47 protein-coding genes, 1 tRNA gene, 1 rRNA gene and 1 pseudogene are annotated in these 48,114 nt (G+C 70.2%); 30 read left to right on the forward strand and 20 right to left on the reverse strand.

From position 1 onward, the window contains the following. Nucleotides 1–70 (forward strand): 5S ribosomal RNA (rrf, locus tag AC0KXF_RS14110); the annotation flags it as partial. A 69-nt stretch (nucleotides 71–139) separates the two neighbouring features. Here the strand turns inward: rrf and AC0KXF_RS14115 are convergent. Continuing rightward, the gene (locus AC0KXF_RS14115; RefSeq protein ID WP_473109825.1) at nucleotides 140–1,006 is read right to left on the reverse strand and encodes a hypothetical protein; all 867 of its coding nucleotides are present in this window, start codon (nucleotides 1,004–1,006) and stop codon (nucleotides 140–142) included. On the opposite strand from AC0KXF_RS14115, the gene AC0KXF_RS14120 reads away from it, so the two are divergent. The 10 genes from AC0KXF_RS14120 (at nucleotide 959) to AC0KXF_RS14165 (ending at nucleotide 11,423) form a co-directional block, all read left to right on the forward strand. After that, nucleotides 959–1,774 carry a hypothetical protein gene (locus tag AC0KXF_RS14120; RefSeq protein WP_473109824.1) on the forward strand — a complete coding sequence of 272 codons (816 nt, stop codon included), beginning with the start codon at nucleotides 959–961 and terminating at the stop codon, nucleotides 1,772–1,774. The genes AC0KXF_RS14115 and AC0KXF_RS14120 overlap by 48 nt on opposite strands. Next, complete coding sequence (locus AC0KXF_RS14125) at nucleotides 1,774–2,814, forward strand: HAD-IIA family hydrolase (RefSeq protein ID WP_473109823.1); 1,041 nt, start codon at nucleotides 1,774–1,776, stop codon at nucleotides 2,812–2,814. The genes AC0KXF_RS14120 and AC0KXF_RS14125 overlap by 1 nt, the downstream gene beginning before the upstream one ends. Before the next feature lie 111 nt (nucleotides 2,815–2,925). Beyond that, entirely contained in the window at nucleotides 2,926–3,093 is a 168-nt protein-coding gene (locus AC0KXF_RS14130; RefSeq protein WP_473109822.1) for a hypothetical protein, read from the forward strand. Beyond that, nucleotides 3,080–3,985, forward strand: coding sequence for a TlyA family RNA methyltransferase (locus AC0KXF_RS14135; protein WP_473109821.1), 906 nt, complete (start codon nucleotides 3,080–3,082; stop codon nucleotides 3,983–3,985). Before AC0KXF_RS14130 ends, AC0KXF_RS14135 begins: the two co-directional genes overlap by 14 nt. Continuing rightward, nucleotides 3,969–4,901: an NAD kinase gene (locus AC0KXF_RS14140; protein WP_473109820.1), complete on the forward strand. Its 933-nt coding sequence runs from the start codon at nucleotides 3,969–3,971 to the stop codon at nucleotides 4,899–4,901. The genes AC0KXF_RS14135 and AC0KXF_RS14140 overlap by 17 nt, the downstream gene beginning before the upstream one ends. Further along, nucleotides 4,898–6,583, forward strand: coding sequence for a DNA repair protein RecN (recN, locus tag AC0KXF_RS14145; RefSeq protein ID WP_473109819.1), 1,686 nt, complete (start codon nucleotides 4,898–4,900; stop codon nucleotides 6,581–6,583). The genes AC0KXF_RS14140 and recN overlap by 4 nt, the downstream gene beginning before the upstream one ends. A gap of 65 nt (nucleotides 6,584–6,648) precedes the next feature. After that, nucleotides 6,649–7,911: an AI-2E family transporter gene (locus tag AC0KXF_RS14150; protein WP_473109818.1), complete on the forward strand. Its 1,263-nt coding sequence runs from the start codon at nucleotides 6,649–6,651 to the stop codon at nucleotides 7,909–7,911. 113 nt (nucleotides 7,912–8,024) lie between these two features. Beyond that, the gene (locus tag AC0KXF_RS14155) at nucleotides 8,025–9,719 is read left to right on the forward strand and encodes a CTP synthase (RefSeq protein WP_473109817.1); all 1,695 of its coding nucleotides are present in this window, start codon (nucleotides 8,025–8,027) and stop codon (nucleotides 9,717–9,719) included. A gap of 5 nt (nucleotides 9,720–9,724) precedes the next feature. Next, nucleotides 9,725–10,411, forward strand: a complete 687-nt coding sequence (locus tag AC0KXF_RS14160) for an NUDIX domain-containing protein (protein ID WP_473109816.1) — start codon at nucleotides 9,725–9,727, stop codon at nucleotides 10,409–10,411. Between the two features lie 25 nt (nucleotides 10,412–10,436). Then, nucleotides 10,437–11,423: a site-specific tyrosine recombinase XerD gene (locus AC0KXF_RS14165; RefSeq protein WP_473109815.1), complete on the forward strand. Its 987-nt coding sequence runs from the start codon at nucleotides 10,437–10,439 to the stop codon at nucleotides 11,421–11,423. 263 nt (nucleotides 11,424–11,686) lie between these two features. Here the strand turns inward: AC0KXF_RS14165 and AC0KXF_RS14170 are convergent, their stop codons facing one another. The 3 genes from AC0KXF_RS14170 to AC0KXF_RS14180 are packed head-to-tail and all read right to left on the reverse strand — an operon-like array spanning nucleotide 11,687 to nucleotide 14,792. Then, a complete protein-coding gene (locus AC0KXF_RS14170) occupies nucleotides 11,687–12,352 on the reverse strand; it encodes a DUF6320 domain-containing protein (protein ID WP_473109814.1) in 666 nt (221 codons plus the stop codon). Further along, nucleotides 12,349–13,821, reverse strand: coding sequence for an alcohol acetyltransferase (locus tag AC0KXF_RS14175; RefSeq protein ID WP_473109813.1), 1,473 nt, complete (start codon nucleotides 13,819–13,821; stop codon nucleotides 12,349–12,351). Before AC0KXF_RS14175 ends, AC0KXF_RS14170 begins: the two co-directional genes overlap by 4 nt. Continuing rightward, a complete protein-coding gene (locus AC0KXF_RS14180; RefSeq protein WP_473109812.1) occupies nucleotides 13,818–14,792 on the reverse strand; it encodes an alpha/beta hydrolase in 975 nt (324 codons plus the stop codon). Before AC0KXF_RS14180 ends, AC0KXF_RS14175 begins: the two co-directional genes overlap by 4 nt. Before the next feature lie 233 nt (nucleotides 14,793–15,025). On the opposite strand from AC0KXF_RS14180, the gene AC0KXF_RS14185 reads away from it, so the two are divergent. The 4 genes and pseudogenes from AC0KXF_RS14185 to AC0KXF_RS14200 all read left to right on the forward strand — a co-directional run. After that, a complete protein-coding gene (locus AC0KXF_RS14185; protein WP_473109811.1) occupies nucleotides 15,026–15,880 on the forward strand; it encodes a ParA family protein in 855 nt (284 codons plus the stop codon). An 8-nt stretch (nucleotides 15,881–15,888) separates the two neighbouring features. Continuing rightward, the gene (locus tag AC0KXF_RS14190; RefSeq protein ID WP_473109810.1) at nucleotides 15,889–16,824 is read left to right on the forward strand and encodes a segregation and condensation protein A; all 936 of its coding nucleotides are present in this window, start codon (nucleotides 15,889–15,891) and stop codon (nucleotides 16,822–16,824) included. After that, entirely contained in the window at nucleotides 16,817–17,485 is a 669-nt protein-coding gene (scpB, locus tag AC0KXF_RS14195) for an SMC-Scp complex subunit ScpB (RefSeq protein ID WP_473109809.1), read from the forward strand. Before AC0KXF_RS14190 ends, scpB begins: the two co-directional genes overlap by 8 nt. 67 nt (nucleotides 17,486–17,552) lie before the next feature. Then, nucleotides 17,553–18,335 (forward strand): annotated as a pseudogene (locus AC0KXF_RS14200) (pseudouridine synthase); the annotation flags it as partial. Nucleotides 18,336–18,714: 379 nt separating this feature from the next. On the opposite strand, the gene AC0KXF_RS14205 reads toward AC0KXF_RS14200, so the two are convergent. Then, nucleotides 18,715–19,866: a 3-isopropylmalate dehydrogenase gene (locus AC0KXF_RS14205; RefSeq protein ID WP_473109808.1), complete on the reverse strand. Its 1,152-nt coding sequence runs from the start codon at nucleotides 19,864–19,866 to the stop codon at nucleotides 18,715–18,717. Nucleotides 19,867–20,055: 189 nt separating this feature from the next. Between AC0KXF_RS14205 and AC0KXF_RS14210 the strand changes: the two genes are divergently transcribed. Together AC0KXF_RS14210 and AC0KXF_RS14215 are read left to right on the forward strand one after the other, a co-directional pair. Beyond that, on the forward strand, nucleotides 20,056–21,555 hold the full coding sequence (locus tag AC0KXF_RS14210; protein WP_473109807.1) for an aldehyde dehydrogenase family protein: 1,500 nt from the start codon (nucleotides 20,056–20,058) through the stop codon (nucleotides 21,553–21,555). Then, the gene (locus AC0KXF_RS14215; RefSeq protein WP_473109806.1) at nucleotides 21,552–22,352 is read left to right on the forward strand and encodes an SDR family NAD(P)-dependent oxidoreductase; all 801 of its coding nucleotides are present in this window, start codon (nucleotides 21,552–21,554) and stop codon (nucleotides 22,350–22,352) included. The genes AC0KXF_RS14210 and AC0KXF_RS14215 overlap by 4 nt, the downstream gene beginning before the upstream one ends. Nucleotides 22,353–22,456: 104 nt before the next feature. On the opposite strand, the gene AC0KXF_RS14220 is transcribed toward AC0KXF_RS14215, so the two are convergent. The 5 genes from AC0KXF_RS14220 to AC0KXF_RS14240 all read right to left on the reverse strand — a co-directional run bounded on the left by AC0KXF_RS14220 (nucleotide 22,457) and on the right by AC0KXF_RS14240 (nucleotide 29,140). Beyond that, nucleotides 22,457–23,857: an amidase gene (locus tag AC0KXF_RS14220; protein WP_473109805.1), complete on the reverse strand. Its 1,401-nt coding sequence runs from the start codon at nucleotides 23,855–23,857 to the stop codon at nucleotides 22,457–22,459. After that, nucleotides 23,847–25,664, reverse strand: a complete 1,818-nt coding sequence (locus tag AC0KXF_RS14225; protein WP_473109804.1) for a dipeptide ABC transporter ATP-binding protein — start codon at nucleotides 25,662–25,664, stop codon at nucleotides 23,847–23,849. Before AC0KXF_RS14225 ends, AC0KXF_RS14220 begins: the two co-directional genes overlap by 11 nt. Further along, a complete protein-coding gene (locus AC0KXF_RS14230; protein ID WP_473109803.1) occupies nucleotides 25,664–26,575 on the reverse strand; it encodes an ABC transporter permease in 912 nt (303 codons plus the stop codon). Before AC0KXF_RS14230 ends, AC0KXF_RS14225 begins: the two co-directional genes overlap by 1 nt. 2 nt (nucleotides 26,576–26,577) lie before the next feature. Continuing rightward, nucleotides 26,578–27,525 carry an ABC transporter permease gene (locus tag AC0KXF_RS14235; RefSeq protein ID WP_223043122.1) on the reverse strand — a complete coding sequence of 316 codons (948 nt, stop codon included), beginning with the start codon at nucleotides 27,523–27,525 and terminating at the stop codon, nucleotides 26,578–26,580. Nucleotides 27,526–27,613: 88 nt separating this feature from the next. Further along, the gene (locus AC0KXF_RS14240) at nucleotides 27,614–29,140 is read right to left on the reverse strand and encodes an ABC transporter substrate-binding protein (RefSeq protein WP_473109802.1); all 1,527 of its coding nucleotides are present in this window, start codon (nucleotides 29,138–29,140) and stop codon (nucleotides 27,614–27,616) included. Between the two features lie 284 nt (nucleotides 29,141–29,424). Here AC0KXF_RS14240 and AC0KXF_RS14245 point away from each other — a divergent pair, with 284 nt between their 5' ends. Further along, on the forward strand, nucleotides 29,425–30,180 hold the full coding sequence (locus tag AC0KXF_RS14245) for a FadR/GntR family transcriptional regulator (protein ID WP_473109801.1): 756 nt from the start codon (nucleotides 29,425–29,427) through the stop codon (nucleotides 30,178–30,180). 70 nt (nucleotides 30,181–30,250) lie between these two features. Here AC0KXF_RS14245 and AC0KXF_RS14250 read toward each other — a convergent pair whose 3' ends face one another. Further along, nucleotides 30,251–31,594, reverse strand: coding sequence for an MFS transporter (locus tag AC0KXF_RS14250; RefSeq protein ID WP_473109800.1), 1,344 nt, complete (start codon nucleotides 31,592–31,594; stop codon nucleotides 30,251–30,253). A 212-nt stretch (nucleotides 31,595–31,806) separates the two neighbouring features. On the opposite strand from AC0KXF_RS14250, the gene AC0KXF_RS14255 reads away from it, so the two are divergent. From AC0KXF_RS14255 to der, 4 genes are all read left to right on the forward strand, one after another. Further along, entirely contained in the window at nucleotides 31,807–32,268 is a 462-nt protein-coding gene (locus AC0KXF_RS14255) for an Lrp/AsnC family transcriptional regulator (protein ID WP_473109799.1), read from the forward strand. A gap of 76 nt (nucleotides 32,269–32,344) precedes the next feature. Then, entirely contained in the window at nucleotides 32,345–33,445 is a 1,101-nt protein-coding gene (locus AC0KXF_RS14260) for a prephenate dehydrogenase (RefSeq protein ID WP_473109798.1), read from the forward strand. Next, complete coding sequence (gene cmk, locus AC0KXF_RS14265) at nucleotides 33,430–34,221, forward strand: (d)CMP kinase (protein WP_473109797.1); 792 nt, start codon at nucleotides 33,430–33,432, stop codon at nucleotides 34,219–34,221. The genes AC0KXF_RS14260 and cmk overlap by 16 nt, the downstream gene beginning before the upstream one ends. Then, on the forward strand, nucleotides 34,221–35,774 hold the full coding sequence (gene der / locus AC0KXF_RS14270) for a ribosome biogenesis GTPase Der (RefSeq protein WP_473109796.1): 1,554 nt from the start codon (nucleotides 34,221–34,223) through the stop codon (nucleotides 35,772–35,774). The genes cmk and der overlap by 1 nt, the downstream gene beginning before the upstream one ends. Nucleotides 35,775–36,019: 245 nt before the next feature. On the opposite strand, the gene AC0KXF_RS14275 is transcribed toward der, so the two are convergent. Beyond that, on the reverse strand, nucleotides 36,020–36,436 hold the full coding sequence (locus AC0KXF_RS14275; RefSeq protein ID WP_473109795.1) for an MmcQ/YjbR family DNA-binding protein: 417 nt from the start codon (nucleotides 36,434–36,436) through the stop codon (nucleotides 36,020–36,022). Nucleotides 36,437–36,489: 53 nt separating this feature from the next. Between AC0KXF_RS14275 and AC0KXF_RS14280 the strand changes: the two genes are divergently transcribed. After that, entirely contained in the window at nucleotides 36,490–37,389 is a 900-nt protein-coding gene (locus tag AC0KXF_RS14280; protein ID WP_473109794.1) for a DUF817 domain-containing protein, read from the forward strand. A gap of 84 nt (nucleotides 37,390–37,473) precedes the next feature. Here the strand turns inward: AC0KXF_RS14280 and AC0KXF_RS14285 are convergent, their stop codons facing one another. From AC0KXF_RS14285 to AC0KXF_RS14295, 3 genes are all read right to left on the reverse strand, one after another. Beyond that, on the reverse strand, nucleotides 37,474–37,887 hold the full coding sequence (locus AC0KXF_RS14285) for a DUF4190 domain-containing protein (RefSeq protein WP_473109793.1): 414 nt from the start codon (nucleotides 37,885–37,887) through the stop codon (nucleotides 37,474–37,476). A gap of 269 nt (nucleotides 37,888–38,156) precedes the next feature. After that, entirely contained in the window at nucleotides 38,157–39,704 is a 1,548-nt protein-coding gene (locus AC0KXF_RS14290) for an MFS transporter (RefSeq protein ID WP_473109792.1), read from the reverse strand. Between the two features lie 86 nt (nucleotides 39,705–39,790). Then, nucleotides 39,791–40,420, reverse strand: coding sequence for a TetR/AcrR family transcriptional regulator (locus tag AC0KXF_RS14295; RefSeq protein ID WP_473109791.1), 630 nt, complete (start codon nucleotides 40,418–40,420; stop codon nucleotides 39,791–39,793). 181 nt (nucleotides 40,421–40,601) lie between these two features. On the opposite strand from AC0KXF_RS14295, the gene rraA reads away from it, so the two are divergent. Both rraA and AC0KXF_RS14305 read left to right on the forward strand, forming a co-directional pair. Continuing rightward, nucleotides 40,602–41,072, forward strand: a complete 471-nt coding sequence (rraA, locus tag AC0KXF_RS14300) for a ribonuclease E activity regulator RraA (protein ID WP_223043135.1) — start codon at nucleotides 40,602–40,604, stop codon at nucleotides 41,070–41,072. Nucleotides 41,073–41,101: 29 nt separating this feature from the next. Then, nucleotides 41,102–41,899: a lysoplasmalogenase gene (locus AC0KXF_RS14305; protein WP_473109790.1), complete on the forward strand. Its 798-nt coding sequence runs from the start codon at nucleotides 41,102–41,104 to the stop codon at nucleotides 41,897–41,899. Here AC0KXF_RS14305 and AC0KXF_RS14310 read toward each other — a convergent pair. Then, nucleotides 41,862–42,770, reverse strand: a complete 909-nt coding sequence (locus tag AC0KXF_RS14310; RefSeq protein WP_473109789.1) for an NUDIX domain-containing protein — start codon at nucleotides 42,768–42,770, stop codon at nucleotides 41,862–41,864. The two genes, AC0KXF_RS14305 and AC0KXF_RS14310, sit on opposite strands and share 38 nt — an antisense overlap. 136 nt (nucleotides 42,771–42,906) lie before the next feature. On the opposite strand from AC0KXF_RS14310, the gene AC0KXF_RS14315 reads away from it, so the two are divergent. Then, the gene (locus AC0KXF_RS14315) at nucleotides 42,907–43,344 is read left to right on the forward strand and encodes a pyridoxamine 5'-phosphate oxidase family protein (RefSeq protein WP_473109788.1); all 438 of its coding nucleotides are present in this window, start codon (nucleotides 42,907–42,909) and stop codon (nucleotides 43,342–43,344) included. Between the two features lie 231 nt (nucleotides 43,345–43,575). Beyond that, nucleotides 43,576–43,649: transfer RNA gene (locus AC0KXF_RS14320), tRNA-Pro, on the forward strand. 191 nt (nucleotides 43,650–43,840) lie between these two features. On the opposite strand, the gene AC0KXF_RS14325 is transcribed toward AC0KXF_RS14320, so the two are convergent. From AC0KXF_RS14325 to AC0KXF_RS14340, 4 genes are all read right to left on the reverse strand, one after another. Continuing rightward, complete coding sequence (locus tag AC0KXF_RS14325) at nucleotides 43,841–45,016, reverse strand: tyrosine-type recombinase/integrase (RefSeq protein ID WP_473109787.1); 1,176 nt, start codon at nucleotides 45,014–45,016, stop codon at nucleotides 43,841–43,843. 34 nt (nucleotides 45,017–45,050) lie between these two features. After that, nucleotides 45,051–45,260, reverse strand: a complete 210-nt coding sequence (locus tag AC0KXF_RS14330) for a helix-turn-helix transcriptional regulator (RefSeq protein WP_059062910.1) — start codon at nucleotides 45,258–45,260, stop codon at nucleotides 45,051–45,053. Then, nucleotides 45,257–45,904 carry a hypothetical protein gene (locus tag AC0KXF_RS14335; RefSeq protein WP_473109786.1) on the reverse strand — a complete coding sequence of 216 codons (648 nt, stop codon included), beginning with the start codon at nucleotides 45,902–45,904 and terminating at the stop codon, nucleotides 45,257–45,259. The genes AC0KXF_RS14330 and AC0KXF_RS14335 overlap by 4 nt, the downstream gene beginning before the upstream one ends. A 117-nt stretch (nucleotides 45,905–46,021) precedes the next feature. Next, the gene (locus AC0KXF_RS14340; RefSeq protein ID WP_473109785.1) at nucleotides 46,022–46,513 is read right to left on the reverse strand and encodes a single-stranded DNA-binding protein; all 492 of its coding nucleotides are present in this window, start codon (nucleotides 46,511–46,513) and stop codon (nucleotides 46,022–46,024) included. Nucleotides 46,514–46,624: 111 nt separating this feature from the next. On the opposite strand from AC0KXF_RS14340, the gene AC0KXF_RS14345 reads away from it, so the two are divergent. The 3 genes from AC0KXF_RS14345 to AC0KXF_RS14355 are packed head-to-tail and all read left to right on the forward strand — an operon-like array spanning nucleotide 46,625 to nucleotide 47,993. Then, on the forward strand, nucleotides 46,625–47,050 hold the full coding sequence (locus tag AC0KXF_RS14345) for a hypothetical protein (protein ID WP_473109784.1): 426 nt from the start codon (nucleotides 46,625–46,627) through the stop codon (nucleotides 47,048–47,050). Then, nucleotides 47,023–47,406 carry a transcriptional regulator gene (locus AC0KXF_RS14350; RefSeq protein WP_473110107.1) on the forward strand — a complete coding sequence of 128 codons (384 nt, stop codon included), beginning with the start codon at nucleotides 47,023–47,025 and terminating at the stop codon, nucleotides 47,404–47,406. Before AC0KXF_RS14345 ends, AC0KXF_RS14350 begins: the two co-directional genes overlap by 28 nt. Continuing rightward, nucleotides 47,403–47,993 (forward strand): GNAT family N-acetyltransferase, encoded by a 591-nt coding sequence (locus tag AC0KXF_RS14355; protein WP_473109782.1) that lies wholly within the window; start codon nucleotides 47,403–47,405, stop codon nucleotides 47,991–47,993. The genes AC0KXF_RS14350 and AC0KXF_RS14355 overlap by 4 nt, the downstream gene beginning before the upstream one ends. Nucleotides 47,994–48,114 lie beyond the last annotated feature (121 nt).

The raw sequence follows: 48,114 nt of genomic DNA on the forward strand, positions 1-48,114 counted from the left end.
GGAAGCTAAGACTGACAGCGCCAATGGTACTGCGAGGGGGACCTCGTGGGAGAGTAGGACACCGCCGGACACCCATTACATTGAGGGTCGTACCAGTGAACGCCGAAGACGGCACTCACCGGTACGACCCTCAACACATTTACACCCAAATAGCGTACTTTTCGGGAGGCAACCCATGAACGATCGACCCCAGCGGGACGACTCCGCGGATCGAGGCCCCCGAAAGCGCAGCGGTGATCGGACCCGTGGAGGGTTCCGCTCGGGCAACGATCGGAATCAGCGGTTCTCCGGCAGCGGTGATCGCCAGCAGCGCGGCGATCGCGGCCCGCGTCGTGATGGTGATCGCGACGACCGTCGGCCTCGCCGCGATGGCGACTTCCGTGACGACCGAGGTGCGCGTCGTGACGGTGATCGTAATGACCGTCACCCGCGTCGTGACGGCGCCGACGATCGTCGTGCTCAGAGCGGCGAGCGGAACGGGGCGCGCCGCCCCTTCCGTGAGGGAGGGCAGGAGCGTCGTCCCCGTCGCGACTTCGGTGAGCGAGACGATCGGCGGCCTCGCCGCGATGGCGATTCTCGCGATGATCGACGTCCGCGCCGCGACTTCGGCGATCGCGATGACCGTCGTCCGCGCCGCGACTTCGGTGATCGCGATGATCGACGTCCGCGCCGCGACAGCGACCGCGAAGGCGGTGGTCGCGGAGGTGACCGTCCGCAGCGGAAGGAGAGCTTCGGCCGAGGCGGGACCCGCGGTGGCGGCCGCAGCGACCGCGGAGGCCGCGATCGGGAGTACACCGAGGCGGAGCGGCTGCAGCACGAGCTGCGCCCGGTGAGGGCAGAGCATCGTGATCCTGTGATCCCCGACGACGTCCGGCCGAACGATCTTCACCCGGCGGCTCGAAACGAGCTGAAGACGCTGCAGGCGGATGTGCAGGAGCGCGTCGCGCGTCACCTCGCCATGGTCGCTCTGCTGATCGACGACGATCCCGAACTGGCGCATCAGCACGCTCTCTCCGCGAGCCGCCGCGCCGGTCGCATCCCGGTGGCCCGCGAGACGCTCGCGATCACCGCGTATCGCACGGGTGACTTCGCGCTGGCGTTGCGCGAGCTGCGCACCTACCGCCGTCTCAGCGGCCTCGAGGGGCACGTCGCGCTGATGGTGGATTGCGAGCGCGGCCTGGGGCGCCCTGAGAAGGCGATCGAGACCGCACTCGAGGCGGACACCTCGAAGCTCGATACCGAGCAGCGGGTGTACCTAGCGATCGCAGTCTCGGGTGCTCGCCTCGATCTGGGGCAGACCCAGCAGGCGCTGTTCGAGCTCGAGATCCCCGAGCTCAACCCGAAGCGAGCCTTCTCGTGGAGCCCCGAGCTCTTCGGCGCCTACGCGGCCGTGCTCGAGGACCTCGGCCGCGAGGACGAGGCGCGCGAGTGGTATCGTCATGCCGATCGTGCCGCGGGAGCACTGCAGGATCATCTCGGATCGCTCGACGAGCTCGAGGTCTTGGAGATCCGCGAGTCCGAGCCTGTGCCCGACGAGGAACCGACCGACGAGGAAGCAAGCGACCGGGAGCCCTCGGACGACAGGGACGTCGACGCTGAAGCGGGCCTCGACGGTACCGTGGCGGACCTCGGTGGCGTCGAGCCGGAAGAGGCGGCCGAGATCACGGCAGAGGTGGACGCACTGCTCGCCGAGGCGGGTATCGGCGATGCGGGTGCCGCTGGGGCAGATGCCGGCGGTGCCGACGGCGCGTCGGAGGCGGAGGAGCGGGAATAGTGGCCCTGTTCGGCAAGAAGCGGACCCCGCTCGGCGCCGCGCCGATCGACGGCCGCGAGCTGCTGCTCTCCGATCTGGACGGCGTGGTGTACCGCGGCCCGGGCGCGATTCCCGGTGCCGTGGAGCAGCTGAATCGCGCGGCTGAGCGCGCTCGCCTCGCGTACATCACCAACAACGCCTCTCGCACGGATGCGTCCGTCGCCGAGCATCTCCGGCAGCTCGGGCTGCGCGCCGAGCCCGACGACGTCGTCACCTCCCCGCAGGCGGCGGTGACGTTGCTCGCGAAATCGGTGGCACCGGGTTCTCGGGTGCTCGTGGTCGGTGGAGACGGACTGGTCGACGAGCTGCACAAGGCCGGGTTCGAAGTGACCCGCAGCGCCGATGACGATCCCGCAGCGGTGGTGCAGGGGTTCGCGCCCGAGGTCGGATGGGTGCATCTCGCGGAGGCGGCGTTCGCGCTCGCCGAGCAGCCCGGCCGTGACCCGCTGCCGTGGATCGCGACGAACACGGACTGGACCATCCCGGTCGCTCGCGGCCTCGCCCCGGGTAACGGCACGCTCGTCTCAGCTGTCCACACTGCCGTGCAGCGGCTGCCGATCTTCGCCGGGAAGCCAGAGACTCCGATCTTCGAGGCCGCGTTCGGACGCTTCGGCACGCGCGACGCGCTGATGCTCGGCGACCGGCTCGACACCGATATCAAGGGAGCGCGCGCGGCTGGGATCCCCTCGCTGCAAGTGCTCACCGGCGTGGATCGGCCGAAGCAGCTCATCGCGGCCTCGCAGGATATGCGGCCCGACTACATCGTCGCCACGCTCGCGGAGTTGCACGAGCCGTATCCGCAGACGGAGGTGCTGCGCGACGGCACCGTGCAGGTGGGAACCGCGAAGGTGCGCATGGACGGACACATCGCCCAGGTGGTCGCCGAGGGCGATTCCCCCCTCGATCTGCTGCGAGCCGGCTGCGCAGCAGTATGGGGATCGGGGCTCGCGATCTACGGACTGAAGGTCCCGGAGATTCTCTATGAGGATCACTGGCTCTGACTCCGCGGAATCGTCGGGGGTCTTATGGTCGTCATCCTGCGTGAGTGAAGCGAAAGGACTCTGCTGCCCGCGCCGCCCGCCGATGTCCGAGGCGGCGGCTAGGCTGGTCGCATGAGCGAAGGCAAGCATCGGATCGATCCCGTATATGGCGAGGACGGTCTGCTCGGGCGCCTCGACGTGATCGAGGCGCAGCCGCTGGCGCAGCGGGCCGCGGGCTTCGAGCAGTTGCACGACGAGCTGCTCGCGGAGCTGCAGCGGGGGGATCATGGCGGGTCCTGAGGGCGAAGCCGGTGCGGTCTGGCGGGGTGGGGCGGAACGTCTCGACAGGGTCCTGCCCGTGCTCGGGCTCGCTCGGTCTCGCAGCCAGGCGGCCGAGCTCATCGCGGTGGGCGCGGTGCAGCTCGACGGGAAGCCGGCGGCGAAGGCCGGGGTTCGGGTGGCGGCGGGGAGCCGGATCGAGGTCACCGGAGGCGACCACTACGTGAGCCGCGCGGCTCACAAGCTCATTACGGGCCTCGACGAGTTCGGCGTCGACCCCGGTGGGCGCCTGGCGCTCGATCTCGGGGCGTCGACCGGCGGGTTCACCCAGGTGCTGCTCGAGCGCGGAGCGCGCCTGGTGCAGGCGATCGACGTGGGGCACGACCAGCTGGTGCCCGCCCTGCGCGACGATCGGAGAGTGCGCCTCGTCGAGGGGCGCAACGCCCGCGACCTCACACCCGAGAATCTCGCGGCCGACACGGGCGAGCCCGAGGCGCCGAGCCTCGTGGTCGCCGACCTCTCGTTCATCTCCCTCGGCCTCGTGCTCCCCGCGATCGTGCGCTGCGCCGCGCCGAACGCCGACCTGGTGCTGCTCATCAAGCCGCAGTTCGAGGTGGGGCGGGTGCGCGACGGCGTCGTGACCGATCCCGCGCTCCGAGCCGAGGCGATCCGCATCGTGCTGCGTGCGGCGGCGGAGCAGGGACTCGCGGCCAGGGGACTCGCGCGCTCTCCCATCGCGGGCGGAACGGGCAATCGCGAGTTCCTGGTGCATCTCGCAGCCGCCGGGGGCGTGCATCCGACAGAATGGGAGGGGCGGATCGCGGAGCTCTGCGGTGAAGAAGGCCGCGTGGTTCCGAGCGGCGGATCCGCATCCGCACACGAGCGAACGGAGAGCCATGAGCACTGCGCATGAAGCGGGCGCGAGGCGTTTTCTCGTCGTCTCGCACACGCACCGCGACGAAGCCGTCGCGGCCACGGTCGAGGTGGTCTCGGCGCTGCGGGCGTCGGGCGCCGAGCCGGTGCTCGACGCCCACGACCGGCAGGAGTTCGCGCCGCACCTGAACATCGAGAGCATTGCCGAGCTCGGCGAAGACGTGCTGATCCACGAACTCGAGGCCGCGATCGTGCTGGGCGGCGACGGCACGATCCTCCGAGCCGCTGAGCTGCTGCGCGGCTCCGAGTGCCCGATCGTCGGGGTCAATCTGGGCCATGTGGGCTTCCTCGCCGAGATGGAGAACTACGACCTCGCCGAGACGATCGACCGCGTGCTGCGCCGCGACTACACGGTCGAGGAGCGGATGACGGTCGACGTGCAGGCGGTCTGCGACGGCGAGATCATCGCCGAGACCTGGGCGCTCAACGAGGCCAGCGTCGAGAAGCGGCGGCGCATGCTCGAGGTCGAGATCGGCGTCGACGGGCGGCCGGTGTCGAATTTCGCCTGCGACGGCGTTGTGCTCGCGACCCCCACCGGCTCGACGGCGTACGCCTTCTCGGCCGGCGGTCCCGTGGTGTGGCCGACGGTTCAGGCCATGCTGATGGTGCCGATCGCCGCGCACGCGCTCTTCGACCGCCCGCTGGTGACGGGCACCGACTCCGAGCTGAGCGTGCGCATCCTGCCCGAGAACATCGGCCCCGGCGTGATGTGGTGCGACGGCCGTCGTCGCACCGAGCTGCCGGCGGGTTCGACCGTGAGCATCCGCCGCTCGAAGCACTCCGTGCGCCTGGCGCGGCTCAACCAGGCGGTGTTCTCGGATCGCCTGGTGCGCAAGTTCCACCTTCCCGTTTCGGGGTGGCGAGGCGCACGCCGCGAGAACGGAGGCGCTGAGTGATCGAGGAGCTGCGCATCCGCGACCTCGGGGTGATCGCCGACGCGACTCTGCCGCTCGGCCCGGGGTTCACCGCGATCACCGGCGAGACGGGCGCTGGGAAGACCATGGTCGTGAGCGCGCTCGGCCTGCTGATGGGGGAACGGAGCGACGCCGGGGCGGTGCGCAGCGGTGCATCGCAGGCGCGGGTCGGCGGGATCGTGCGCACGACGGACCCGGTAGTCGCCGAGATCGTCGAGGAACTCGGTGGAGACATCGAAGACGACGAGCTGGTGCTCAGCCGCACGGTGAGCGCCGAGGGCCGAAGCCGGGCGAGCGTCGGGGGCTCGAGCGCCCCCGTCGGCAGCCTGGGCCGGCTGGCCGGGAGGCTGTTCGCCGTGCACGGCCAGTCCGAGCAGCTGCGATTGCGGTCGGCCGCGGCGCAGCGGGATACCCTCGACCGCTTCGGCGGCGAGGAGATCGCGCAGACTCTTCGCGAGTACCGCGCCGCGCATCGCGAGCGGCAGGAGCTGAGCGCTCGCGTGGCCGAGCTCACTGAGGCTCGCGACGAGCGGGCCGCCGAGGCGGCGCGGTTGCGTGCCGAGCTGGAGGAGATCGCCGCGGTGGATCCGCAGCCGGGCGAGGAGCAGGAGCTTGCGCAGCGCATCGAGCTGCTGAGCAACGTCGAGGAGCTGCGCGCGGCGACCTCCTCGGCGCACGAGGCGCTCGCGACCGACTCCGACGACCCGATGAGCCGGGACGCGAGTTCGCTGGTCGACGAGGCGGTGCGCGAGGTGGAGCGCGTCGCGGGGCACGACCAGCGGCTGGAGTCCGTGCTCGAGACGCTGCGCAGCGCGAGCTTCCAGCTCGCCGACGCCGCGCGCGAGCTCGCGGCGTACGCCGCCGATCTCGACCAGGAGGGTCCGGGCGAACTGACGCAGGCCAACGAGCGCCTTGCCGCACTGAACGGACTGTTCCGGGTGCACGGCGCGAACTCGGCGGCGGTCGTCGAGTACGCCGGAGGCGCGGCGAAGCGCCTGACGGAACTCGATGGCGACGACCAGCGGATCGACGAGCTCACTGCGCGCCTCGAGCAGCTCGGCGAGCAGGAGCGGGCGCTCGCGTCGCGCCTCACAGAGCTGCGTACGGAGGCGGCGGATCGCCTGTCCGGGCTGGTGTCGACCGAACTGCGGCAGCTCGCGCTGCCCGACGCCGAGTTCGTGGTGCAGGTCGCGCCGCTCGAGACACTGGGCGGCTCGGGAGGCGACGAGGTGCAGCTGCTGCTCAGCCCGCACCCCGGCGCGCAACCCCGGCCGATCGCCAAGTCCGCCTCCGGCGGCGAGCTCTCCAGGGTGATGCTCGCGCTCGAGGTGGTGGTCGCGGCGGTCGACCCGGTGCCCACGTTCGTCTTCGACGAGGTCGACGCCGGCGTCGGCGGTGCCGCCGCGATCGAGATCGGCAGGCGGCTCGGCCGGCTCGCGCGCTCCTCGCAGGTGATCGTGGTCACGCACCTCGCCCAGGTCGCGGCCTTCGCGAACAACCATCTGCAGGTCGTGAAGGACTCGTCGGGCGGTTTCACAGAGAGCAGCTGCCGGCGCCTCGAGGGCGGTGATCGGCTCGCCGAGATGGCGCGACTGCTCTCGGGGCTCAGCGATTCCGAGAGCGCCCTGGAGCACGCGGCGGAGCTGCTCGCGCTGCGGGATTAGGGGCGCGGGAATCAAAGGATCGCCTCGGTGCGAGGAGTGTCCGAGGTAGGTGCTACGCTCCACACATGGTGAAGATCTTCGGTCGCCGCCTGGGCGGCGGTACGGCGAAACCGACGCTCAGCGACAACGCGGCCGCGAAGGCCGCATACCTCGATTCGCATCCCGAGGTCGTGCACGCCGATCTCGAGCAGCTCGACGCCGAGACCCGCGAGATGTACCGCGACGCCCGCGAAGCTGCGCTCGACGCCCGCGAGGAGCGTGCGAAGTCCTCGACGCGCGAGTTCGTGCTGCGCGCGCCGTTCCAGCTCGGCTTCACCGTGACCCTCGGCGTGCTCGTCGCGCTGCTCGTCGGCTCCATCATCGGCCAGCTGAGCACCATCATCATGTATGTCGCCGCGGCGCTCTTCATCGCGCTCGGCCTCGACCCGGTGGTGCGCGCGCTCGAACGGCACGGGATCAAGCGACCGCTCGGCATCGGCGTGGTGTTCGGCGGATTCGTGCTGGTGATCGGGGGTCTGCTCGCTATCATCATCCCGATGATCGCGAACCAGATCACCCTGCTCGTGCGCAGCGCCCCCGCGCTGGTACAGGACCTGAACAACCAGCCGTGGTTCATCGACATCAACCAGCGCTTCGGCGAGTTCGTCGACTTCGACGGCCTGCTGCGGATGGGCCAGGACTTCATCGGCGACCCCGAGAACCTCGCCCAGATGGCCGGCGGCGTGTGGCAGGCCGGCATCGGCATCGCCAACGGGCTCACCGCCGGACTGATCGTGCTGATCCTCACCCTCTACTTCCTGTCGTCCCTGCGCAGCGTGAAGCGGGCGTTCTACTCCCTCGTGCCCCGTTCGGGCCGCGCGAAGGTGATCGACATCACCGAGCAGGTCACGAAGTCGGTGGGCGGATACGTGAACGGCATGGTGGTGCTGGCCTTCACGAACGCGGTGCTGGGCTTCGTCATGATGACGATCGTGGGCGTGCCGTTCGCGGGCCTCGTTGCGGTGGGCGTGTTCTTCCTCGCGCTCATCCCACTGATCGGATCGGTGCTGGCCACCGTGCTCGTCTCGATCGTGGCGCTCTTCGACTCGCCGATGACCGCGATCATCGCGGCCGCGTACTATCTCGTCTACATGCAGATCGAGTCGTACCTGCTCACGCCCCGGATCATGAACCGAGTGGTGTCCGTGCCGGGCTCGCTCGTGGTCATCGGTGCTCTCGCCGGCGGCACGCTGCTCGGCCTGCTCGGCGCTCTCATCTCGATCCCCGTGACCGCGATGGTGCTGATGATCATCAAGCAGGTGTGGATGCCGCGCCAGGAGATGCGCTGACCGCGCTGCAGCAGCGCGGGTCGATTCCAGCGAGCGCACCGGCGCGCATGAACAGCAGACCTCGAAACCCCGCCACTGTCTCCGGGGCGGATCAACTGATAGGATCGAAGCCCGTGGGAACAGAGCAGCGCACGGAACAGACCGGCATTACCAAGCACATCTTCGTGACCGGGGGTGTCGTCTCCTCTCTCGGTAAGGGGCTGACCGCCGCGAGTCTCGGCAACCTCCTCACCGCGCGCGGGCTGCACGTGGTCATGCAGAAGCTGGATCCGTATCTCAACGTCGATCCCGGCACCATGAACCCCTTCCAGCACGGTGAGGTCTTCGTGACCGACGACGGCGCCGAGACCGACCTCGACATCGGACACTACGAGCGCTTCCTCGGCATCAACCTGTCGCAGGCTGCGAACGTCACCACGGGGCAGATCTACTCGACCGTGATCGCCAAGGAGCGCCGCGGCGAGTACCTCGGCGACACGGTGCAGGTGATCCCGCACATCACCAACGAGATCAAGCGCCGCATGCGACTCCAGGCCGAGGAGGATCCGCGCCCCGATGTGATCATCACCGAGGTCGGCGGCACCGTAGGCGACATCGAGTCGCAGCCGTTCCTCGAGTCGGCCCGCCAGGTGCGTCACGAGCTCGGCCGCAACAACGTGTTCTTCGTGCACGTCTCACTCGTGCCCTTCATGGGCGCCTCGGGCGAGCAGAAGACCAAGCCGACCCAGCACTCCGTCGCGGCGCTGCGCTCGATCGGCGTCCAGCCCGATGCCCTCGTGCTGCGCAGCGACCGACCCGTCACCGACGACAACCTGCGCAAGATCGCCCTCATGTGCGACGTCGACGAGGACGCGGTGGTGAACGCCGTCGACGTGCCCAGCATCTACGACCTGCCCCGACTGCTCAACGACCAGGGCCTCGACCAGACCATCGTCGAGCACCTCGGCCTCGACGAGCGCGCCGGCGACGTCGACTGGGCCGGCTGGCACCCCGTGCTCGACGCCGTGCACCACCCGAAGGGCGAGGTCACGCTCGCGCTCGTCGGCAAGTACATCGACCTGCCCGACGCCTACCTGTCGGTGACCGAGGCGCTGCGTGCCGGCGGCTTCGCGCACTCGACGAAGGTCAACCTCAAGTGGGTGCCCTCCGATACGTGCGAGACCCCCGAGGGCGCGCTCGAGGCGCTCGGCGACGTCGACGGCATCTGCGTGCCCGGCGGCTTCGGCATCCGCGGCATCGAGGGCAAGCTCGGCGCGCTGCGCTTCGCGCGCGAGAACGGCATCCCCACGCTCGGCCTGTGCCTCGGCCTGCAGTGCATGGTGATCGAGTACGCCCGCAACGTCACCGGCCTCGAGGGCGCCTCGTCGACCGAGTTCGACCCTGACACCTCGGTGCCCGTCATCGCGACCATGGCCGAGCAGGTCGACATCATCGACGGCGGCGATCTCGGCGGCACGATGCGCCTCGGTCTTTACGAGGCGGCGCTGGCCGAGGGATCCCTCGCTGCCGAGCTCTACGGGACGCCCACCGCCACCGAGCGCCACCGCCACCGCTACGAGGTGAGCAACCGCTACCGCGACCAGATCGCCGAGTCGGGCCTCTCGTTCTCGGGCACGAGCCCCGACGGAGCGCTCGTCGAGTACGTCGAACTGCCCCGCACCGCCCACCCCTTCTACATCGCCACGCAGGCGCACCCCGAGCTGAAGTCGCGCCCGGGCAAGCCGCATCCGCTCTTCGCGGGGCTCGTCGGCGCCGCGATCCAGCGTCGCGACGCGGCGCAGCTGTTCGAGGTCGAAGAGGGCGAGTAGAGGTCATGGCCGGTGAGGACGCCGTGGTGCCGGGCGGCCCGCGAGACCACGAGGGCGAGGGCCCTCTGGTCGACCAGCTCGCCGAGGTGCCAGTGCTCGACAGCGAGCTGCTCGTGCGCGGACGGGTCTGGGACGTGCGCCGCGATCGCTTCGAGTTCGGCGGCGACGTGCTCACCCGCGAGTACCTCGATCACACGGGTGCCGTCGCGGTCGTCGCGCTCGACGCCGATGACCGGGTGCTGCTGATCCAGCAGTACCGGCACGCCATCGCGCATCGCGACTGGGAGATTCCGGCGGGCCTCATGGACGCGCCGGGGGAGTCCGGGCTGCTCGCCGCGCAGCGCGAACTCGCCGAGGAGGCCGACCTGCAGGCCTCGCGCTGGGACCTGCTGCTCGATCTGTTCCTGTCGCCGGGCGGTACCAGTGAGGCGATGCGCATCTTCCTCGCCCGCGACCTGTCCCCGGCCGAGCACGACTACGTGCGCGGGGAAGAGGAAGCGGAGCTGGTGCCGCGCTGGGTGCCGCTCGATGAGGTCGTCGAGGCAGTGCTCGCGGGGCGCGTGCAGAACGCCGTCACCGTGAGCGGCGTGCTCGCCGCGGCGGCCTCCCGGGGGCGCGACTGGTCGACGCTGCGCGATCCCGAACTGCCCTGGGTCGCCCGCGAGGCCGCGCGGGGCACGCGGTCGAAGTAGGCGGGGCACGGGGAGGCATGCGCTGATGGGGCTCACCGCGCAGCAGGGGGCTGAGCGCTATCTGCGGCACGTCACGCTCGAGCGCGGGCTCTCGGCGAACAGCCTCGCCGCGTACCGGCGGGACCTCGACGCCTACGCCGCCTGGCTGGAGGCGCGCGGCATCTCCGACCTCGGGCACGTCACCCCCGACACGCTCTCGGAGTACGTCGCGGAGCTGAACGGGGGCGACGCCCGGCTCGCACCCGCCTCGATCACCCGCCGGCTGTCTACGGTGCGCGGCATGCACCGCTTCCTGTTCGAGGAGGGGCTGCTCGAGAGCCACGCGGGCAGCGGGGTGCGCACGCCGAAGCCGGCGCTCCGCCTGCCCAAGGCGCTGCCCGTCGAGGAGGTCGAGGCGCTGCTCGCAGCAGCCGGTGGCGGTGAGGACGCGGCCGCCGATCAGCCCGTCGCGCTGCGGGATCGCGCGCTGCTCGAACTGCTCTACGCGAGCGGCGCCCGCGTGAGCGAGGTGACCGCGCTCGACCTCGACGACCTGCTCGCGGTGCCGGGCCGCGGCGACGCGTGGGAAGACCCGGAGCACGCGCTCGGCGAGGGCGGGTTCCTGCGGGTGACCGGCAAGGGATCGAAGCAGCGGATCGTGCCCTACGGCAGCTACGCGGGGCGCGCGCTCGCCGCCTACCTCGTGCGCGCCCGGCCCGCGATGGCGGCGCGCGGCAGCGGCACGCCCGCGCTCTTCGTCGGACCGCGCGGTGCACGGCTCTCGCGTCAGAGCGCCTGGCTCGTGATCCGCGCCGCGGCGGAGCGCGCCGGGATCTCCACCGAGGTGTCGCCGCACACCCTGCGCCACTCCTTCGCGACGCACCTGCTCGCGGGCGGCGCCGACGTGCGCACCGTGCAGGAGATGCTCGGGCACGCCTCGGTGACCACCACGCAGATCTACACCCAGGTGACCGCCGACACGCTGCGCGAGCACTACCTGATGTCGCACCCGCGTGCGCGGGTACAGGGCTGATTCGGCGTCGTGTGCGCCGTTTTCGCGATGCGGATCAACGCTGGCGCGTTGCTCTGTCGCATCGCGCACCCGCGTGCGAAGTAGCGGCTCCCTGAGCCTGTCGAAGGGGGTGAAGGATCGGGATCCGACCCTGCCGAGATACGGAGTTCGCACGTTCGGGCGCGATCAGAGCTGCGAAATCCGTATCTCGGCGCGGGTGAGGGAAGGCTCGGGTCGGGCGCAGGGCGGAGACGGGTCGGTCGCGCTGTATGCGAGGGCCCCGTCTACAGGTGCAAGCGCTTGGCGAGCTCGTGCCGCACCTCGGCGCTCCGAGCGTGCTGCAGGAGCCCCAGCACCACGAGGCTGAGTGCGCCGCAGATGGCCGACGGCAGCGGGGTCGTCACCCAGCCGAAGACGAGGAACCCGATGGGCGCGATGCCCAGCAGCACGGCCAGGCCGCTGTAGACGATGTGCTCGCCGACCTCGATGCGCATCACCCGCACCGTGATGAGCAGGGCGAAGATCGAGCAGGCGCAGACGATCGGCACCGCGTACGTGAGCGACCACCCGCGCCAGCCGGTGAGGTAGTCCCAGTACACGCAGACCAGGCCGACCAGGATCACGAGATACACCGTGCCCTTGGCGACGTTGCGTCGCTTGCGCACCGCCATCAGCACCACGAGCCACATCGCGATCACTCCCAGCCAGACGGAGCGAAGCGCGCCGATGCCGTCGAGGCCCCTGCTGAACAGCAATTGCACGACGAACGATGAGAGGATCACCGCGAGCGACGCGAGGAACAGCACCCGCAGCACCCTGCGCCGGGAGAACTCGAGCGGCACGGCCGGCAGCGGGCTCGGGGTCGCCTCGCCGGAGATGGGCCCCTCGCAGAGCGGGCAGCGGGTCCAGGCTCCCTCGATGTCGACCGCGCACTCCGGGCAGTGTCTCATAGCTCCTCCTCCGAGAGTTCCGCCTCGGTCACCCGGGCTGCGGCGACGGTGACCTCGATCCCGCGCGAGGTGAGCAGTCGCGCGAACTCACGGATGTGGTCGGTCTCCGTGAACGGCGAGGTGAAGGTGATCGTGAGCAGTCCCGCATGAGAGATGGCGCAGAACTGCGGCCGCACCGCGGAGACGTGGAACAGCATGCGGCCCACGCGTGATTCCGCGGGCTCCGGGAGGGTTACGCGGCCCAGATTCGAGACGGCGACGCTCAGCCCCCGGTTGTTGGCCCAGTTGATCAGGCCCAGGAGCACGTCCTTGAGAGGCCTCGGCACGATCCTCAATCCGATCATCCGCTCGAACCGGATGAACCTTCGCAGCTTCCGTCCCAGCGCTTCGGGGCTCGCCTTCGGTCGGAATTGCGCCTCCAACCTCCTGCAGATCGAGCCGAGATCGTCGGTTCCCTCGCCGTAGGTGTGCGCGACGCGCACGGTCGCGAAGAAGTTCCGCGCCGACGTCGAGGGGTAGAACTGGCGCAGGTTCACCGGCACTGACGCCGCGATGGTGCGCGCTCTGCCGAGTCCGCCCGAGGACGAGCGGACGGCTTCGAAGAACAGCGCGGTCAGATACATGGTGAGGGCGACTCCCTCGGCGCGCGCGAGTGCGAGCACCTCATGGGCCGGGGCGGTGAGCTCGACTGCTCGCGTGCGGTTGTCGGGGGTGCGCGTTCCCCTCACCCGGTGCACCTGTTCGCCCGGCCGACGCCGCAGGCGACGGAGGCTCCAGCGCGCCTCGGGCGCGGGCGGCGCGCTCTCGGCCACGGTGAGCGCGGCCGGCGTCGCCGCGCGGCTGAACGCGGATCCGGGAACGGCTGCTTCTCCGCCGCGCCGGCGGCGGAAGTAGTGGGCGAAGCTGTCGGAGGTCAGCTCGTGCACCGGCCCGGCCGCGTCGTCACCCGGCCGCGGGGCGGCGTCCGCTCGAGAAGGGTCGAGGCGCTCTCCGGAGCGGGGCGGATCGGCGCGCGCCTCGCCGGCGTCACCCCTTTCGGGCGGGTGCTCGGGATCCCGCAGTCGGGTGTAGACGGCCAGGAGGTCGGAGAGGAACCACAGGGCCCCGGTGCCGTCGGACAGCGCGTGGAAGATCTCGAGGATGACGCGCCGACGGTGGTGCATCACGCGGAACAGCAGATTCAACCGGTCGGCCTGGTAGATGGGCGCGCAGGTGTGCTGCTCGTCCTCCGTGACGATCGGATGCAGATCGCTGTCTTGCAGGTAGTACCAGAAGACCCCGCGTCGCAGCACCGCGTGGTAGAGCGGGTATCGCTCGTACGTGGTGTCGAGGGCCCGCTGCAGCAGAGCCGGGTCCACGTCGTGGTCGACCTCGGCGCTGAGGCGGAACACCTTCGGATCCGCATCGCTGCGGGCCGCGAGGAAGATGTTGGAGGCGTTGTCGAGCCGCACCCAGGCTCGGCGGGTCATGGCATGCCCTGCTGGACGGGGCTCTCCTCAGCGGAGCCGCCCTGGGCGTCGCCGTCGAGGAAGCCGTTGATCACCTCGTACGCCTCCCGTAGCGACCGGGAGAAGCGGGGCAACGCGATGAATCCGTGCAGCGCTCCGTCGACGCGGTGCAGCTGCACCGCATTGCCAGCGGCCTCGAGCGCGCGGCAGTAGGCTTCGCCTTCGTCGCGCAGCAGATCGAGCTCAGCCGTGATCACCAGCGTGCGCGGCTGCCCGGAGAGATCCTCCGACATGAGCGGAGCCACGAGTCGGTCGCGACGCCGCTCGGGATCGGGAACGTAGAGCTCGAAGTAGTCCTGCACCTCGGCGTTCGTGAGCCGGTAGTCCTCGCCGTGATTGCGCACCGAGGCGAAGGGAGAGGAAGCCGGATCGTGATCCCAGTGGGTCACCGGATAGAGCAGGATCTGACGGCTCGCTCCGCGCCGGCCGCGATCCCGCAGCAGCAGCGAGACGACGGCGGCGAGATTGCCCCCGGCCGAGTCGCCCACCAGCACGATTCGGTCGGCGCTGTCGGCGCCCGCCCGCTGCGGGTCCTCCAGCAGCAGTCGGGCGACGTCGTAGCAGTCCTCCAGGCCCGCCGGGAAGGGGTGCTCGGGCGCGAGGCGATAGTCGACCGACAGCACGGTGCAACCCGTGAGATCCGCCATCGTCGCGCACGCCGGGGTGTAGCTCTCGATATCCCCCGTCACCCAGCCGCCGCCGTGGAAGAACACGAGCACGTCATCGCGCAGACGCTCCTTCGGCTGGAAGGTGCGAACCGGCACCCGGTGGCTCGCGCCATCCGGGCCGATCCGCCAGTCCGATGCCTGGTACCGGGGGACCGGAAGCGCGGCGAGACGGCGCTGGCGGCGGCGCACCTTCTCGTAGTCCTCCCGCATATTGAGGCGCGGGGCGGCGAATAGGCTCAGCGCCGCCCGGAACAGCCGGTTCACGGGAGGCCCGCGGTGTCGGGAGATGAGCGGTGCATGCCCCCAGCATAGAGAGGCTTCCTGTCGCTGCACCCTGTCCCTCGCGCACCGATCTGCTCTCGAGCACACCGAACTCATGGTTTTGATGTGCATCTCGGCAGATCGGTGCCGCTGCGGCGAGACCCGCGGGATCCTCGACCGCACATCGGGCGCGATAGGATGGGGCGTTAGCGAGCGACACGAGAGAGGGGCCGGGTATGGCAGACACTCTGTTCGAGTTGGGCCCGACCGGCCGACCCGAGCGCATCATCCCGCCGCCGCCCAAGCTCGAACGGCACGGGCCTGCGCGCATCATCGCGATGTGCAACCAGAAGGGTGGGGTGGGCAAGACCACCAGCACCATCAACCTCGCGGCCGCGCTCGCGCGCTACGGCCGCCGGGTGCTCGCCGTCGACTTCGACCCGCAGGGCGCGCTCTCCGCGGGCCTCGGCGTGCCCGCGCACGACGTTCCCACCATCTACGACCTCATGCTCGGCAAGGAGAAGGATCCGAAGACGGCCATCCAGGGCACCGACACCCCGGGCCTCGATGTGATCCCCGCCAACATCGACCTCTCTGCAGCCGAAGTGCACCTCGTGACGGAGGTGGCGCGCGAGCAGATCCTCGCCGGCGTGCTGCGCAAGGTCGCGGGCGACTACGACGTGATCCTCGTCGACTGCCAGCCCTCGCTGGGTCTCCTCACCGTCAACGCGCTCACCGCGAGTCACGGTGTGCTGATCCCGCTCGCCTGCGAGTACTTCGCGCTGCGCGGGGTCGCCCTGCTGGTCGAGACCATCGAGAAGGTGAAGGATCGCCTCAACCCGGCTCTCGAGCTCGACGGCATCCTCGCCACCATGTACGACGCCCGCACGCTGCACGCGCGGGAGGTGCTCGAGCGCGTGGTCGACACCTTCGGAGACAAGGTCTTCGACACCGTGATCGGGCGCACCGTCAAGCTGCCCGATGCGCAGATCGCGGCGAAGCCGATCCTCGACTACGCACCGTCGAACGCCGCTTCCGAGGCCTATCTCAAACTCGCCCGCGAGCTCGTGCAGCGGGGCGCCGTCGCCTGAACGCCGTCATGATCGCGCTTGCAGGCGAACCCGGAGAACGCGAGGCGTCCGACGATTCGGCTGAAACCGCAGCCGGTGCGGTCGCCGGTGCAGCCGCCGATCCCGCCGACGCCGCAGCCGCCGATCCCGATGCCGACGACGGCGCCTTCCGCGTCACCCTCGAGGTATTCGACGGCCCCTTCGATCTGCTGCTGAACCTGATCGGCAAGCACGAGCTCGACATCACCGAGGTCTCGCTCAGCCTCGTCACCGACGAGTTCATCGCGTACCTCGCATCGCTCGAGGGCCAGGGGCTGATCGAGTTGGATCGCGCCTCGGAGTTCCTGGTGGTGGCGGCGACGCTGCTCGACATGAAGATCGTGAGCCTGCTGCCGCAGGGTGAGGCGGTCGACGCCGAGGACATCGCGCTGCTCGAAGCGCGCGACCTGCTCTTCGCCCGACTGCTGCAGTACCGGGCGTTCAAGCAGGCGAGCGCCTGGTTCCAGGGGCGGTTCGACGCCGAGAGCGCCCGGCATCCGCGCCTCGTTCCGCTCGACGCCAAGTACCGAGAGCGCACGCCCGAACTCGCCTGGTCGCTGTCTGCCGCTGACTTCGCGGCGATCGCGACGCTCGCGTTCGCACCGCGCGAGATCCCGACGGTCGGGCTCGACCACCTGCACGCGCCGCTCGTGTCGATCAGGGAGCAGGCCGCGATCGTGGTGTCGATGCTGCGCCCGGCCGACGGGCGGGGCGGCTCGAGGTCGTTCCGGGAACTCGTGGCGGGCGTCGACGCGGTGAACGAGCGCGGGGTGATCGTGGCTCGCTTCCTCGCGATCCTCGAGCTGTATCGGCGCGCGGCTGTGACGTTCGAGCAGGCCGAGCCGCTGGGGGAACTGCGCGTGCAGTGGACCGGCGAGCACTGGTCGGATGAAGAACTCTCTACGCTGGGGAACGATTATGACTGAGCAGGATGGGATGGACGGCGCGGCTGAGACGGAGACCGGGGCGGCGAGTGAGCTCGCCCGCGCCCGCGAGCAGCACACGCTGGCGCAGCAACTCGAGGCCCTGCTGATCGTCGCCGACGAGCCGCTGAGCGTGGTGACGCTCGCCACGGCGACGGATCGGCCGCTGCGCGAGGTGCGCGCCGCGCTCGCGGGCCTGGTAGCGGAGTACGATGGTGCGGAGTACGACGGCGCGGCAGAGGAAGGATCCGGATCCCGGATCACGTCCCAGCGCGGCTTCGAGCTGCGCGAGGTCGCGGGCGGCTACCGCTTCTACGTGCGCGAGAGCCTCGACCCAGTCGTCGCCGATTTCGTGCAGCAGCAGACCCCCGCGAAGCTCTCGCAGGCGGCGCTCGAGACGCTCGCGGTGGTCGCCTACCGCCAGCCGATCTCGCGGGGTGCGATCGCCTCGATCCGCGCGGTCAACGTCGACTCGGTGGTGCGCACGCTGCTCGCGCGCGGGCTCATCACCGAGGTCGGGCAGGATCCCGAGACCACCGCCACCCTCTACGGCACGACCGAGGCGCTGCTCCGGCACCTCGGCATCGAAGACATCTCAGAGCTGCCGCCCATCGCGCCGCTGCTCGACGACCCATCGGAAGGATTTGAGCATGAGTCGCTCTGACAGCGGAGCCGGCGGCGCGGGCCCCGGGGGCAGCTTCGAGGTCGATGGCCAGGCTGTCGAGATCGACATGGCCGAGTGGGGGTGGGATCGGCCCACCTCCCAGCCGGGCAGCCGGGCGGATGCGGCCGAGGACGACGGACGGGTGCGCCTGCAGAAGGCTCTCGCCCACGCGGGCGTCGCTTCGCGTCGCGCCTGCGAGACGCTCATCACGAGCGGGCGGGTGACGGTGAACGGCGAGGTGCAGCGCGAGCTGGGCAGCCGGATCGATCCCGAGCACGACGCCGTGCGCGTCGACGGCGTGGTCGTGCAGCTCGACGTGTCGAAGCGCTACTTCGTACTCAACAAACCGCGGGGCGTGGTCTCGACCATGCGCGACGAGAGCGGACGTCCCGATCTGCGGGAGTTCGCGGATCGGGTCGACGACCGCCTCTACAACGTCGGCCGTCTCGACACCGACACGAGCGGGTTGCTCATCCTGACGAACGACGGGGACCTCGCCCACCGCCTCGCCCACCCGAGCTTCGGCGTGCAGAAGACCTACATCGCGAAGGTGCGCGGGCGCGTGACCGCCGCCGTGATCCAGCGCCTGCAGGACGGCGTGGAGCTGGCGGACGGGCCGATCCGCGCCGATCGCGCGAGACTGCTGCCCGACGGATCGACCAGCTCGCACTCCCTCGTCGAGGTGACGCTGCACTCGGGCCGCAATCGCATCGTGCGCCGCATGCTGGCCGAGGTGGGCCACCCGGTCGAGGAACTGGTGAGGCGGCAGTTCGGCCCGCTGCACCTCGGCACGTTGCGCGTCGGTGAGATGCGCGAACTCTCTGCCGCCGAGCGCGGTGCGCTGCTGTCGGCGGTCGAGGACGGGGGCGCGGGGGGCGGATCGGATCCCTCGCGGCGCTCGGGATCGCGGGGCAAGCCGGGTGCCAAGGGCGGTAAGGGTGGCCAAGGCGGCCGGGGAGCGAAGGCCGCGAAGGGCACCGAGGACGGTGCGGGCGGCGCGGCGACGAAGGGCGTGAAGGGGGCGGGCACGCAGCGTCCCGGCGGCGCCATCAGCGCGGGCCGGCCCGGCGACGGGAAGGGCGCCAGGGGCATGCGCGGGGTCGCGTCCCGGGGCAACCCGCACGGCCGGGGCAAGCGGCCCCCGCGCTGACGCGCCTCCTGCCCTCGCGCTACCTCGCCCCGACCCTCGCCCTGACGCGTAGCTGCGCCGCCGGGCCCGCGCTGCCCGGCTACGCGGCGGGGCGGCTCGGCTCGAGGCTCGCGAGCGTGCCGAGGAGCGAGAGGGGCACGAGCGCGGGATCCGCAGCCCCGTCGCGCACGATCGCGGCGATGCGCGATCCGAGTCCGGACGTCGTGGCCCCCATGCCCGGCCCCGAGAGCTCCGGTAGCGAGGCCAGCACCTCGACGGTCGCGGCCTCGACCGCTCGCGCCGCGTCGGCCTCGCCGAGGTGGCCGAGCATGAGGGCGAGCGACAGGATCGCGCCCGACGGGTTCGCCCAGCCGGTGCCGGCGATGTCGGGCGCGGAGCCGTGGATCGCCTCGAACATGCTGGGTGCGGAGCCGTCGAGGTTGAGGTTCGCGCTCGTCGCGACGCCGAGCCCGCCCTGGATCACCGCGCCGAGGTCGGTGATGATGTCGCCGAAGAGGTTGTCGGTGACGACGACGTCGAAGCGCTCGGGGGAGAGCGGGAGATGGAAGCACATGGCGTCCACGTGCACGTAGTCGGTCTCGACCTCGGGGTAGCGGGTCGCGACGTCGGCGACGACCTCCTGCCAGAGCTGCCCCGCCGCCACGAGGATGTTGGTCTTATGGCAGAGCGTGAGGCGCTTGCGGCGAGCGGCCGCGAGGCGGAAGGCGAAGTCGACGACGCGCTCGATGCCGGGGCGGGTGTTCAACGACTCCTGCATCGCGACCGCGTTCGGGGTGCCGGCGTGCACGGTCGAGCCGCGGCCGACGTAGGCGCCCTCGGTGTTCTCGCGCACGATCACGAGCTCGCAGCGCTCGGGGGTGAGCCCGGCGATGGGGGTGGGCACCCCGGGGTAGAGGCGCACGGGGCGTACGTTGGCAGCCTGCTGGAAGCGCTGGCGCATTTCGAGGATGAAGCCGCGCTCGAGGATGCCGGGGGTGACGCGCGGGTCGCCCATGGAGCCGAAGAGGATCGCGTCGGCTCCGCGCAGCTCCTCCTCGAGCGCGGCGAAGAGTTCGCCGGTCTCGAGGTAGTGGTTCGCGCCGGCCGCGTACTCGCGGCGCTCGGTGCGGAAGCCGTAGCGGGCCTCGGCCGCGTCGAGCACCTCGAGCGCGCAGCCGACGACCTCGGGACCGATGCCGTCGCCGGGCAGCACCGCGATCCGGTGCGCGGTGGTCTGGGGGGAGCGCGTCATCGGGGATCCTTCCGTGGAGTGCGAGGGCGACGCGGGTGCGCAGCGGGCGTTGTTGCGTCGCAGATCTTGAACTATATTAACTGGTAAGACCACTCCTGGCGAGTGATCCGACCCGCTCTCCGCGCACGGCCGCGACGCCGCGGCCGAGTCGCGCGGGACACCAGCAACCCGGCAGCAAGGATCCAGCCCATGCACGCAACGCCCGCACGGCTCGCCCCCGCGGGAGCCCTCCCCATCGGCGCCGACTGGCGCGAGCTCCCCGACTCCGCCGACGTCGTCTTCCCCTACGACGGCAGCCTCGTGGGGCGGGCCCCCGTGAGCCGTGCCTCCGACTCCCGCGATGCGCTCGACGCGGCCGAGGCCGCCCGGCCCGAGGTGGCGGCGCTCACCACGGCGCAGCGCAAGTCGATCCTCCTCGCGGTGCACGACCGGCTGCGGTCCGACGCGCAGCGCTTCGAGGACCTGCTCGTGCTCGAGACGGGTAAGCCCCGCGTCGACTGCCGCACCGAGGTGAACCGCACGATCGTGACCCTGCAGGCGACGGCCGAGGAGGTGTCGCACGTGCACGGCGAGACGGTGCCCCTCGACCTGCAGGAGCTCGGCCGCGGCATGATCGGCTATTACACCCGCAAGCCCGCGGGCGTCGTCGTCGGGATCGCCGGCTTCAACTACCCGGTGCTGCTCGCGACCCACAAGCTCGCCCCGGCGATCGCCGCCGGCTGCCCGGTGATCGTCAAACCCGCCCCCAACACGCCGCTCGCCACGATCGAGCTCGTCGCGATCGTGCGCGAGGTGCTCGCCGAGCACGGCGTCACGGGCGCCGCGGTGCAGCTCGTGAACGGCGACCCCGAGGTGGGCGAGACGCTCGTGCGGGATCCCCGCGCCCAGGTCGTCTCCTTCACAGGATCGGCGAAGATCGGCCACCTCATCGCCGGTCAGGCGGCCCCCCGCAAGACGCTGCTCGAGCTCGGATCGAACACCGGCTTCATCGTCGCGGCCGACGCCGACGTCGAGGCCGCGGTCGATGCCGTGCTGCGCGGCGGCTTCTACGCGAACGGCCAGGCCTGCATCTCGGTGCAGCGCGTGGTGCTCGAGCGCCCCGTCGCCGAGGCCTTCACCGCACGGCTCGTCGCGCGCATGGACGAGCTCGTCGTGGGCGACCCGCGCGACATCGCGACCAACGTGGCGCCCGTCATCAACGCGGCGTCGGCGGAGCGGATCCGCGGCACCGTCGAGCGCGCGCTCGACGCGGGCGCTGCGCTGCTCAGCCCCGCCGAGCTCCCCGCTCCCGGCGCAGAGGCCTCGGGCGGATCCCTCGTGCCGCCGATCGTGCTCGGCGACGTGCCGCGCGACGCCGAGGTCTGGCGCGAGGAGATCTTCGGCCCGGTCGTCTGCCTCACCGCCGTCGACTCGGTCGACGAGGCGGTCGAGCTCGTCAACGACTCGCGCTACGGGCTGCAGGCCGCGATCTACACAGCCTCGCTCGAGAGCGCCTTCGCCGCGGTCGAGCGCCTCGAGGTCGGGGGCGTCGTCGTGAACGAGATCCCGGGCTTCCGATCCGACATCATGCCCTACGGCGGCGTCAAAGACTCGGGCATCGGCCGCGAGGGCCCCCGCTACGCCATCGAGGAGTTCACCGTCACCCGCATGGCCATGATCCGCCCCGCACCCCGAAAGGTCACCGCATGAACGCCATCCAGGCATCCCCCGACTACGCCCAGCTCTTCCGGCTCGACGGCCGCACCGCCGTCGTGGTGGGCGCCGGCGGTATCGGGCGCGAGGCCGCCCTGGCGCTCGCCGCCCACGGTGCGCGCCTGGTCATCGCCGACCTCTCGCTCGACGCGGCGCAGGCCACCGTCGCCGCGATCGCGGAGCGCGGCGGCGAGGCGGAGGCGTACCGCCTCGACGTGCTCGACGATGCCGAGGTGGAGGCTGCGGCCGCGCGCTTCGGCGATGCGTCGGCGCTCGTGTTCACGGCCGCGATGAACGTGCGCAAGCGCATGGAGGACTACACGATGGAGGAGTACGACCGCGTCGTGAACCTCAATCTGCGATCGTCGTTCCAGCTGATCCGGCACTTCGGCAAGGCCTTCGCGGCGAACGGCGGCGGCTCCATCGTGGGCTTCGCGTCGATCCGCGCCCAGGTCGTGGAGCCCGGGCAGGGCGTCTACGCCGCCACCAAGGCCGGGCTGGTGCAGCTCGCGAAGACCGCCGCGGCCGAGTTCGGCGCGCGGGGGGTGCGGGTGAACGTCGTCGCCCCGGGGATCGTGGAGACACCGCTGACAGCGCAGATCAAGCAGGACGAGGCCTGGGACCGCGCCTACGCCACGAAGAGCGCACTCGGCCGCTGGTCGCGCCCCGACGAGCTGGCCGGAGCGGTCGTCTACCTCGCCTCGGACGCCTCCAGCTTCGTCACGGGCTCGACGCTGATGGTCGACGGCGGGTGGACCGCCATCGACGGTCGCTTCACCCCGCCGACCGCCTAGCGGCGAGGACCAGATAACGCGGAGTCCCGAAGCGCTGCTACCCGGGGAAGGGAAGCAGCACTTCGGGACTCCGCGTTGCTGCGAGTGGGTCGGCCGCGGCCTCCTCAGCGGATCTTCGACCAGTCGACCTCGGCGTCGGTGCCGCGCACCGTCTCGAACCAGTGCGCGACGCGCAGCAGGCGGTCGTCGGAGCCGATGGGGCCGGCGATCTGCAGGCCGACGGTGCGGCCGTCGGCCTGGATGCCCGCGCCGATCGACACGGCCGGCTGCCCCGACATGTTGTAGGGCACCGTGAAGGAGATGTGCCCCATCGTCTGCAGCGGGTCGGTGATGGGCATCGGGTCCTCGGCGGCGAAGGCCGCGACGGGGGAGACCGGGGAGAGCACGAGGTCGTAGGGCGCTGTGGCTGCGCGGGTGAGGCGCGCCATCTCGTCGGCGCAGCCCCGGTTGCGCACCGTCTGCGCGGCGGAGAAATCGGCCCCGGCGGAGCACCACTCGACGATGAAGGGCAGCACCAGCGCGCGGTCGGCCTCGCTCAGCAGCTCGAGGTCGGCGTAGGAGCGGCTGCGCCAGAAGTCGACGAGCCCGTCGAGCACCTCGGCCGGCACGAACGGTTCGAGCGGCTCGACGATCGCGCCCGCGGCGGCGAACCGCTCGGCCGCGGCCTCGATGAACGCGCGCGTCTCGGGCTCCACGGCCAGACCCGAGCCGGCGTCAAGCTGCAGCGCGACCCGCAGGCCCGCCGGGGCGAGCGGCTCGAGCGACCACTCCATCGCCGGGTAGGGGCGGGTGAGGTAGTCCCGCTCGTCGGGCCGCGCGACGAGCGACATGAGGCGGATCGCGTCGGCGACGGTGCGGGTCATCGGGCCGGCCGCGCGCCCCGTGTAGGGCACGTCGAGCGGGATCAGGCCCTCGCTCGGCTTGAGCGCCGCGAGCCCTTGCCAGGTGCCGGGCAGACGGATCGAGCCGCCGATGTCGGTGCCGATGTGGAAGGGGCCGTAACCGGCCGCGGCTGCGGTGCCGGCCCCCGCGCTCGAGCCGCCGGAGGTGAGCGACGGGTCGATGCCGTTGCGGGTGATCCCGTGCAGGCTCGAGACCCCGGAGGAGAGCATGCCCCAGTCGGGCATCGTCGTCGACCCGACGATGACGGCGCCCGCCTCGAGGAGGCGGTCCGTGGTCGGCGCGTTGGCGGCCGGGACGGGCGGGTTCGGCAGCGCTGTGCCCGAGGGCTTCGGCTTCCCGGCGCGCGCGATGTTCTCCTTGACCGTCGCGGGTACGCCGTCGAACGGGCTGAGAGGCTCGCCCGCGGCCCAGCGCGCGGTCGACGCGGCGGCGTCGACGCGCACCTCCTCGGGGTCGTGCAGGTAGAGCGCATTCAGTTCGGTCTCCCGCTCCGCGATGCGGGCGAGCACGCTCTCGGCGACCTCGCTCGGGGTGAGGGTGCCGTCGGCGTAGCGCGCGGCGAGGGTGCCGGCGTCGAGGGCGGAGAGATCATTATGAGGCATGGGCGAGCTCCTGACGCAGAGTGAGGGACGATTCGATGAGCCGTCGCGTGTACGGGTGCTGCGGGTTGCGGTAGACGGTCTCCGTGTCGCCCGCCTCGACGATCTCGCCCGCCTGCATGACGATGACCGAGTCGCAGAGGTGGCGCACGACGTTCAGGTCGTGGGAGACGAAGACGAGGGTGAGCCCGTACTCGTCGACGAGGTCGGCGAGCAGGTTGAGCACCTGCGCGCGCACCGACACGTCGAGGGCGCTGACGGGCTCGTCGGCCACGACCACCTCGGGGCGGCAGATCAGGGCCCGGGCGATCGAGATGCGCTGGCGCTGACCGCCCGAGAACTGGTGCGGGTACCGCTCCGCCGACGAGGCGGGGAGGCCGACGGCCTCGAGCATCTCGGCGACCATGCGGGAGCGCTCGGCGGCGCTCTCACGACGGCCGGGCACGAGCAGCGGCTCGGCGATGATCTGCTCGACGGTCATGCGGGGATCGAGGGAGCCCATCGGATCCTGGAACACGATCTGGAGCTGCTGCCGCAGTTGGCGCAGCTGCGGCTCCCGCGCGCCCGCGACCTCGTTGCCGGCCACGACTGCGCTGCCGGAGGTCGGCTGGTCGAGGCCCGCGAGGATGCGCAGCAGCGTCGACTTGCCCGAACCGGACTCGCCGACGACGCCGAGGCGGCCGCCGCGCGGCACCTCGAAGGAGATCCCCTTGAGCGCCTGCACCTGGGGCGCCGGCTGGAAGAGACGCGTGCGGCCGCGCGTGTAGGTGCGCACGAGGTCGGTGACCCGCATGACGGGTTCAGCGACGCGGCTCGCGGGTGCCGAGCTGGCCGGCGGCGTCGCGGATCCGGCACCCTCGGACGCCTCAGCCGATCCCGCGCCTTCCGCGCCCTCCGACCGCTCGCCGGCCCCGGCCGCGGGCGCCCCTGCCCCGGACCCGGGCTCCTCCTCGCCGACCGTGGGCGGCACGTAGTCCTGCGCGCTCGCGACCGTGAAGAGCCGCCCGTCGGCGTCCGTCGCCTCGAGGTCGGAGGCCGCGAGCAGGCCGCGGGTGTAGGGATGCTGCGGACGCGTGAAGATCTCCTCGGTGGGGCCCTCCTCGACCACCCTGCCCTGGTTCATCACGAGCACGCGCGTGCACATGTTCGCGACGACCGCGAGGTCGTGGGTGATGAAGAGCAGCCCCGTGCCGCGCTCGCGCACGAGCTCGAGGATGAGGTCGAGCACCTGCCGCTGCACGGTCACGTCGAGCGCCGTGGTCGGCTCGTCGCAGAGCAGCAGCGCCGGATCGTTGGCGAGCGCCATGGCGAGCATGACGCGCTGCCGCTGGCCGCCCGACAGCTGGTGCGGGTAGGCCCGAGCCGCCTGCGCGGGGTCGGGCAGCTTGACCGCGTCGAGCATCTCGACAGCGCGGCGCCGCGCCTCCGACTTCGAGGGCGCGAGCCGGTGCTGCAGCATGATCTCGGCGACCTGGTCGCCCGCGCGCATGAGCGGATTGAGCGCCGTCAGCGGCTCCTGGAACACCATCGCCATGTCGCGGCCGCGGATCCGCATGAGCTCCGACTCGGGGGCTTCCAGCAGGTTGCCGGCGTGGCCGTCGAGGCGCACCGAGCCGTCGGCCGTGACCCCGTTCGGCAGCAGGCCGAGCAGGGCGGTCGTGGTCATCGACTTGCCGGATCCCGATTCGCCGATGAGGCCGATCCGCTCGCCGTGCGCCATGTGCAGCGAGAAGTCGTGCACGAGCGTGCGGTGAGGCGTGCGGACGTTCAGGCTCTCGACCGAGAGCAGCGTCTTCGTTGCGGTGGTCATCAGCTGCGGCTCCCGTTCAGCTTCGGGTCGAATCGATCGCGCAGGCCGTCGCCGAGCAGGTTGAATCCCATCACGGCGATCGCGATGGCGACGCCGGGCACGATCGCGAGCAGGGGGTGGGTGCCGAGGAACTGCTGCGACTCCTGCAGCATCCGGCCCCACGAGGGGGTGGGCGGCGGCGTGCCGAGGCCCAGGAAGCTCAGGCCTGCCTCTGCGAGCACGGCGAGCGCGAAGGAGACCGAGCACTGCACGACGACGATGCCGATGATGTTCGGCAGCACGTGCCGCAGCGCGATCCGGAACCGCGACTGGCTGGCGGCCCGCGCCGCGAGCACGTACTCGGTGTTCATCACCTGGAGGGTGCCGGACCGCGCGACCCGCGCGAATGCGGGGATCGTCGAGATGCCGATCGCGACCATCGCCGTGAGCGTCGAGGCGCCGAACACCGCGGCGAACATGATCGCGAGCAGCAGGGCCGGGAAGGCGAGCGCGATGTCGGAGGCGCGCATCACGATCTCCTCGATCCAGCCGCCGCGGATGCCGGCCAGGATGCCGAGCGGCGTGCCGATGAGCAGGGCGATCCCGACCGAGATAACGCCCACGAAGAGCGTGATGCGGGCGCCGACGAGCATGCCGGAGAAGAGGTCGCGGCCGTACTTGTCGGTGCCGAGGAGGTGCTCGGCGCTCGGGCCCTGGAGACGGTCGGGCGCGTTCACCTGCACGGGGTCGTAGGGGGTCCAGACGAACGACACGAGGGCGGCGGCGACCACGATGCTGACGAGGATCAGGCCGGCGACGAGCGTGGGGGAGAGGCGCCCGCGGTCGCGCCGGGAGCGGGGCGGGGTCGGGGCCGCGAGCGCGGTCGTGCGCGGGGCCTGCGACGGGGGCGTCGGAATGTGCTTGGTATCCATGGTCACGCGCTCTTTCGCATCCGCGGGTCGACGATCGTGTAGACGATGTCGATGACGAGGTTCAGGATGAGGGTGATGGCGACGAGCACCATCACGACGGACTGCACCGTCAGGAGATCCCGGTTGCCGACGGCGTCGAGCAGCATCGAGCCGAGGCCGGGGATCACGAAGACGCGCTCGATCACGACGGCGCCGATGATGAGCGCGGCGATCTGCACGCCCGTCACCGTGATGACGGGGATCGCGGCGTTGCGCATGCCGTGCTTGAGCAGCGCCTTCGTGGGACTCAGGCCCTTCGAGCGGGCGGTGCGGAGGTAGTCCTCGCTCATGATCTCGAGCACGGCCGAGCGCACGTAGCGGGTGAGGATCGCGCCCTGCACCGAGGCGAGGGCGAGCACCGGCAGGATCAGGCGCCTTACGAAGTCGCCGGGATCCTCTGCCGGAGGCGTCCAGCCGCCGGAGGGCAGCCAGCCGAGCCCGACCGCGAAGACGAGTACGAGCAGGATGCCGGCGAGGAAGCCGGGGACCGCGACGCCGAGCTGGGAGGCGGCGCCGATGAGGATGCCGGAGGCGTTGCGGTGCCGCACCGCGGCGATGGTGCCGAGGGGGATGGCGGCGAGCAGCGCCACGGCCATCGCGGTGAGCACCAGGATGAGGCTCACCTGCAGGCGGTCGATCACGAGCGGGCTGATGTCCTGGCGGGTGACGTACGAGATGCCGAAGTCGCCGGTGAGGAGGCCCCCGACCCAGTCGAAGTACTGCACGATGAGGGGGCGGTCGGTGCCGAACTCGCGCCGGGTCTGCTCGAGCAGCTCGGGGCTCGCGTTCACGCCCAGGGCCACCTGCGCCGGGTCGCCGGGGACGAGGCGCATGAACAGGAAGACGACGACGGTCGCGACGAGGAACGTCACCGCGAACCGCGCGAGGTTGATGAGTATCCGGATGGCCATGCTGGTCCTCTGAATGAGCGGTGCCGCGGCCGGGCGCGGCGGGATCGGGGATGACGGGCGGCCGCTCGCGCGGCCGCCCGTCAGCGGGTCACTTCCAGGAGAGGCCGGTGAGGTCCAGCGACTCCACGATGGAGTTCTCCGGCATGCCCTCGAGGTCGGCCTGGGTGATGACGATGTTCGGGAAGAGGAACAGCACACCCGACGCAGCGTCGGCGACGATCTGCTTCTGCACGTCCTGCATGCCCGAGATGTAGCCCTGCTCGTCGGCTTCGTCGGCCGCCGCGGCGATGGGCGCGATCTTCGAGTTGTCGTAGCCGATGTAGTAGTCGGGGTTGTTGAAGACCGTCAGCAGGTCGCGCGCCTCGACCGCGAGCACGGTCGTCATCTGGTAGTTGTGGTTCGTGAATACCTCGTCGAGCCAGACGGCGGGGAACTCGGAGGACTGGATCGTGACGTCGATGCCGACCTCCTTGAGCTGCGACACGACGATCTCGGAGACGGACTGCGCGTAGGGGCGGGTCGGCACCGTGTACGTGATCGAGAGGTTCTCGGCGCCGGCCTCCTTGAGCAGCTGCTTCGCCTTCTCGGGGTCGTAGGGGTACTCGTCGTTGAGGTCGACGTAGTAGGGGTCGGTCGGGGTCGCGTAGGTCGCGACGAGCGAGCCGTACCCGTTCCAGGCGGTGTCGATGATCGCCTGGCGGTCGAGCGCGTAGAGCACGGCCTGGCGCACGCGGACGTCGTCGAACGGCGCGACGCGGTTGTTGAACGAGAGGGAGACCTCGCCGCTCGAGGTGCCCGCGGTCACGGTGTACTGGTCGTCGCCCTCGAAGGTCTCGACGAGTTCGGGCGCCTGCAGGTTGACGATCGCGTCGACATCGCCCGTGCGCAGCGCGTTCGTGGTCGCGGTGGCGTCGGCGAAGTACTGCAGGGTGACCTGCTCGACCTCCGGGGTCTCGCCCCAGTAGTCGTCGCGGGTCTCCAGCACGATGTTCTCGTTCTGCTTCCACGACTCGACGGTGAAGGGGCCGGTGCCGACGGGCGCGTTCGCGAGGTCGGCCACGCCGTCGGGAGAGAAGATCGCGCCGACCGGCGTCGCCATGTCGAAGAGCCAGGCGTTCGACGGGCGGCTCAGGTGCACCGCGACCTCGGTCGGGCTCGTCACCTCGACGCTCTCGACGACGTCCATCTTGGCCTTGAGGGTGGTGGTCCAGTCGGTCTTGACCCGCTCGAGGCTGAACTTCACGTCCTCGGCGTCGAACTCGTCGCCGTTCGAGAAGGTGACGCCCTCCTGCAGCGTGAAGGTGTAGGTCTTGCGATCCTCGCTGACCTCCCAGTCCTCGGCGAGGAGCGGCACGATCTCACCGCTCTGGTCGACGCGCACGAGGCCCTCGTAGACGTTCGTCATGAGGGCCTGGGGGATCGCCGCGCCGGCCGTCTTGGTGAAATCGAGGTTCACGGGCGCGCCCGTGAGCGCGACGGTGACGTCGGTCTTATCGCTGCCGGATCCGGATCCCGAGCCGGCGGAGCCTGCCGAGCCGGCCGAGCACGCCGTGAGCGCGAGGGCGCCGGCCGCGGCGAGTGCCGCGGCGAAGATCATTGGGTTCTTGCGTCGCATCGTTGCTTCCTCTTGCGGGTGGTGGCCGACGGGCATCGGCCGCTCTGGGCGCCGGCGGCGCGGGTGGACCGCCGGGTGGTTCGAACGGTGCTGGTGGCACCCCTCCGCGACCATCTTCCTCGATAAGCGCGCTCGAACCGCGAGGTTCGAACCAGGATACATGGTAAGGCCACTTGTTGCACCGCTAAGATAGGGACACCTCGGCCCGTCGTCGAGCGTTCCGCATCGCCGCGGCGACGCTCCGCGGGTCGGATCGCAACCGAGCCGCTAGGAGGCGCCCGCCGTTGTCCACCCCGCACAGCTTCGCTCCCGCCGTCCCGGTGCACACCTACCAGCGCATCGTGGAGCAGATCGAGCACGCCATCGTCACGGGCGAGATCCCCGTCGGCTCCCAGCTCGCGAGCGAGCGGGAGCTCATGGTGCAGTTCGACGTGAGCCGGCCGACGGTGCGCGAGGCGCTGCGGGTGCTGCAGAGCATGGGCCTCATCGAGTCGCGCCCCGGCACCCGCGGCGGCCCGCAGGTGCTCGCGCCCTCGCCCGAGACCCTGCGGCGGTCGTTGCGCGCGATGCTCGGCACGGCAGCGCTCGACCTCGCGGAGCTCGTGCAGTACCGCGTCGTGCTCGAGGGGACGGCGAGCGCCCTCGCCGCGCTGCAGCACTCGGAGGCCCAGCGAGATGAGATGCGCGTCGCGGTCGAGCGGATGCAGCGGGCGGCCGAGTCGAACTCCGATGACTTCGCCGATCTCGACCTCGCCTTCCACAAGCTCATCTGGTCGGCGAGCGGCAACCGCATCTTCGCGCTCAGCGGCGAGGCCGTGTCGGGGGTGCTGCGCTCCGTGATGCACCGCGACGCCGAGGGGCCGCACCACGACAACCGCGTGAAGCTCGAGTCGGCCGCCATCGACCGCGGACTGTTCGACGCCATCGAGCGACGCGACGCGACCGAGGCGGGCAGCATCGCCCGCAAGGCCGTCGCCAACCGCTTCGGCCCGCTGCTCGAACCGGAGCAGCAGGCCGCGCTCGCGCTGCTGGTGGGGTAGGGGTCGGGATCCCGAGTCGCCCGGCGCAGCCCAGCGCCTCACGCGGCCCGTCGGCGATGGAGCCGACGAGTCACGTTCGCGCCGCGAGTTCCGCGCGTGGTGCACATGCGCGTCGCCCTCGGCGGCGCGCTGGGAGCGCGGCGCACAGGGCCGCCGCGGCGAGGAGCACGGCGAACCCGAGCACCGCGAGCGGCAGCCCGACCGCGCCCGCCGCGAACCCCAGCGCGAGCACCGGCAGTGCGCTGCCGAGGTAGGTGACCGTGTAGACCGCGCTGACGGTGGCTCCGTTGCGCGAGACCGGCACGGCCGCGACCGCCCGGCCGAATGCCGCCTGGAACGCGAGTCCCTGGCCGACGCCCGCGACGATCCCGCCCGCCACGACGAGCTCGGCCCGGCCCGTCAGCGGCGCGAGCCCCAGCATCAGCACCCCGGCCGCGAGCAGCGGAAGCCCGAGCGGCTCGCGCCAGCCGCCGCGCAGGGGCAGCAGCTGCACGCACGCCGAGGCGAGCAGGGTGAGCGCCGCGAGCAGGCCGACCGCGGTGCGCGACCCGCCCGGCAGCAGTGCGGCGAACGCCGAGGGGGCGAGGGAGAGGCAGAAGCCGAAGAGGGCGAAGCTCAGGAAGCCGATGCCGGCGGCGCGGCGCACGGCCCGGCAGGCCGCGGCAGGCGGGGCCTCAGCGGCGGCGGGAGCTTCTGCGGCGGCGGGGGGTTCAGCGGCGGCCGGAGGTTCTGCGGCTTCCGAACCGGCCGGGGCGGCGCTCGCCGGGCGGTGCGGATCGGCGGAGAGAGGCTCGGCGTCCTCCGGGCGGCAGACGCCGTGCGGCACGGCCGCGAGGATCACGGGCGCGAGCGCGGCGAGCACGAGCGCGAGCGCCAGGAACGGCGTGCGCAGCGGCGTGCCGAGGCCCGAGAGCGCGCCGCCGAGTACCGGGCCGAGCGCCACGCCGCCCGAGCTCGCGAGCAGGGTGAGCCGGCCCGCGGTACCGGGCCGCCCGACCAGCAGCACCCGGAAGGCGCTCGACGCCGTGCCCGTCGCGGCGGCGATCGCGAGACCCTGAGCCGCGCGGGCGGCGCAGAACCAGCCGAGCGTCGGGGCGAGCGCGAGCCCCAGGGTCGCGCCCGCCCCGACCGCGAGGGCCGCGACCAGCACCGTCCGCCGGTTGAGGCGGTCGGCGTGCCTGCGGAACGCGATCAGGCCGAGCAGCATGGCGATCACGTAGCTCGAGAACGCGAGCGAGACGCCGAGTGCGTCGATGCCGAGCCGCACCTCGAGCAGCGGGTAGAGCGGGGTCGAGAGGTTCGCCGCCACGAGCAGCGAGGCGAGCGTCAGGGCGGTCAGTGCGACCCGGATCTTGGGGCGGAAGGCCGCGGCGGTGGCGAGCGGCGGGGTGATGAGAGCAGGGGTGGCGCTCACGGGGTTCTCCGTTTCGGGCGTGCCCTTGTGGGGCGGTGTCCGGGATCCGCGTCGCGCGGGGTGGTGCACGTGCGGATCTCAGTGGTGGGCGGGTGCACTGACCGTGCCCCGCTCACATTCAAGGTCCGTTCTTCGAATCGCGCAAGCGAAGTTCTTTCGATTGATCGATATGCTCAATCTCAAGACGTGCATATGGGCAGAAGGTGAGCAGAATGAGCGTTCTCGATCAGACGGATCGCCGCATCCTCCGCGAGCTCGACACCGACGCGCGCATGCCGGTCGCGATGATCGCGCAGCGGCTCGGCCTCGCCCGCGGCACCGTGCAGGCGCGCCTCGACAAGCTCGACGCCGCGGGGGTGCTCCGCCTGCCGAGCACCCGCATCACCCCGCAGGCGCTCGGTCGGCCGGTCGCGGCGAGCGTGCAGGTGCAGCTCGACCAGCACCAGATCGCCGAGGCGATCGCGGCGCTCGCCGATATCCCCGAGGTGCTCGAGTGCTTCGCCCCCGCCGGCGACACCGACCTGCTGCTCCGCGTCGTCGCGCGCGATCCCGAGGACCTCTACCGGGTCAGCGAGGAGATCCGGCTCTGCCCGGGCATCATCCGCACGTCGACCAGCCTCTTCCTCCGCACCGTCATTCCCTACCGGGTCACCGGTCTGCTCGCGGGGGAGTGATCCGCGCCGGCTGCGAGCGCGCACGTCGACCTGGGAGAATGGACGGAGCGGATCCCGACGAGCGCGAAGGCGGAAGATGAACGAACAGCCGAACGGACTGGCGAGCCGAGTCACGGGCACGGTGCACATCATCGGCTCCGGCCTGCTCGGCGCGAGCGTCGGCCTCGGCCTGCGCGAGCACGGCGTCGACGTGACGCTCGAAGACCTCTCGCCGACGACGGTCGCGCTCGCCGCCGACTACGGCGCCGGCCGGGTGCGCGCGGCCGGCGATCCCGTGCCCGCGCTCGTCGTCGTGGCGACCCCGCCCGACGTCACCGCCGACGTCGTCGAGCGCGCACTCGCCGAGTACCCCGACTCGGTGGTCACCGACGTCGCGAGCGTCAAGCTCGCCCCCTTCCTCGAGCTCACGCGCCGGGGTATCGACCTCACCAACTACGTGGGCTCGCACCCGATGGCGGGGCGCGAGCGCGGCGGGGCGATCATGGCCCGCGCCGACCTCTTCACGGCGCGCCCCTGGGTCGTGTGCCGCGATCACGAGACCCCGGCGGAGGCGCTCGCGCTCGTCGAGGCGGTCGCCCTCGACCTCGGTGCGGTGCTCATCGAGATGACGCCTGAGGAGCACGACCGCTCCGTCGGCCTGGTCTCGCACCTGCCGCAGGTGGTGGCGAGTCTGCTCGCGGCGCGCCTGGTGCCCGCCACCGAGCAGGCGATCGGCCTCGCGGGCGGCGGCCTGCGCGACACCACCCGCATCGCGTCGAGCGATCCCGAGCTGTGGGTGCAGATCCTCGGCGCGAACCACGAGCCCGTCGTCGAGCTGCTCGAGGCGCTCGCCGCCGACATCGGGGCCTTCACGGAGGCCCTGCGCGATCCCTCGCGCACGGGCGCGAGGCGGCGCATCGCCGACCTGCTCGCCGCGGGCAACCGGGGCGTCGAGCGGATTCCGGGCAAGCACGGATCGTCCGAGCGCTTCACCACGCTCACGGTGCTCGTCGACGATCGGCCGGGGCAGATCGCGAGGTTGCTCACCGAACTCGGAGAACTGGGCATTAACATGGAAGACTTGCGCCTTGAGCACTCGCCGGGCGCGCAGATCGGGTTCGCGGAGATCGCGGTGCTGCCGGAGGTGGCGGACCGCGCGGTCGAGGGGCTCGCCGAACGCGGATGGAGGACGCTGTGAGTGATGCTGTGCACGACGCACCCGAGACGATCGGGGCAGACGCGGCGGTAACCCCTGACGCGGCGTTCCCGATTCTCGTCGCGATCGACGGGCCCGCGGGCAGCGGCAAGTCGAGCGTGTCGCGGGCCGCGGCCGATCGTCTCGAGTTCGGCATTCTCGATACGGGCGCCGCTTACCGCTCCCTGGCGTGGGCCGCGCTGCAGGCCGGCATCGATCTCGACGACGAGGCCTCGGTGCTCGAACTGCTCGAATCGTGGGGCTTCACGATCACCATGCGCGGTGACCAGTGGGTCACCGTGACGCTGCCCGCCCCCGAGGGCGCCGTGCCCAGCGACCCCGTCGACGTGACCGCCGTGATCAGGGATCCGGCGGTGAGCGGCCAGGTCAGCCGCGTCTCGAAGCACACCGAGGTGCGCGAGCGTTTGAACGCGATGTTCCGCCGCATCGTCGCCGAGTCGGGCCTGCCCGGCGTGGTCATCGAGGGCCGCGACATCACCACCGTGGTCGCCCCCGATGCGCCCGTGCGCATCCTCATGACGGCATCGCCCGAGGTGCGCGCTCAGCGACGCGCGGGCGAACTGGCCGGCATGTCGCCCGAGCAGGTGCTCGCCGACATCGCCGCGCGCGACGCGAAGGACGCGCAGGTGGTCGACTTCTTCAACCCCGCACCCGGGGTGACGCTCGTCGATACGAGCGACCTGGACTTCGAGCAGTCGGTTCAGGCTGTGATCGATATCGTACGAGCGGTGCAGGGCGCCGCAGGAGAGAGCAAGTGATGAACGAGCAGACCCCCGGTGGGGCGACCGAGCAGGGCGAGGTGGAGTACTTCGACGCATCGGCGATCGCCGAAGACGAAGTGATCGTGAGCGAGGAGTTCGACAGCGAGGTCACCGACGAGGAGCGCCTGCGCGCCATGCGCTCCAACCTCGACGGCTTCGACCTCGAGGAGGAAGACCTCGCGATCATCGGCGAGGACGGCGAGTTCCTGGGCTTCTCGGAGCCGCTCGCCGAGGCCCTGCCGGTGGTCGCGATCGTCGGCCGCCCGAACGTGGGCAAGTCGGCGCTCGTCAACCGCATTCTCGGCCGCCGCGAGGCCGTGGTCGAAGACGTGCCCGGTGTGACCCGCGACCGGGTCAGCTACCCCGCGGAGTGGGGCGACACCCGCTTCACGCTCGTCGACACCGGCGGGTGGGAACCCGACGCGAAGGGCATCGACGCCTCGGTCGCGCTGCAGGCCGAGGTCGCGATCGAGCTGTGCGACGTCGTGATGTTCGTGGTCGACTCGCGCGTCGGCCCCACCGCTACCGATGAGCGGGTGGTGCAGCTGCTTCGCCGCACGAAGAAGCCCGTCTTCCTCGTCGCGAACAAGGTCGACGACGCGGTGCTGGAGCCCGAGGTAGCGCAGCTGTGGTCGCTGGGCCTCGGCGAGCCGCACCCGGTCTCTGCGCTGCACGGCCGCGGCGTGGCCGATCTGCTCGATCAGATCGTCGCGGCGCTGCCCGAGGAATCGGCGGTCGCCCAGCCCAAGCTCGCCGGCCCTCGCCGCGTCGCGCTGCTCGGGCGCCCCAACGTGGGCAAGTCGAGTCTGCTCAACAAGGCGGCGGGCGAGGAGCGCGTGGTCGTCAACGAGCTCTCGGGCACCACCCGGGACCCGGTCGATGAGCAGGTCGAGATCGCGGGGCGCGTCTGGACCTTCGTCGACACCGCGGGCATCCGTCGCCGAGTGCACCTGCAGAAAGGCGCCGACTTCTACGCCTCGCTGCGCACCGCCGCCGCGCTCGAGAAGGCCGAGGTCGCGGTCGTGCTGATCGACGTGACCCAGGAGATCAGCGATCAGGATCTGCGCATCATCGACCTCGTGCTCGAGTCGGGCCGCGCGCTCGTGCTCGCCTTCAACAAGTGGGACCTGCTCGACGACGACCGCCGTCGGTACCTCGAGCGCGAGATCGAGCAGGATCTCGCCCACGTCGACTGGGCGCCCCGCGTCAACATCTCGGCCCGCACCGGCCGGCACCTTGAGAAGCTGGTGCCCGCGCTCGAGACCGCGCTCGAATCGTGGGATACCCGTATTCCCACGGCGAAGTTCAACGCGTTCGTCGCCGAGCTCGTGCAGGAGCATCCGCACCCGCTGCGCGGCGGCAAGCAGCCGCGCATCCTGTTCGGCACGCAGGTGCAGAACCGCCCGCCCACGTTCGTGCTGTTCACCTCGGGCTTCCTCGACCCCGGTTACCGCCGCTTCATCCAGCGCCGTCTGCGCGAGCGCTACGGTTTCGAGGGCACCCCCATCGTGCTCAATATGCGCATCCGTGAGCGGCGACAGCGACGATAGGAGCTGGGGTCGCCGCTCCGAAACAGCGATTTCTCGCTGTTTCGAGGATGCGCCGCGCGGTTCCGCCCGCGCCTTGCCGCCGGTGTAGACCTCTCGCACGGCTGTCGACCTCCCGCACCGCACGAGAGGTCTACAACCGTGCGAGAGGTCTACGATGGCGAGAACGTCCACCTCGTTGAGGCGGCCAGCATCGGCGAGAACACCCGCCTCGGTGCGGAGACCGGCAGTAGCGAGAACGCCGGCCCTCACCCCTCCGTCATGCCGTGCTCGGCGAGCCAGGCGCGAGCCGTGCGGCGGCGCGCCTTCAGCAGCCACGAGTCGATGACGAATTCGCGCAGCAGCTCCCGGTCGATGATCGGCAGACGCAGCAGCACGGCGGCGTAACCGTCGAAGTGCGGGATCGTGAACGCGACGTCGGGGAACGCGGTGATCAGCTCCCGCTTCGCCTCCTCGCCGGCGACTCGGATCCCGAGCACCGGCTCGCCGGGATCCTCGCCCCGCTCGCGCATCCAAGCAAGATCCGTACCGGTGACCGGTCTGGACCACGCGAACATCGCGCCGCCCATCACGCGCCAGCTCGGTCCCATGTGCCAGCCGCCCTCGCGCTCCTCGGTCTCGGGCAGGGCGAGAGCGATCGCGCGCACATCGTCGAACGTCGCCATGAGTCCCTCCTCGGCTTCAGCTTACGTCGGATCCCACCCGATAGCCTCGGATCATGACCGGAGATCCCCGCGAGCTCACGCGCCTCGAGCGCAGCATCGATCACGCGGCTCACCGGTTGCTCGCCGGCCGCCCCGAGCGCGGGGCCCGGGCGGTGCTCATCGAGTGCGCGGTGTTCCTGTTGAAGCAGGCGTGGGCGTGCGTGTTCGGGGCCCTGCTGCTGGTGGCGATCCTGGCGTCGCGGTTCTGGTATCCCGACGACGCCGCGCTGGCACGCAATGACGCGCTCACCGTCGTGGCGATCCTGATCCAGATCGGCATGCTCGTCTTCAAACTCGAGAGCGGCCGCGAGCTCTGGGTCATCGTGCTGTTCCACATCACGGGCACCGCGATGGAACTGTTCAAGACCGATGTCGGTTCGTGGGCGTACGAGGCGGAGGGGGTGCTGCGCATCGGTGCCGTACCGCTCTTCAGCGGGTTCATGTACGCGGCGGTGGGATCGTACATGGTGCGCGTCTACCGCCTGCACGATCTCAGGTTCGTCCGCTATCCGCGGGTCTGGGTGACCACCGTGGTCGCGGCGGGCATCTACGTCAACTTCTTCAGCCACCACTTCATCTGGGACCTGCGTTGGGTGCTGCTCGCGCTCGTGGTGCTGCTGTGGTGGCGCACGGTCATGTACTTCCGAGTGTGGCGCGCGACGCTGAGGGTGCCTCTGTTGCCGGTGTTCGCGGGGGTCGCGGGGTTCATCTGGATCGCCGAGAACATCGGCACCTGGGCCGGGGCCTGGCTCTACCCGAATCAGGAGGGCGGCTGGGAACTCGTGTCGCCGCAGAAGCTCATCGCCTGGTTCCTGCTGATGATCATCTCGGTCGTGATGGTGACCTGGGTGTATCCGCCGAGACGTCCGGAGTCGCTGCCTTCGCCCTCACCCCAGTCCTCGCCGCGAGCATGAGACGCGTGTGCCGCGCCCCGGGGAGAGGAGCGCGGCACACGCGTCATGGGAGCTGCAGGGAGCGGAGCCGGATCCTGACCCCGATCAGACCGCGAAGAAGGGCAGTGCGATGAGGCCGGCCCCGAGCAGCAGCGCGAATGCCACGATCGCGAGCGCGGCGAGTGCCAGCATGATCCCGTTGAGCCACACGCCCCAGAGCGCGAGGGTGCGCTCGTTCGTGTTCCGGCGCAGCGCGATGATGCCGAGGATCAGACCCGCGATCGGCGCGACGAAGGTCCAGCCGCTCACCACCGAGGCGATGCCGAGCACGAAGCTCGTGATCGCGAAGGCTCGGGCGTTGTCGCCTGCGTTCGCCTGAGGCTCGGCGGAGGAGCGATCGCCCGCCGCCTCGTACCCGGTCCGGGGGCCCTGGGCGTTCTGGGCGGGGACCCGTACGGTGTCGTCGGTCGGTGCCGAGAACTCGGCGGTGGTGTCTGGGAGGACGGCGGTGGTGTTCATGATCGGTCCTTTCGGGGCGTCTGCTCGATGATGCTTCAACGCTATGTCTGACCCCTGGTCGACCGCGTCCTGCCCCGGTATCGACGGCCTCATACCCCGGTACCATCCTCAGGATTCCGGTGATCCGCAGCAGGCCGGGTCCATGAGGCCGATCTCTGCCGGTCTCCCGCGGATCGTCGGAGTTCTGAGACGTTGGCCGGTGCCGGGCAGGCTGGCCGAGACCGAGCCGAGGCCAGCCGAGACCGAGCTGAGACGACAGCGAGGCCGGCTCAGTGCGAGGCGCCCGACACGTCGCTTCCCTTCGGCGCCATGAAGAACACCGCCGCGGCGACGGCGAGCATGATGATGCCGCCCGCGATCCCGGTCGCTTGCAGCGAGTGGGTGAACGCGACGCCTGCTTCGTGCGCGAGCTGCGGGATCCCCGTCTCTCCGGCGATCGAGACCGCGGCGCCGAGCGACGCCTCGGCCTGCGCCGTGAGCTTCGCGTCGAGCTCCGTGAGCGCACCGCTCGCGACGAGCTCGGCGCGATACATGAGCGCTGAAATGCTGCCGAGAATCGCGACGCCGAGCACCGCGCCGAGTTCGTACGAGGTCTCCTCGAGGGCGCCCGCGCTGCCGGCCTTCTCCTCGGGGGAGCCGTGCATGATCATGGCCGATCCGATCGCGAGCGATCCCGTGCCCGCCCCCACGAGGGTGAGCGCGATCAGTACGGTGAGGGTCGACAGGGTGCCGGGCTGCAGCGCGATGACGAGCATGCCGACGCCGGCCAGAGCGATGCCGCCCGCGAGCACCGCGCGAGCGCCGATGACGCGCGCGAGCGGGGGAGCGGCGAGCGAGGCGATCGCGCCGGCGATCGCGATCGGGAACAGCCGCACGCCGGCCTCGACGGGCGAGGCGCCGTCGACGAGCTGCATCCACTGCGCGATGAGCAGCAGCGCGGCGGCCATCGCGAACATGGATCCGAGCGCCGCGATGATGCCCGCCGAGAACTCGCGGTTGCGGAAGAGCCGCAGTTCGAGCAGCGGAAACGCGCTGCGCATGCAGCGCACGATGAACCAGGCCAGCAGTGCGCCGCCAACGGCGAACGCCGCGAGGGCCTCGGGCACGAGGAAGCTCGCCTCCTTGCCGAAGGTCTTGATCGCCCAGACCAGCAGCGTCATGCCGGCGAGCGACAGGGCCGCCGCGAGGGCATCCCAGCGCCCGGTGCGCGGAACGCGCGACTCCGGCAGGATCAGGATGCCGGCGATGATGCCCGCGAGCATGAGCGGCACGTTGATGAGGAACGCGGCGTGCCACGAGAAGTGCTCGAGCAGCAGGCCGCCGACGAGCGGCCCGACAGCCGCGCCGAGACCCGACACCGCAGCCCAGATGCTGAGCGCGGTCGCGCGCTCCTTGGGATCGGTGAAGATGACGCGGATCAGAGACAGCGTGATCGGCATGATCATCGCCCCGCCCACGCCGAGCAGCGCGCGGATCGCGATGACCGTCTCGGCGCTGTTCGCGAAGAGCACGATCAGCGAGGCGCCCCCGAAGATCGCGTATCCGGTGAGCAGCATGCGCTTGCGGCCCCAGCGGTCGGCGATCGCGGCGAAGGAGACGAGCAGGCCGGCGAGCACGAGGGAGTACACGTCGACGATCCACAGCTGCTGGTCGGAGGTCGGGTGCAACTCGGCGGCCATCTCGGGGAGCGCGATGTTGAGGATCGTCATATCCATCGTGATGACGAGCAGGCTCGCGGTCAACACGGATACGGCAGCCCAGCGGCGGGCGCGGCTCAGCGAAGGTGCTGCGGATGTGACGTTGGCGGGGGTGGACATGGGGTCGCTTTCGGGTTCGGATCGAGTGATGGGGTGAAGTTCGTGCGCGGTGCTGCCGACCTCTCAGGGGGCGGCGTGGGAGGCCTCTAAGGATCCGGCGTCGCCAGCAGTGCGACGACGACCCGCTCGAGGTGGTCGCGGTCGAGCGGCGCATCGTGGAGCGCCGCGTGGATCGTGGCGCCGTCGAGGTACACCGCGATGGCGGTGGCGCGCTCGCGGCCGACGTGCGCGGAGAGCATGTCGATCAGGCGATCCGTCCAGCGCTGCGCGAGGGCGCGCATGCCGGGATCGGTGGTTCCGGTGCTCATGAGTGCGACATCGGCGTGCACGGCACGGGAGTCGCAGAGGAAGTCGTGGATCTCGGCCACGGCGCGCTCGGGGTGCTCGGCGAAGTCCGTCAGCTGCGATTCGAGCTGCGTGAGCGAGTCGTCGATCTCGTCGGCCAGCTGCTGCAGAGTCGTGTCGCGCAGCTCGTCGATGGAGCTGAAGTACTGCGTGGTCGAGCCGAGGGAGACCCCCGCCCGGGCGGCGATGGCGCGGTGGGTGAGGGCGGCCGGGCCGTGCTCGATGACGATCTCGGCGGCGGCAGTGAGGATCGCGCGGCGGCGCCCCTCGGGGTCGCGACGGCGCGGCTCGGGCGAGTTCTGCGTGGAGCCCGGCGTGGCCGGCTCGGGCGCGCAGCGGGTGGGACGCGGGGTCGGAGCTGGGGCGGACACGGGCCCTCCTCTCGGGCAGCCATCGGTGTTGGACATCTGTACATGTACATTTGTACATCTTGCGATTGTGTTGCGCAAGTTTGCAGTTCGGCCGTCGGCCTGCCGACTTTGTCGGAGGTGCCGGGTAGCGTTGAAGATACGAAGCGGCCGAGGGGCCGCGCCTCGAACGGAAGGAGCCGGTATGGCTCAGATCAGCACCGCAGACCTATACGACGAACGCGGTGATGAACTGCAGTCGGTGTCGCTGCAGTTTCTGAACCTCGGTGGTGTGACCGGTTTCACCGGTCCCGTGCGCACGGTGCGCTGCTTTCAAGACAATGCCCGTCTCAAAGAACTGCTCTCGTCGCCTGGCGACGGCGCCGTGCTCGTGATCGACGGCGGCGGGTCGCTCGAGACGGCGCTCGTGGGCGATGTCATCGCGGCGCTCGCGGTCGATAACGGCTGGGCCGGCATCATCGTGAACGGCGCCGTGCGAGACCGCGTGGCGCTCGGCACCCTGCCGTTCGGCGTGAAGGCGCTCGGGTCGAACCCGGCGAAGTCGACGAAGACGGGCGCGGGCGAGACCGACGTGCCGGTCGAGATCGGCGGTGTCGTGTTCGAGCCGGGCATGACGGTCTGGTGCGATGAGGACGGGATCCTGGTCGGCGTTTAGAGGTATTCGGCGAGCGAGGAGGTGCGCTGGTGGGGTCGCGGATCCGGGTACTCCTGCCCTTCCTGCCGTATGCGGCGATCTCGATCGTGCACGTGGTGTCGCTCTTCGCCGTTCATACCGGTGCCGGGAGCGCGGTCGTCGGGCCCAGCAAACTCGCGCTGATGCCCGCGCTGGCGCTCGCCGTCGTGTGGGCGGCCGGAGCGCGGGGGCCCGATGCGCCGCCCGGAGTGCGGGAGCCCGATGCGCCGCCCGGATCCCGAACCGCGCTGCGCGGCGCCGGCGGGCCTATTGCTCTGCTCGTCGCGGCGATCCTCTGCTCGTGGCTCGGCGACGGGGCGGCGACGTTCTTCCCGATGTTCGACGACGAGCTGCCCATGATGCTGCTCTGCTTCGGGCTCGCCCACATCGCGTATCTCGTGCTCATGTGGCGCACCCGCGGCCTTGCGGTGCACCGGGCGCCGATGTGGGCGGCCGTGTACGCGCTCGCGTACGCGGTGCTGATCGTGCTGCTGATTCCCCGGGCCGGCGCGCTCACCGTGCCCGTGATGGCCTACGGGCTGCTGCTCGCGGGCACCGCTGCGATGGCCTCGCGCTGCACGGCGGCGATCGCGTGGGGCGGGGCGTGGTTCTTCGCGTCTGACGCGATCCTCTCGCTGCGCATCTTCATGCCCGAGGTGATGCCGGCGTGGACGAGCGGGGTGGTCATGCTCACCTACACGCTGGGGCAGGGTCTCATCGCGTACGGCGTGATCGCGTCGCTGCGGCGTCGCGAAGCCGTGCCGCGGTTCCTCAGCCCTCGGCCGGAGGGGCCTCCGGAAGCAGTTTGAGCAGCTTCTTCGCGCCGCGTGTGACCGCCCCCACGGCGTGCGCTCGCACGCGGAGTTCGGCGTCGCCGGTGACGACGGTGACGGCGTGCTCGGAAGCTGCGAAGGCGGCGGCCTCGGCCACGATCGTGTCGTCTCCGAGGCCGGGTGAGGCGACCACGCGCACGTGCTCGCTGCTCGCGATGCCGTTCGCGACGCCCTCCACCACCAGGGTCCACTCCGGGTAGGCGCGGTCGAGGCCGGGCACGCGGGTCTCGGGCAGGTCGAGGAAGCCGGCGCGGATCCCGTCGCCGTGCACCGCCAGCGCCTCGAGCTGGTCGCGCAGCCGCTCGGCGGCGCCGCGGCGATCCTTCCACCAGCCGTTCGGCACCGAGCCGATCACGTTGGCGGCATCGATCACCACGGCGGGTCTCGCTGCGAGCAGGGGGCGCAGCAGCCGCCAGCTCGCGGCGAACGCGGGGTGCAGGGGGAGCCGCTCGACGTCGTCGAGCTTGATCCAGGCGAGCGCATGGCTCTCGGGGTCGGTGATGCGGGGCTCGAAGGGGGTGACGACGTCGGCGATCAGGGTGGTGTAGGCCCAGCCACCGCGGTCGAGCACGTGGGTGTAGCGGGGTGCGACCGCGTTGTCGGGAACCCCGGCCTCCTCCTGAGACTCGCGGATCGCCCCGTCGATCGCGGCCTCGCCCTCGTGGCGGGCGCCGCCGGGGATGCCCCAGGTGTCGCCGTGGTCGCTCCAGGTGACGCGGTGCTGCAGCAGAATCGCGCCGAGGGAGCGATCGTGGGCGAGCAGGCCGGCTGCGCCGAAGCGCCCCCAGTAGCGCCCGCCGTCGGCCGCCGTGACCCACGCGTCGCCCGGGTTTCGCAGATCGCTCATGGTTTCAGGGTAGCGGTGCGGGGTGGGGGAGCGCCCGGAAGATTGCGTCGGGTGCAGGTGAGTAGGCGATCGATGGTGTTTCCGTGGGTGCCGGGTTAGCGCTTCCGCAGCGCACGGCTGCGGGTGAGAATGGAGTATGAGCGAGAACCAGGATGCCGTGTCGGTGCTGACTGAGGACGAGTGCTGGGAGCGACTGGGGTCGCAGCGCGTGGGGCGGATCGTCACCCGCGTGGGCGACGTGGCCGACGTCGTGCCGCTCAACTTCGTGCTCGACGGGCGATCGGCCGTTTTCCGCACCGCGCCCGGCAACAAGCTCGTCGAGCTGACCATCAACGATTCAGTGCTGCTCGAGGTCGATGAGATCGGCGAGGAGTCAGGCTGGAGTGTGGTGCTGCGCGGACACGCCCGGGTGCTGGAATCAGAGGCGGAGATCGCGGCCGCGGAAGCGCTGCCACTCAGGCCCTTCGTGCCGACCCTTAAGCCGACCTTCGTGCGGATCGAGGCGGAGTCCATCGGTGGCCGCGAGTACCGGTTCGGCCCCGAGCCGCGCCGTGAGGATCAGCAGGAGGGGTAGGGGTTGCGGCTCTGCTCTTGCGGATGATGTGCGGCCGGGCCTGTCCGCTGCTGCGGACAGTCGTGACCGTGGACAGTTGGCGCCGTGGTCATTTGCGTCCCAAAAGTATGGGTAAGATAGAGGGGTTGCTTCGCGAAGGCGCAGTGGCAACGGGCTGTGGCGCAGCTTGGTAGCGCACTTGACTGGGGGTCAAGTGCGGTAACGACTCGGTACGGCTCGAAGATAGAACAACGGGATGTGGCGCAGCTTGGTAGCGCACTTGACTGGGGGTCAAGGGGTCGCAGGTTCAAATCCTGTCATCCCGACAGAAAAGCCCAGGTGAGAGCAGGTTTCTCACCTGGGCTTCGTCGTTTCTGTTGTCCTTTTCGGAGGGGTTTATGGAAGCATCCGACCGCGGATGCTGATGCCTTCCGTGACGCGTCGATTGCGTCCGTTGTGACGAGCCGGGACCTGGCCGGGACCTGGAGCCCGTTTTGGGCCGCGATCGGCAGCCTTTTCATCGCCGAGGTGCCATCGCTCGACTGGACGCTGCGAGGCTCTCTCGCTCGGGGTTCTCGTGTCCGTCGAGGAACGCGTTGGCGCGTGCGGCGGCGTCGGTGAGGTGCCTGGTGTCGGGGTGGAGGTAGCCGCGGGTGGTCTCGATCGATTTGTGGCCGAGGATGCCTTGGAGGACGTGGAGCGGGATGCCAGCGTCGGCGAGCCAGGTCGCTCCGGTGTGGCGGAGCCCGTGCCGGGTGAGGCTGGGTAGCTCGAGCTCGGTGACGAGCTGGTCCCACTTCGTCGCATCCCGCACGGACGCTGTGGTGAGGACCCCACCTCGGGGACCGGTCAGGAGCCGCTCGTCGGGTTCACGATCGTGGGTGAGTCGTTCCAGTACGGGTGTGAGGGCTTGCAGGATGGGGACGTGGCGGATGTCGCGGCCCTTGGTTTGTTTGGTAACGAGGCCGCCTGCGCCGGGGTAGGTTTGGCGGCGGATCGTGACGATGCGTTGGTCCCAGTCGATGTCGCCGACTTGGAGGCCTGAGATTTCGGAGCCTCGCGCGGCGAGGAGAGCGCCGAGCATGACGAAGTCGGAATAGCTCTGATGCACCTCCCCGCACCGATCCGCCAGAGTCGTGAGGGTCGCGAGGTCTTTGAGTACGTGTACGCGTGGCGAGAGGTCGTTCTCTTTGAGGTTGAGGGCTGATTTGCCGAGAGAGCGCCGGGAGCGGTTGCGTGCGGGGTTGCTGGGCAGGAGGTCATCGCGGACGGCTTCATCGAGAACGCGGACGAGGGGCGCGATGGTGTTCTTGATCGTTGACGCGGAGTGCTGAGTCTCCCACTGGTCGATGGTGCGGTCGATCATCCCGGCCGTGATCTGCGACAACGGCAAATGCCCCAGCGCGGGGAGCACGCGGAGGCGGAGACCGAGCTTGTAGCCGTCGACGGTGGAGGTGGGGTCAAGGCCCCGCTGCCACCGGTCGCCGATCATCTCGACGTAGTCGGAGAGCAGGATGCGTTTGTCGATCCCGAGCTCGGCGGAGGCTTGCAGGTACTGGAAGAACTCGTCCGCTGATTCCTCGTCGGGGACGACGAGTGCGCGGGTGACGCGTTTGCGGGTGTGTGGGTCGATCCACCTGGCACGAGCACGGATCCCGGAGGCTCGGTGTTCAAGATCGGTGGTGACTTTCACCCCGATCGGTGGCACCGGGAGTGGCGCGGTGGGTTCAGGCGTGCTCATCGGTATCGAGGGACGTGAGCCACTGTTCGACCTGTTCGATGCGGTACCTCGTCACCCCGCCGATCCGGATGAACGGCGGCCCTTTCTTCTCGGCCCGCCACCTCGACAGTGTCGATTCCGATACCCGCAGGAACGCCGCGATCTCCCGGCTGTCCCGCAGTGGTGAAACGAGCACGTCGCTGGTTTGCTCGGTCATGATTGTTCGCTCCAATCGATGTTCACGATCTCCCGGATCGTCGCATCCTGTTCCGCGAGCCTCGCTTTGACTTGCTCTTCGACGAACGCCAGGAAGTCCTTCGTCCGCTCCGCCACCGGCACCTCTGCGGTGGAGGGTTCGGTCCAGCCGTCTGCTTCGCCTCCCGGCCAGGCGGTGATGCGGGTGGGACGGTCACGGTCCAAACGCGTGCCAGAGATCGTGACCCAGTCGCGGAGGCGTTCACGGGCGACCTGGAAGTCGTGGTGCCAGGCGAGCGCCTGGTTGCCTTTGGCTTGCGGGTCGAAGCAGAACAGCCAGTGCTGCTTCAGCGCTGACAGTTCCCAGAGGAGTTCGGAGTGGCGGTGCCACATCGGAGGGATCACCTGGGCGGGGAGGCCGTAGGTGTGGCGGAGCCAGTCAACCCATCCGTTGAGTTCGAGGAGTTCGTGTTCGAGGTCACTGGGTGGGAGGGTGCGCCAGTTGATCGGGCGTGGCACCTGCCCGAGCGCTGCCGCGAGGTCGCTGGCGTAGGCCTGTTTCGCGAACTCGCGCGTCTTCTCCTCCACACCGAACGGGAGATCGCTGAAATCCGTGCCGTCGACGTCCGGCTCCGGCACACCTTGGGGCGGCTGCTCACTGTTCATCACATGCTCCTGAGTGCAAGACGCGCCGCTATTGCGGCGCGAGAAGGAAGAGAGGTGGGTGCGGCGACCTGGCGGAGGCGGGTGTGGCCGCCGCACCCGGCTGAGAAACCTCACGGATCAGCGGGCGATGGCCTCGCGCTCCACCGAGCCCGTACTGGTTGCGGCGGGAGGTTCGGGATCCAGGTCAGCTTCACGCTGCGCGAGCTGCTGCTGAACCTGCTCCCGGCCAGGAGCCTCCTGCTGCGGTGTCTCGCGTTCGGGTGCGCCGCGGTCGACGGTGTAGCGGGTGATGTTGTTGTCGTGCCCGATCCGGGAAGCGATGAACTGTTCCCGCTCGGCCCCGTCGTCACCGGTGTAGGTGAGGGTTTCGCCTTCTGCGATGAAGTTGTCGCCCTTGCGGAACTGCTCGTGCGCGAGCTCGGCTGACTTACGGAACATCACCAGGTCGGTGAACTCCGGCTCGAGCTGCGTGAACGTGCCGTCCTGTTCGAAGCGGGCCTGGGGCTGCCCGGCACGCATGTAGACGCGGGCGTCACCGTTACTGGTGAACGTCAGCTCCGGATCGGTAGCGACGAACCCTGCGAGGGACTCTTTGGTGCGGATGGTCATCAGCGGGTACTCCTATCGGTTGGCCCCCGCACATGAGGGGCTACCAGACAGGTACGAGCCCCCATCCGTACCGACTGGACTCAATCGCTTTATAAGTGTTAAAGTGATTGCATGATCGAAAACAAGGTTTCTGTCGATGATGCAACCCGGATGGTTGCTGTGGGCGAGAAGGCTGCACAGGATGCGCGGCGGGTCACTCGCTGGTTCCGTGTCTTCGTGATCATGCAGGCGGCCTACGCTTTGGCGTTCACCCTGTCGATCGACGTCGCTGGCGTGGACTATTGGAAGGCGTTTGCGCCGTTCGTGCTGGTCACGCTGTGTATCTGGATGATCGCGTTCCAGCACCGGCGGACGGTTCCGCGACATGGGTTGCGGAACATGGGGATCGCGGTCGCGACATGGTTCGTGTTGTACACGTTGATGTTCGACCCGGCGCTGCAGTTGTTCGGGCTGTCGTCGCCGTGGTGGTGGGTGCTGGCAGGCGTAGTCGCTGTCACTCCGATCCTCGCGTGCCTGTTCGCGAGCTCACGCCGATGACCGCTTCCGAGTCGACGGGCTCTCCGCTCACGGGTCACCCGCGGAAGGACCTCGATAGCCTCATCCATTCTCCGGTGCGTTTCTCGCTGCTCGCCGCGCTACGAAACCTGGAGGATGTGGACTTCAGGTTCCTTGCAGACCTGCTCGAGGTGAGCGACTCCACTCTCTCCCAAACGCTCACCGTTCTGGCAGACGCGGGCCTTGTGACGGTGCGGAAAGAAGCAGCGGGCAGACGCACCCGCACCTGGGTCGGCATCACCGCCGCCGGACGCACGGCGTTCGAACGTCACCTGGCGACATTACAAGCCATCGTCAGCACCGGCACAGCGAAGCAACCCTCAGAGGAAACCACATGAACACGCGCACTCGAGCACGCCTCGCGGACCCAGATGACCTCGCTGCTGCTGCCGACACCCTCGCAGCAGCATTCGAGCACTACCCCTGGACCCGCTACGTGATCCCGCAGGAGCACTACCATGAGCGATTGCGTGCCCTGCAACAGCTATACCTGGAATACGCCCACGCGCACGGCATCGTCGCAGTCGCAAGCCACTGCGATGGTGTGATCGCGCTCCTTCCACCCGATGCACCCGAACCAGCGCCGGAGATGATCAACGAGGTCATGCGCCTGCACGGTGACAGGATCAGCAGGCTCCAACAGAGCGACCCGCCCGCGGGCGCGTGGCGTGTGGAGACTCTGGGCGTGCGCCCGAAACGACAAGGGCAAAGGCTCGCATCGACACTCCTGGTCTTCGCGCTGACCGAGGCAGTCCGTCGAGGCTGCGAACAGGTCGTGCTCGACACCTCCGAACCGCGAAACGTCCGCCTCTACGAACGCCACGGCTTCCAGACCACCACCCACACCGATACCGGTCATGGGCCACCGGTATGGACCATGACCGCAACCTTTGAAAACTCCACGACCAGGAAGGCTTCTCTGTGATAACTGCTGCCACAGTGTTAGAGGCGTATCGGGTCTGCTGAAGTTTTGGTTGAGTCCAAGACCGCATAGCTGGGAAGCTGTGCTGGAAGGATGGCAGTTATGCCGATCAAGTTCAGTGATG

The organism is Leucobacter holotrichiae (assembly GCF_055791005.1).

Bases quoted from the DNA above. Each gene is read 5' to 3' on its own strand.
- AC0KXF_RS14345 (WP_473109784.1), top strand. From the start codon at position 46,625: ATGATCGAAAACAAGGTTTCTGTCGATGATGCAACCCGGATGGTTGCT.
- AC0KXF_RS14280 (WP_473109794.1), top strand. From the start codon at position 36,490: ATGACCGGAGATCCCCGCGAGCTCACGCGCCTCGAGCGCAGCATCGAT.
- AC0KXF_RS14260 (WP_473109798.1), top strand. From the start codon at position 32,345: ATGAACGAACAGCCGAACGGACTGGCGAGCCGAGTCACGGGCACGGTG.
- cmk (WP_473109797.1), top strand. From the start codon at position 33,430: ATGGAGGACGCTGTGAGTGATGCTGTGCACGACGCACCCGAGACGATC.
- AC0KXF_RS14130 (WP_473109822.1), top strand. From the start codon at position 2,926: ATGAGCGAAGGCAAGCATCGGATCGATCCCGTATATGGCGAGGACGGT.
- AC0KXF_RS14150 (WP_473109818.1), top strand. From the start codon at position 6,649: ATGGTGAAGATCTTCGGTCGCCGCCTGGGCGGCGGTACGGCGAAACCG.
- AC0KXF_RS14170 (WP_473109814.1), bottom strand. From the start codon at position 12,352: ATGAGACACTGCCCGGAGTGCGCGGTCGACATCGAGGGAGCCTGGACC.
- AC0KXF_RS14135 (WP_473109821.1), top strand. From the start codon at position 3,080: ATGGCGGGTCCTGAGGGCGAAGCCGGTGCGGTCTGGCGGGGTGGGGCG.
- AC0KXF_RS14335 (WP_473109786.1), bottom strand. From the start codon at position 45,904: ATGAACAGTGAGCAGCCGCCCCAAGGTGTGCCGGAGCCGGACGTCGAC.
- AC0KXF_RS14165 (WP_473109815.1), top strand. From the start codon at position 10,437: ATGGGGCTCACCGCGCAGCAGGGGGCTGAGCGCTATCTGCGGCACGTC.
- AC0KXF_RS14160 (WP_473109816.1), top strand. From the start codon at position 9,725: ATGGCCGGTGAGGACGCCGTGGTGCCGGGCGGCCCGCGAGACCACGAG.
- AC0KXF_RS14275 (WP_473109795.1), bottom strand. From the start codon at position 36,436: ATGGCGACGTTCGACGATGTGCGCGCGATCGCTCTCGCCCTGCCCGAG.
- AC0KXF_RS14190 (WP_473109810.1), top strand. From the start codon at position 15,889: ATGATCGCGCTTGCAGGCGAACCCGGAGAACGCGAGGCGTCCGACGAT.
- der (WP_473109796.1), top strand. From the start codon at position 34,221: ATGAACGAGCAGACCCCCGGTGGGGCGACCGAGCAGGGCGAGGTGGAG.
- AC0KXF_RS14185 (WP_473109811.1), top strand. From the start codon at position 15,026: ATGGCAGACACTCTGTTCGAGTTGGGCCCGACCGGCCGACCCGAGCGC.
- AC0KXF_RS14255 (WP_473109799.1), top strand. From the start codon at position 31,807: ATGAGCGTTCTCGATCAGACGGATCGCCGCATCCTCCGCGAGCTCGAC.
- AC0KXF_RS14220 (WP_473109805.1), bottom strand. From the start codon at position 23,857: ATGCCTCATAATGATCTCTCCGCCCTCGACGCCGGCACCCTCGCCGCG.
- AC0KXF_RS14310 (WP_473109789.1), bottom strand. From the start codon at position 42,770: ATGAGCGATCTGCGAAACCCGGGCGACGCGTGGGTCACGGCGGCCGAC.
- AC0KXF_RS14235 (WP_223043122.1), bottom strand. From the start codon at position 27,525: ATGGCCATCCGGATACTCATCAACCTCGCGCGGTTCGCGGTGACGTTC.
- AC0KXF_RS14340 (WP_473109785.1), bottom strand. From the start codon at position 46,513: ATGACCATCCGCACCAAAGAGTCCCTCGCAGGGTTCGTCGCTACCGAT.
- scpB (WP_473109809.1), top strand. From the start codon at position 16,817: ATGACTGAGCAGGATGGGATGGACGGCGCGGCTGAGACGGAGACCGGG.
- AC0KXF_RS14230 (WP_473109803.1), bottom strand. From the start codon at position 26,575: ATGGATACCAAGCACATTCCGACGCCCCCGTCGCAGGCCCCGCGCACG.
- AC0KXF_RS14315 (WP_473109788.1), top strand. From the start codon at position 42,907: ATGAGCGAGAACCAGGATGCCGTGTCGGTGCTGACTGAGGACGAGTGC.
- AC0KXF_RS14355 (WP_473109782.1), top strand. From the start codon at position 47,403: ATGAACACGCGCACTCGAGCACGCCTCGCGGACCCAGATGACCTCGCT.
- AC0KXF_RS14120 (WP_473109824.1), top strand. From the start codon at position 959: ATGGTCGCTCTGCTGATCGACGACGATCCCGAACTGGCGCATCAGCAC.
- AC0KXF_RS14240 (WP_473109802.1), bottom strand. From the start codon at position 29,140: ATGCGACGCAAGAACCCAATGATCTTCGCCGCGGCACTCGCCGCGGCC.
- AC0KXF_RS14225 (WP_473109804.1), bottom strand. From the start codon at position 25,664: ATGACCACCGCAACGAAGACGCTGCTCTCGGTCGAGAGCCTGAACGTC.
- AC0KXF_RS14175 (WP_473109813.1), bottom strand. From the start codon at position 13,821: ATGACCCGCCGAGCCTGGGTGCGGCTCGACAACGCCTCCAACATCTTC.
- rraA (WP_223043135.1), top strand. From the start codon at position 40,602: ATGGCTCAGATCAGCACCGCAGACCTATACGACGAACGCGGTGATGAA.
- AC0KXF_RS14215 (WP_473109806.1), top strand. From the start codon at position 21,552: ATGAACGCCATCCAGGCATCCCCCGACTACGCCCAGCTCTTCCGGCTC.
- AC0KXF_RS14205 (WP_473109808.1), bottom strand. From the start codon at position 19,866: ATGACGCGCTCCCCCCAGACCACCGCGCACCGGATCGCGGTGCTGCCC.
- AC0KXF_RS14140 (WP_473109820.1), top strand. From the start codon at position 3,969: ATGAGCACTGCGCATGAAGCGGGCGCGAGGCGTTTTCTCGTCGTCTCG.
- AC0KXF_RS14330 (WP_059062910.1), bottom strand. From the start codon at position 45,260: ATGACCGAGCAAACCAGCGACGTGCTCGTTTCACCACTGCGGGACAGC.
- AC0KXF_RS14285 (WP_473109793.1), bottom strand. From the start codon at position 37,887: ATGAACACCACCGCCGTCCTCCCAGACACCACCGCCGAGTTCTCGGCA.
- AC0KXF_RS14210 (WP_473109807.1), top strand. From the start codon at position 20,056: ATGCACGCAACGCCCGCACGGCTCGCCCCCGCGGGAGCCCTCCCCATC.
- AC0KXF_RS14290 (WP_473109792.1), bottom strand. From the start codon at position 39,704: ATGTCCACCCCCGCCAACGTCACATCCGCAGCACCTTCGCTGAGCCGC.